The organism is Streptomyces sp. ISL-1 (genome assembly GCF_018614585.1).
GTDB classification, from domain to species: domain Bacteria; phylum Actinomycetota; class Actinomycetes; order Streptomycetales; family Streptomycetaceae; genus Streptomyces; species Streptomyces maoxianensis.
Genome location: NZ_JAGGOI010000031.1, coordinates 1 through 57,108, shown reverse-complemented (window position 1 = coordinate 57,108; position 57,108 = coordinate 1). Strand labels below are relative to the sequence as shown.

Here is a 57,108-nt window from a genome sequence, read left to right as displayed (position 1 = left end):
GGTCGGGGCCACCATCACCATCACGATGCTCTCCGCAGTGGTCTGGGCACATCACATGTTCACGACGGGCGCTGTGCTACTGCCCTTCTTCTCGATGATGTCGTTCATCATCGCGGTGCCGACCGGGGTCAAATTCTTCAACTGGATCGGCACGATGTGGCACGGGAGCATCTCGTTCGAGACGCCGATGCTGTGGGCGCTGGGATTCCTGGTCACGTTCCTGCTCGGCGGCCTCAGCGGGGTGATGATCGCTTCTCCCCCGCTGGACTTCCACGTCACGGACAGCTACTTCATCGTGGCCCACCTGCATTACGTACTCTTCGGCACTGTCGTGTTCGCCATGTTCGGCGGCTTCTACTTCTGGTGGCCGAAATGGACGGGACGCATGCTCAATGAGCGACTGGGCAGGATCCACTTCTGGACCCTCTTCATTGGATTTCAGACCACTTTCCTGGTCCACCACTGGCTCGGAGAAATGGGCATGCCCCGACGTTACGCGGACTACCTCGCCGCGGACGGCTTCACACTTCTGAACACGATTTCCACCATTGGCTCGTTCCTGTTGGGCCTTTCCACTCTGCCATTCCTCTACAACGTGTGGCGTACAACTCAGTACGGCCCCAAAGTCGAGGTCGACGATCCATGGGGCTTCGGTCGGTCTCTCGAATGGGCGACATCCTGCCCGGCTCCCCGGCATAATTTCCATGCGATGCCCCGCGTACGTTCCGACTCACCGGCATTCGACATGAATCATCCGGAGGCGTTGGAGAGACCCCCCGCAGAACTCGGACGAGTCGAGTCGGCGCCGGATTCGCGCGGGGAGGGAGGCGTATGAAAGTCGAGGCCTACCTCTTCGCAGGGGTCGCACTGTTCTTCCTCGCGACCGACGTGCTCTATGCCGTGTGGTCCAAGGAGCCCGCCGGCATCGCGGCGCTCACCGTGGCCTTCGCCATGGCGTCCCTGGTCGCGTTCTTCTTCGGCACTACGTACCGAAGGAAAGGCATCCGCCCGGAGGACCGCAAGGGTGCCGAGATCCGCGAAAGAGCGGGCCCTTTGGGGTTCTTCCCGCCGCAGAGCGCCTATCCAGTGCTGACCGCCGCAGGAAGCGTGGCCCTGGCCGTCGGCGTCGTGTACGGCCTATGGCTGGTGATGATCGGGCTCGGTGTCCTGGCGGCGGGAGTGTTCGGACTTGTCTTCCAGTTCGCCGGGGGCGGCGAGGACTGAGCGGCTTACGTAATTACACCGCCCATGCCGCCACGGATCCGTCCTCATTCCCATTCCTTCGTGATTTCGAAGCAATGGGCTTCATGACCCAGCTCTTCTCCGTCGGAATTGGTGAACGTCCCGGTCACCTGGTAGGTGTCGCGGGCCAGGCGACCGGTCGGCAGCCGCTCGGGCGGCAGGACCACCTCGTACGGGCCGCCCGGCCGATAGCTGCCGAGCATCACCTCGGTCGTCCCGATCACCGCTCCGTGCCGCTTCCTCACAACTGTGAACTTGAGGCGTTCGACAGCCTGCGCGAGGCGGAATGCCAATGTGATGCGGACTTCCGCGCCTTCTTTGAGCGCGAACGGAGCCTCCAGCAGCGTGGATTGCGACTTCCCGGGTTCGGGCAGCGAGACGTCGAATCCTTCGCGTCCCTCAGCTTGCAGAGTGACGCTCAGCAACTCGAGCTGACCGAAACCGCGGATCGGCTCTTCGAGGGGCGCTCTCATCGGACAATCCAGCCTTCGCAGCCAGGGTGTCAGCATGCTGACACCGCACCTCCGCCCTTTTGATTCTCGACTGCCCGCAATGAGGCGATACAAACAACGATGTCTAATTCTCCCCATCCCGGGAACACGCGTGCCTGAACGCGGAAACTGCGGTGGTGCGACTCATGCGTGGCACGGCCGCTGGCGCGGAAGGTCCCGCTGGTACCGGTGGTAAGTCACGGGGGGCAACAACCCGGCAAGGTCAGGTTCTGAGCAACTCTGACCACGCCCTTGGAGGAACAGATGTCTGCCAGCACTCTTGTAGCCATCATCGTCCCCGTCGCGGTGGTGTTGATCATCATCGCCGTGGCGTTGTGGACTCTGTCGCGCCGACGGCGCCTGCGGGAGCGCTTCGGCCCCGAGTACGACCGCACTGTCGAGGAGCAAAAAAGCCGGCCGGCCGCGGAGCGCGAGCTGCGTGCCCGTGAAGCACGCCACGACAGTCTGGACATCAAGGAACTTCCGGCCGAGGTCCGACGCCAGTACGCGGACGACTGGAGCAGCGTCCAGGAACACTTCGTGGATCGTCCCGGCGACGCCGTCGCCGAGGCGGACCGGCTCGTGACCCGGCTCATGACCGAGCGCGGATATCCGACCGACGGATACCAGCAGCAGCTGGCAGATCTCTCGGTGGAGCACGGCCGAACCCTGGAGCACTACCGCACCGCCCACGAGATCAATGCGCGCAGCGATGGCGGGCAGGCCACCACCGAAGAGCTGAGAGGAGCGATGGTCCACTACCGCACACTGTTCGAGGAGCTGCTCACCGTCCGGGAGAACCCGCCCCGGAGCGACGGCTCCTGAGCCGGATGAGGAGAGAGACATGGAACGAGAAGGCATACGGGATCCGGGCGAGGGGAGTCGCCCGCAGCGCGAGGAAGGCCTCACGACCGAGAGCATCGCTCATCCCCAAGAGCGCCAGGACCGACAGGACCGACAGGACCGCCAGGACCGACAGGACCGCCAGGACCGCCAGGACCGACAGGGTGCCCAGGCGGAGTCTCAGGGCCGGCGGCCACCCGTCTACCCGGGCGAGTCCACCGGTGCAACCGGACAGCAGCAGGAACCGGTGGATGATCCCGAGTACGTCGGCGAGGAGCGTGCAGGCGGACCCGAGGAGGCACCGCCGGGATCCGGGATCGCGCGGCATGCCAATGAGGAGAACCGGGCACTGCTCGGCCCCGATGAGACGGATGAGTACCGCGGCAAGTGGCGGGACATCCAGAGCACCTTCGTAGATGATCCACGGGATGCGGTGCGCTCGGCCGATGCGCTGGTCGCTGACGTGATGCAGACGTTGGCCAGGTCGTTCGCCGCCCACAAGCAGGATCTGGAGGTCCAGTGGGACCGTGGCGAGGAGGTTGCCACGGAGGAGCTGCGCGTCGCGCTCACGCACTACCGCTCGTTCTTCAACCGTCTACTCAGTACGTAGGCGCTTGTTCCAGAACGGTGACTCCCGGGTCAGCAGGGCGGGGCGGCGGACGCAGCGGCCGCCGCCCCGCCCAACGGGGTGAGCAATGCCCCCGGTAGCCGGGGCCCGTGCTGTTCAGGCGGCCCGGCGGACGGAGTTGTCGGCGGGCAGGACGACGGGGATGACCGGCAGCACCATGCCGCGGTCGACCGGCGCGGTGTGCGGCACGAGTTCGCCGGCCCGGGCGAGTTCGAGCAGGTCGGGAAGCTCGTACGGCTCGGCGGCGTCCAGGTCGACCTGGTACCCGAGGTCCTTCAGGCTCGCGACCGTCAGGCGGCTGAGCGGGTTCCCGGCCGAGCCGACGAAGCCGGACATGAGCTCGTTGTGGAACACGGTCTCCCGCCAGTGGCTGTCGGCGGTGCCGGGGCCGCCGGTGGCCTCGACCGGTACCGGCACGGGTGAGCCACCGCCCAGGAGCCGGGCGTGTTCGTCCATGGCGGCGCCACCGATGAAATTCGGATTGGACGTCCGGGGGTCCTTGAGGAGGCCCTTGTCCTCCCACACCGTGCCAATTCCCAGGACATGACCCATTTCATGGGTGATGACGTCGAGAAGAGTTCCGTCGTCCTCCATGCGCGCCAGGTCAGCCGTGTCGAAGGACATGATTCCCTTGACGGGCAACAGTGCACCGGAGTTGGCCGAGGCGGAGCGCACATGGGTCGGGCCCGCCTGTCCGAGAATTCTGCCGGTTCCGTCGATCGGCACTCCCTGAGCCAGTATCAGAATGTCGTCGATGACATCGCCGCCGAGGACGACCGTGGGCAGATCACCGACGATGACGCGCGCCCAGCGGTCGGCGGCCTGTTCGAAGGCACGTTCCTGAGCAGCCGTCAGCCCCCCGAGGAATTGCACCTCGATCGTGAACGGCGAGGTGGTGGTGGCGAGTTCCTCCGCACGTGCGAGATCGGCAACCGCGCGGTAGGTCCGGTACGTACACATGGCCCCTCCTCGGCTGAAATTCGGCTCGGTCGTTTCCTTTCGAGCATAGGAGAAGGGCCGTTCGGGTGCTCGACAGCTTCCGGGCGGCCTTCCGGTCGGCCTTCGGCGCGGGTCGGTGCGGGCCCAATTTCAATTCGCAATTGTGCAGTCGTCGAGTATTGAACGGAAAACCACTGATCCATTCGGGTGAGCGGCACCGGGCATTCCGTGCCCATACTGGAAGAGGGGCTATGAGACAGCGAAATCCTGACGTGGACGGGGGCCACGAGGAGGCGTGCCGATATGACAGTGGAGCAGTTGTCCCAGGCCGACGCGGATTATGTTTCGCAACTTGAGGGAGCGCGCGACCGCTACGCGACACGCGCCGCGGAGCGGGCTCGCAACCTGCGGGTGCTGGACCGGAGCGGCATCCTGTACGCCGACGCTCCGGAACGGGTGAACAAGAGACTGGCACGGCTGGGCGCCGACTGGGCGATGGCCACCGCCATCGAGCAGACACCGGCGGCGGCCACCACGGGCAGCAGTCTGGATCTGGACCCGGACACCGTCGGCTCCGATGTACTGGGGCTGGAACGCCTCATGGGGCGCAACGACCTCATCGGAGTCGGTTTCCTCGAAACCGGCTTTCTGGCGGCCCGCTCGGTCGGGCGAGTAACCGTCCGAGGAGTGGCCGGGATCCATCACGGCACCGGATTCCTCGTGTCCCCCTCGCTTCTGATGACCAACAACCACGTGCTGCGCACCGCGGACGAAGCGGGCCACGGCGTTGTCGAACTCAACTTCCAGGCAGGCCTGGACGGCCAGATGCTCATCCCCGTGGTGTTCGAGCTGGAGCCGGAGACCTTCTTCGTCACCGACCGCGCCCTCGACTTCAGCATCGTCGCCGTGGCTCAGACATCCCAGGACGGCCGGCCGCTCTCGCCCTTCGGACGGCTGCCCCTCAAGGAGGCCGAGGGCAAGGTCATCCTCGGCGAGATCGTCAACATCATCCAGCACCCCAACGGCGAGCCCAAGCAGCTCGCGCTGCGCGAGAACAAGGTCGTGGACCTGCTGGAGAAGTTTGTGCACTACGAGACCGACACGGCGCCCGGCTCATCGGGGTCTCCGGTCTTCAACGACCAGTGGGAGGTCGTGGCGCTGCATCACGCGGGTGTTCCGCGCACCGACGAGAACGGCAAACCCCTCGCCCTCGACGGATCCCTCTGGCACCCGGGCATGGGTGAGCACCGGCTGGCCTGGAAGGCCAATGAAGGGGTGCGGATCAGCCGCGTCCTGGGCGCGCTGAGGCAGTTCCCCCTGACCGGCGCCGCCGCCGCGCTCCGCGAGGAGCTGTTCGCGGCGGGAGCGGCCCTGCACCCGGTGGAGGTGTCCCCGCCGCCGTCGAGCGGGGCGAACCACGTCGGGCCTCAGAGTCTCGTGCCGGGCAGGGCCACGCAGCAGGCGGCGCCCGCAGCGGCCGTGCGCTGGACCGTACCGCTGAACATCAGTGTCACCCTCGACCCGGCCACCTTCCAGGCGCAGGCCCTGGCCCAGGCTCCGGCCACGGCTGAGGCACCGCCGGAGGCGCCGGCGTCCCTGCCCACCGCTGCCCTTGCCACCCCCGCGGTATTCGGGGTCGGACACATCGACGGCCAGTCGCCCGCCGAAAACGACCTGGCCGCCGCAATGGTCAACCTCGCAGCAGCCAGAGCCCGTCCCTACTACGACACGGACGCCGACCGGACCGCGCGCGCCTCCTACTACGCGGACATCCGCTCCGACAGCCCCGCCGGTCTGCGCCGCGCGCTCACCGAACTGCTGGAGTCCACCCATAAGCACCGGCCCGCTTACAAGCCGATACGCCTGCTCTATCCGTGGGTCGACCTGCACCCGGACGAGCAGTTGCGCAGCATCTACTCGGGCAAGGACTTCACTCCCGAGGAGCTCATACAGGCCGACGCCGCGGTGGAGGCCGCCCGGATCGGACGCTGGCAGGAGTTCCTGCTGCACGAGAGCGCGCCCGGACCCGAAGCGCTCGAGGCCGAGTTCGAGTCACTGGAGGCGGCGCTGCCGTTCAACTGCGAGCACGTTGTGCCCCAGTCCTGGTTCGCCAAGAAGGAGCCCATGCGCGGGGATCTGCATCATCTCTTCGCCTGTGAGTCGGCGTGCAACAGCTTCCGCGGGAACATCCCCTACTTCGACTTCATGGACAGCGAGGAAGTCGTCCGGCACGCCTGCGGGCGCCGCGAGCCGCTCAAGTTCGAGCCGTCGGCCGGCAAGGGGGCGGTCGCCAGGGCGACGCTGTACTTCCTGCTGCGCTACCCCGGGTTCATCGGCGACGAGGCACGGGAGCTCCAGCGGGAGCGCCTGGACATCCTGTTGTCCTGGCACGCGGCCCAGGCAGTGAGCGAGTACGAGCGGCACCGCAACGCGGCGATAGCCGAGATGCAGGGCAATCGCAATCCGCTCATCGACCACCCGGAGTGGGCCGGGGAAATAGACTTCGCGGGCGCCTGGCCCTGACAAGGCGGCGGGCCTGCCTACTTCTCACACCGTGAAGGGCCGCTGCTGAAGGAACCCGTTCCCGGGGCGGCCGGTCACATAGAAGTTCGGGCTCTGTGTCGCCGGCATGTTCCGCAGGATGTCGCGGTGGAACGCGCGATACCCGCCGCCGCGGAATGCTCCGCCGTCCCAGACCTCGAGCAGAGTGCCGGTGAACTTGCCGTTGACCGGGCCGTCGGAGGAGAGCTGGTTGTCCTGGCAGCCGGAGATGAGCAGCGCGCTCACTTCCGCCTCGCTGCCGTTCCCGCCGAGTCCGCGCTGGATGTCCTGGAAGAACTCCTTGTCCCGCTGATAGATCTCGTACTGCTTGGCGACCGGCATGAGCCGTGAGGTGTTCTCGATCTGGTTCGGGTCGCGCGTCTGGAACTGCTCCTGCATGGCCTCCTGGCTGAGGATCTCCCGTACCTCGATGCCACTCCCGCTGTGGCAGGAGTCGAGGAACGCCAGGATCCGCACGCCCTTGGTGAAGCGCCCGAACTCCCTGTACAGCTCGTCGTCGAGGAACTCACGGTCGTAGAGCACGAGGGTTTCGTCGAACTCGTCCGGCTCGTGGTCGGAGCCGACGGCGTTCGGCACCTGACCGCCGTGGCCCGAGTAGCTGAACAGCAGGATGTCCCCGCTCTTCAGCCTCTTGGCGGCCTTGCGCAGCTCGGCGGTGACGTTCTCGACGGTGCCGTCGGGAGTGAGCAGGGTCGTGTCGTCGAAGCCGGCTTCGCGGGCCAGGCGGGCCATGTCATTGGCGTCGTTCTCACATGCGACGAGCTCGCCGTCCCAGCCGCCGTACTTCGCCGGGTCGACCTTGTTGAGTCCGACATGAAGGGAGAGGCCAGTGGCCATGGGGTGAGCTCCTTGCGCCTGGGCTGCATGCGTCACTTGGATGCGTTCCGTGACTCTGCGTCCGCTGAACCCGGCGGTGGCACCAACCGCCTGAACGGGCCTGTCGGGGCCGTGCATGAGTGGCGTACGGCGGCTCTGCGGCCAATACTGACAGTGACCGGCGTCCGCACGGTGGCGGGAGGCACGATGCGACCCAGGGTCGTCTACGTCCATGGCAATGGAAACAAGGTCCGCTCGGAATTGCTCAAGTCCCAGTGGGACACGGCGCTTTTCGGCAGGGACATGGCCGAGGCCTCGCACATGGCGTACTGGGCCCCGCTCCGGTACGAGAACCCGTTGCCCGATTTCCGTCCCGACCCGCTGGACGGCGGGCAGATGGACATCGAGGAGTCCCCGGAGCCCGTGGAGTTCGAGGCGCCCGGGGAATTCGTGGCGAGAACCCTCGACGAGGCACGGTCGGAAGCCGGTGACATCGCCCCGGAGTCGCCCGAGCCCACGCCCGGCACCGGGCGGATCGGGGACGCGCTCGGCGACTGGCTGAGTGAGATGACCTATCTCGCGGACACGCTCGCCGAGTCGGAGGAGACCGGGGTAGGACCCCAGATCCCGCTGGAGGCACTGCCGTTGCCGCGATCAGCCCGCAAGGCGGTGTTCCGGACTCTCGTCAAGCACACCTTCAAGGACGTCCACGCCTATTTCTTCGGCGGCGCGGGAGCAGCGATACGCGACGTGGTCAGGGAGGCCCTGGATGACCTGGACGGCGCCCCCGTCGCGTTGGTCGGGCACAGCCTCGGGTCGATCGTCGCCTACGAGGTACTGGCGGAGCAGGAACGAGAGGTCGAGCTCTTCGTCACCGTCGGATCGCCGCTGGCGATCACCGAGGTGCAGGACCACCTGGTGAAGGCGCCTGCGGTCCCGGCCGGCGTCATGGCCTGGCGCAACGCCTCGGACCTGCGAGATCTGGTGGCTCTGGACCATACGCTCCGGCCGGAGTACGCGCCGACCGAACTCGTCACCGACCTGCTGGTGACGAACGACAGCAGGAACCACCACGGCATCTCGCAGTATCTGGAGAACCCGGACGTCAGAGAGCCGTTCCAGCGGATGTTCAACCGCCTTGCGTGAGGGCATACCGGGTGGAAACATGACAAGTAGGAGTCGGTCATTCTTCTGCTTCTCACGGGCGACTGGGCAGGTGCGGCATGCCGTTGGCCGAAACAGAATGGGACCTCGTCACCATGTGGGTACGGGAGTACCTCCTCGACACCACCGACCCGCACGCTCAGCTCACCCAGTACGGATTCCCGGCGGATTTCGTCTCCGCCCTGCGGCTGACCGCGGTCAGCGCGGAGAACGCCCGGGCACTGGTAGAAGCTTCACGCAAAGACATCCAGCGGCAGCTCGAACTCGTCGAGGCCGTCGCCGCGATCGACAGCCTGTCCGTGCTTCCAGAAGTCTCCAAGGCCCTTGAATTCCAGGCTCGGCTGCGTGAGGACTACCGCGCCCATGCCTCGCAGGACAATTTCCGTACCTGCGTCCTCAAGAACGGGACCGAGGTCTTCATCGACCGTCAGAACCTGCGCGAAACGCTGCGCCATTTCGTCGATGACCCGGAGAAGACCGTGCTGCTGGTCGACGGCGATCCGGACAGCGGCAGGTCGTACACCTACAACCTCATTCGCCATATCGGGCAGCACCATGGGTTCCGTCCGGCGAGAGTCACCCTGTCGCACACCTCCACCGCCGACAAAGTGATCCGGCGGCTTGCGGAGTTCGTCGCCGACCCCCGTGCGGGAATCTCACCCCTGGATCCCACCGAACTGAACGACCTGCTGCCGTCGATCGACGACGCCGTGCACTGGGTGGTCGGCAGGGCGACAGCCGTCGATGACCGCTTCTGGCTCGTCCTCGACGAGTGCGACAGACTCGACCCCAGCTCCGACGTGTGGGACTTCATCGGTCAACTGGCCCTCGCCATCTACGAGCACTCCGCCGTCAGAGGCGACCAGGCACCCCGGCTGGTGCTTCTCGGCTACGGACCGACGATGCGCCAACTGCCCTACGACCTGCGCGGAAGCCTCTGCCGGGACACGGCCCGGGTCGCCGAACCCGCAGATCTGCGCAATTTCTTCGACCAGTACTTCCACGAATCCCCTCCCGGATTCCTCGGTACGGGTCAGCCCGACGAATCCACGATCGCCGAGCTCGTCGACGCGGCCGTCCAGGAAGTCCTCCGGGCCACCGAAGCGGACAGCAACGACGACGAGAGCTATATGCGGAAGGTCTGCACGGCAGCGGAGGGGGCCATCCGTGTCTACCAAACCCTCTGAGGCGCGGAACATCTTCACCGCCCGGCTGCGCGAGGAGCTCCGCGCCGGCGAGGGCCACTCCCACGACGTCTCGGACGCCCGCGCGGCCTACCGCGAAGCGGCCTGTCTGCTCACCCACTTCGATCCCATGCTGCTCCGGTTGCCCGGCGAGGATCACGCCACCGGCAGCGCCGTCCTCGAGCTGCTCGACGACTGCACGACCATGGGCGTGAAGGACCGCGCCGTGTGGAGCCTCAAGTCCGATGTCCGTGACGCGGCACTGCGAGGCCTCGCCGGCCCGGAGGCCGCCCGGCTCGCACTGGAGAGCAACCTCGACCAGTTCCAGGACGAACCCGGACCGGAGCGCATCGCACTGGCCTGTCTGTCCGGCAGCCGGCCACGGCCTGCGGACCAGTCCCCAGGTGAACTGGCCGACACCCTCCAGGCGTTGCTGTGGCTCTCGCTGGTGCCGGGCATGAGCGGGCTGCCGGACGTGGACGAAGCCCAGCACGCTCTGGAACGGGCCAGACTCCTTCAGCCGCTCGAGCGTCTCGTACGCGAACCGTTCCAGGGGCGCGCCCACGAACTCGGTGAACTGCGCGACTACGTCGGCATTCCCGCCGACTCCACGGCTGCTCCCCTCGATGACACCGCGACAGGCTCCTCCTGGACAGGCTCACGCACCGTGCCCGTGGCCCCGCTGGTCATCCATGGGCCCGGTGGCATGGGGAAGAGCACTCTCCTCGCCAAGTTCCTCCTCGACAGCGTCGATGACCACAACCCCGACCTCCCCTTCGCGTACATCGACTTCGAGCGGCCCACACTGTCGATCCACGAGCCCGTCACCCTCATCGCCGAGATCGCGCGGCAGCTCGGCATCCAGTACCCCGCGCACCGTGCGGAGCTGGACGCCCTGGCGGACGAGTGCCAGCAGGCGGCCCGCAGTCAGCGGGAGGGCCAGGACCGCGTTACGCAGCTGCACCAGCTCGCCACCACCCGGTCCGTCCTGGGACGCAGTTCCTCGCAGGAGTTCCAGCTGCTGGCCACCGCGCGCGAGACCGACATCATCCGGCGGGTCGCCGACGTCCTGGTCCGGGCGGTGGCGGCGGAAGACCAGGAGAACCCGCCGTTCGTCCTGGTCGTCGACTCCTTCGAGGAGGCCCAGTACCGGGGTTCACCCGTGCTGGGCAGGATGTGGGCGATCTGCGTCGCGATCCAGAATGTCTACCCGGGGCTGCGTCTCGTCGTCTCCGGGCGCGCTTCGGTCGACCATCCGGCGCGGGCCGTGATGCCGCGGCAGATCGAACTCCACGAGCTCGATCCGCAGGCCGCCGTCGGTCTCCTGGCCTCCTGCGGCGTCAAGGACCCGGATGTGGCACGGGTGTTGGCCGACCGGGTCGGCGGCCACCCGCTCAGTCTCAAACTGGCCGCCCGCGCCGCCACCCTCGCCGGAACCGAAGCCGACTCGACGGGTGAGCTGATCCGCAGCCTGCCCGCCCGACGCCGCCAGTTCTTCCGCCGCGTCGACCAGATGCTCGTCCAGGGCATCCTGTACGACCGCATCCTCAACCACATCTCGAACCTGGACGTACGCCGTCTCGCCCATCCGGGCCTGGTGCTCCGGATCATCACCCCCGAGATCATCAAGGACGTCCTCGCCGAGCCCTGCGGGCTGCGGGTGGAAACCCTTGACGACGCCCGCCTCCTCTTCGACGAGCTCTCCCGGCTCGATCTGGTGGAACCGGCCGGACCCGAGGCCGTGCGGCACCGCGCGGACGTCCGCGCCATCATGCTGCGCCTGCCGGGCGGTGACCACACCGATGTGATGCGCGCCGTCGAGCGGCGAGCCGTCGAGTACCACGCCGCGCGAGACGGCCTTGAGGCACGCGCCGAGGAGATCTACCACCGGCTGAGGCTCGACGAGAACCCGCGGTCGGTGGAGGAACGGTGGCTGCCCGGCATCGAGCGGTTCCTGACCGGAGCGCAGCAGGACATGAGCCCGAGGGCCGCAGGGCTGCTCACCGCAAAGCTCGGAGGCGGGGCCCCCGACAACGTCATGGCGGGCGCCGACCAGGAGGACTGGGAGCGGATCGCCGCCCAAGAGGTCGAGGATCTCCTGGCGCAGGGCTTCGCCGAAGCGGCGTTCGTCCGGCTCGCCGAACGCCGGCCCTGGAGGCCGTGCAGCCCACTGCACTCCCTGCTGGCCGAGACGCTGAACCGGCTCGGACGGCGGGACGAGGCCCGCAAGGCGGCCTCCGACGCCACCGCCTCCGCCGAGGGCGCGGGATGCGCCGAGCAGCAACTGGAGCTGCTGCTGCTCTCCGCCCGCCTCGCGGAGGACGCGGGCGACCTGGCGAACGCCGACCGCGACCTGCGCGTGGCCGAGGACATCGCGGTCGGCCTCGGACAGGACCTCGAAGCGATGGGCGCACTGCTGGCCCGGGCCCGCCTCACCGCGGGCGCCGAAGGCCCGGATCCCGAGGCCGACACCCAGCTCGCCCAGCGGCTGCGGCTGTTGCCCGACGCCGTCCTCGCCGACCAGCCCGCGCTCGTACGCGCCGTCGCGTCGCAGATCTACGCGCAGGACCCCGAGGCCCTCGACCACACGCTGGAGGTCGTCGGGCTGCCCGCGGACGACGAGGCACTGGAGACCCTGGGAACGGCGATACGCCGTGCGGCGTCCCGCCAACCGGCGCTGCTCGGAACCGTGATGGACATCCTGGGCGACGCCGCCGGTCCGACCCAGCCGCAGGAGCAAGACGCTGAAGGGCCCTGCCAGGGAACGAGCCAGTCGGCCGGTCCCTGCAACACCACCGAGATCCTGCGCCTGGCCCGCGACCGCGGCACCCTCGATGGCCTGGCCCGGCGGCTGCTGGCCGTACGCGACAAGAGCGGCGAGATCATCGCAGGCGTGGCCGCCGCCATGGGCGCGGGGGCCCACGGCCGAACGAAGCGACGGTCATCCGCCGCCCACCCGGCCGAGGGGAACGACTACGGAGGGAACGGCCCCGCGCGGCCTGGTCGGCCATGACCGCCTACCTCTCGCCGGACGAGATCCTTCAGATCCGGGACACCGCTCTGGAGACAGGGCTCGCCGACCCGTCGGTACGGCCACTGCTGTTCGACGGCATCATGCCCAAGTACCGCGGAACACTGCCGCTGCTTTCGGCGCCAGGACAGCAGGTGCACTCGGACCTGAACGCCATGAACCGGGTCGAGCGGCTCGTGGACGGCTCCGTGCCGCTGGAGATCTGGCTGCGCAATGCCGTCGCCCAGACCACCGAAGCGGCACCGCTCGCCGTGCTGCAGCGCGCCCTGGACGATGTGGCGCGCAGCGCCGGAGGCGAGCCGGACATCATGGCAGGGATGCCGGCCCCGGAGATCAAGGAAGAGATCGTCCATCGCGACGACACCGTCCCGTTCGATTTCCTCCGGGGAGGCGAACTGGCCGGAACGGCGGTCGCCCGTATCAAAGTTCCGCCCTATCAGGGGGGCGCCCCGCTCCAGCCGAACGGATTCCCGCACGCCGGCACGGGCTGGCTCATCGCCCCGAGCCTCCTCATCACGAACCACCATGTGGTCAATGCCCGGACCGGTACCGGTGCGGGGCGGGCCCAGGCCGAGGCCGACGACCTGCGCCTCCAGGCACTCCATACCCGCGCCCGGTTCGACTACGACACCGACGACGTCGAGACCGAGGAGGCCACGGTCAGCGAACTCGTCGCCGCGGACCCGGAACTCGACTACGCGGTTCTGCGCCTGACCGACGGGCCGACCCGGCCGGTACTGAAGCTGGCGAAGGAATCGCTGGCTGTCGCCAAGGGGGACTTCGTGGCCGTCAACATCATCCAGCACCCCGGCGGACAGCCCAAGCGCGTGGCGCTGCGCAACAACCTCGTCTATGAGGCGGACGAGAGCGATGTCCGCTACTTCACCGACACGCGCGGCGGATCCTCCGGATCCCCCGTCTTCACGGACGACTGGAAGGTGGTCGCGCTGCACCGCGGGACGCGGCGTGTGGAGGACGTGATGTTCCAGGGCAGGACCACGGCCTTCGTCAACGTCGGCACCCAGATGGGCGTCGTCATGCGCCACCTGCAGGCGAACAGCCCCGACATCCATGCCGAGATCGAGGCGGCTCAACGCGACTGAATCGACTCGGGCAACTGAGGCGACTGAAGAGCCGAAGAGACCGAAAGACCGAATAAAGGAGGAGGGCGATATGGGCAGCCGCAGCAGGTCACCCGTTGCCACCGATCCCGAGCAGGTCTTCACCGATCTGCGGGAGGTCGCACAGCGGGTACGGGACCAACTGTTCCGGGAGGTCCCCGAATCGACGGAGGAACTCCCCGCCGACGAGCTGCCCGCCGGGCAGATATCCCAGTTCGCCCAGCAGGAACGCGACCGTGTTCTGTCCGCGGGCGCGCGTGGTCTGGAGAAGCTCGCCGAGGGACGCGCGGACGAGATCAGCGACGACGAGTCCTTCGGCATGGAGGCAATCGTCCTGCTCGAAGGGCGACCCGCCATCCTCGTCCAGCACCAGGACTTCCCCTCGCAGGAGGGCGACTGGGCGGTCCTCGACGGCCACCGGGCCGCGATCCGCGAGTCGATCGCGCACGTCGGCCGGGTCGAGGTCTCCGGGCACGCCAGCCTGGACTGGGTCGGCACCGCCTTCCTCGTAGGACCCGACACCATCATGACGAATCGTCATGTCGCGGCCGAGTTCGCCCGCGCCGACGGCATCGGCTGGACCTTCCAGCAGAGCATGAGCGCCCGGATCGACATGGCCGAGGAGTACGGCGCGCTCCCGGCAGACGGCGGGCCGGCGTACGAGATCTCCGAGGTGCTCGGCATCCACCAGGACGTCGACATGGCCCTGCTACGGGTGTCGCCGGCGGCGGGCGCAACCGCGCTGCCCGCCCCTGTCGCGGTGGCCGCGGACGCGCCCGCCGACCTGCCCGGGCGTCCGGTGTACTGCGTCGGCTATCCGGCGTACGACGGGCGTCGCAACGAACCGGAGTCGATGCGCAGGATCTTCATGGACATCTACAACGTCAAACGCCTGCAGCCCGGGACCGCCACGGAACTCGTCCCGGAGCAGAACGTCATGAAGCACGACTGCTCCACCCTGGGCGGCAACAGCGGCTCCCCCGTCTTCGACCTCACCGACCACCGCGTCCTCGGCCTGCACTTCGGCGGCCGCTACGGCTTCGGCAACTACGCCGTACCTCTGTGGCAGTTGGTGGACGATCCCCTGCTGCGCCGCGCCGAGGTCAACTTCGTCTGATCGCCTTCCGGGACGCGGTACGGGGCTCGCTCCGGCTACCGGAAGATCGCGATGGCCTGCACCTCCAGGACCGCGTCGTCGGCGTTCCAGTCCTGGACCTTGCCCAGACAGCGTGCCGAGAAGGTGCCTTGGGGGACCTCGTTGCGCAGTCCTTCGGTCGCACAGGTGACACGGACGCGAGGGCCTTGTGCGGGATCGTCCGGATCCCCGTACGGCGCGAGGAAGACCGTGGACTCCGCCGATTCGCTGGTCTTGCGGAACCGTCCTCTGATCAGCACGAAGTCCTCTATGTCGCGAAGCCGGACGGTGTGCTGCGAGCTCCCGGATCCATGGAGTGCTGCCAGTCCTCTGGTGAGCGCCTCGTTGCGCCTGACGGTCTGATTGGCGAGATCGACGTGGACGATGACGTCCTTCCTTTCGAGGACGTCCATGATGATGCCGATCACCGATATGGGCTCGGCCACTTCGAGATACTTGCTGACGATCTCGCTGTTGTCGCGCCGGCCACCGCCCGCGCTCATCCCGAAGACCGTGGCGCGGATGTTCCCGTCCCTGCTGTCGCTGGTCCTCTGCTCGACCTCTTTGCGCAAGGCCGCCGCGTAACCGCGCATCTGGTAGTGATCCATGACGGATCTGTCATGAAGGTAGAAGCAGATGCTGAAGGTGAGGTTCTGGCCGCCGCTACCCCTGCCACGGGTGAGCCAGTGGAGCGTCATGGCGAGCAGCGCCACGGCGCCGATCGTGGTCACCAGCCACAGGAGCATCCAGGGCCACCAGACGCCCCACCACACCTCACTTAACGCACCCACGTATCTCCTTGAAAGCGCTGAGGAGGGACTGGGCCGTGGCGTCGATCATCCGTCCGCCGGTCGCCCGTGCCGCTCGATCAAGTTCCTTGGTGTCGGCCTCGCCGTAGCGAATGGTGTAGGTGCGCACCGCGCGGGCCGGCTGCGGCCGTGCCTCGTGGCGGCTGATGAAGGCGTCGAGGTTCATGCCGGCGTTGTTCTCACCGTCCGTCATGAGGACGATGGAGACGGCCTGGCCGGGGTGGTCCCGTACGATGCCGGCCACCTTCGTGTAAGCCCGGTCGAGAGTGGACCAGATGGCTGTGCTCGTGTCGAAGTCGTCGGACGCCACGAAGCCGCGGAGGCGGTCGAGGTCGCGCTGCCCGTCGTAGGTCAGGCTCCGGTCGTCGAGTACGCGGCCGCCGAATCGCATCACGGTGAGCGACTCGCCGCGGTAGAACCTGACGAACTTTCCGGAGCGTGAATCGTCGGCGCCGCTGAGGCCGTCGAAGGTGGCGCGCACTTTCGCGATGCGCTCGCCCCGCATGGACCCGGAGAAGTCCAGCAGAAAGATCACCTGCGCAGGCTTGTCCCGCTGTGGATCGCCGTAGTCGGCGAGGAGCCGGTCCACGACCTCCTGCCGGTCGGGGAAGTACAGGGCGTTGCCGACGGGCTCGCGGAGTACGGGGACTCGGGGTACGGCGGGATCGATCGGCCGGCGCAGCGTTCTTTCCATGATCTTCTTCTGGACCGGTTCGCTCTTCAGCCAGTCCACCATCCGGTCGTACGCGGCGCGCTTGGCGGGGTCGAGCAGCAGCAGGGGGTAGTCGGACAGCACCATGCCGTCCTTCGGATAGACGATCTCCAGCGGCCTGCGGAGCTTTCCGCCGCTGTTGAGGGAGAGCAGCTCGGACTCGTAGGTGATGAGGGCGTCCAGGTCGTCCTGGCGGCGTACGAATCCGTCGGTCAGGCGGGTGGATGAGTCCTCGGTCAGGGCGTGACCGGCGAAGAAACCGCGCAGCCGGTCGCAGGAGACGTCCTCGGCGCGCAGTGCTCCGCCTGTACCCGCGGCGGCGGTCGCCACTCCGACGAGCGCGGCGAGCCCGCTGTTGGTGTGCCGCGGGTCGGCCATGGCGAACTTCAGGGATCCCTCCGCCGAGGCGTCCGCCACATCGGCCCAGGAAATCTGCCCGCCGGGCGTCGCGCGGCGGAGCCGGTCCGCCGTGGCGGGCTTCATGCCGACGACGACCGGAGAGCGCATGATGCTGGTGGACAGGGGCTTCTCGATGTTGTGCCCGGCGGCCTTCACCTTGAGCTGGAAATAGCGGTCGGAGGAGAGCCAGGCGAGATCGTGGCGGTAGTGACCCGGGACGAGTGCGTTGCTGGCGTCAACGGTGCCCCGGTAGTCCATCTCCAGCGTTACCCCGGTGTCGCGGCGGAGGTCCTCGAGCAGGGGCCGCATGTCGGCGAGCTCCGAACTGGCGAGCACGCGCAGCGTGACCGGGTCGGGGTCACCCGGGGAGCAGCCCGAGGCAGCGCCGAGCCAGAGCCATGCCAGGCACACGGCGATGAAGCCGGTCACGCGGCCGCGCGCCCTCACTCGGGCAGCCCGGGCGAGGTCCCGGCCGAGGTCCCGGCCGAGGTCCCGGCCGAGGTCCCGGCCGCCGGGCAGTCGCCCACGATGGAGATCATCCTTTCCAGAAACCGCAGTCTGGGCATCGAGGACCTGGTGTTGTCGCCCTCCATCGAGGGGACCGGGATGTGGCGCTGCCGCAGGAACCGGGAGAGCTGGTCGCCCGCGACCTCCCCCGAGGGATCGAGAATCCGGAAGCCCAACTCCATTGCCCTTTGCCGCAATTCGGGGTCGCGGGTGATGAGTTCACCGAGCCGTTCGCCCTCCCTGGTGAGCGAGATGAACTGGGGCTGGGTCACGAACTGGCTGTCCGGGTAGAGAAGCACCCGCTGGGAGTCCAGCTCCATCGACTCGGCCTGGTACTGCACCTGGTAGGTCAGATACTGGTGCTCGTACGCCACCACGACAGGGGCGATTCCTTTCCCCTCCGGGGAGAGGTACGTCCGGAACACGTCCGCGGCCGGCAGGCCCTGCTCCAGGAGGTGTTTGATCGCCCGCGCCCGGTCGTCCGCTTCCGTGTCGGTGTCCGGCACCTCGTCGTTCTCGCCGTGCCAGGTGAAGGCGACCAGCGCCAGATAGGTTCCCGCCGAGTTGGACCCACAGACGTCCGGCCCCTGGGCCAGGATCCTGTTCGCGTTGGTGATCCCGAGGTTCTGGATCCCGATGTCGTTCCACCGCTTTTTCTCGTCGATGCTCGTGAGGAACTTCTGCATGTCCAGGACGTAATAGAGCGGGCGGCCCTTCCCTGAGGCGTGTTGCGGGGTGGCGATTCCCGCGGCCCGCAAGGTCTCGGCGTACTCGCGATACGTGGCCAGCACTATGGGGCTGACGAACGGCCGGTGCACCTTCACGTATTGGTTCTTCGCCGCGCGCTGGCTGGTGATCAGATCCCCGGCGGGCTGCCCGGACGGAAAGACGAAGTCATAGGAGGCGACGTCCCCGATGGCCACCTCGCGCGATCCCGAGCTGGTGATGTGGACCCGTATGTGGTGCTTCAACAGGAGACGCTGAACCTCCTCGTCCTCGAAGAAGTCCCGCTTGGACGCCATCTTGCCCTCGAGCGTGACGACCCGCTCGAAGGGCAGCAGGATGTTCCCCGAAACCGCCAGCACGGCGACACCCGTCAGGACTGCGGCCAGTACGGGCAGCAGGATGATCAGAAGGCTGCGGCGTGACCATAAGGACGACGACGGGCGCCGGACGGCCAGTCGCGGCTCCTCGATGACAGGTCTCTCCCCGATGACCACAGACGTTTCCCCCGCATCTCCGCTGTCCCCCGGTTCAGCTCGGGGAACAGCATTTCGCAGTCGGGTGACTCCCGGGCAGGCTTCGGAGAATCCGGGGTGAACAACTCCGCCGACTTGCGTCGCCGGCCTGCGTCGGCGAGGTCGGGGGGCCGCGCCGCGGCGGGCATCCGGGATCCCGCCGTCGGCCGCGATGATCTCCCGGTCGGCCGAGGACGCCACACCGGCGCCACCACCGCGCGTACCGGTCCCCCAGGTGTCAGACTCGAAGAACGGCACTCGGGGGGCGAGCCGGCACACAGCTTCCGCCACCGTCAGTAAGGGCATGCGCCATGACCTGGGCATCGTGGACGACCACCGGAATCTACGCGGGAGCCGGTGGGGTCCTCACCGAAGAGGTCGGTGTGATCGGCGGTGACCTGACGGTCCACACCACCTGGTCCGACGGCCAGGCCGAGATCGCCGTTCAGTTCAGCGGTGCCTCGGACTGGTACACCATGGTCGGCAGCCCTATTTCCTGCCCGTCGGAAGAGGCGAGCCGCACCCTCCATCAATCCATCGTTGAGGCGGTGCGTGGCGAAGATGGAGCAGCCGGCCCCGGCCCCGTCTCCGTCAACGAGGGCATGGCTCCGCCGGCCTGACCCGCCCGTACGGCGCTCCATCCCAAAAGGTCACCGTCCGCCCGCCCGCCCTATTGGACGTGCTGAAGCTTTTGAGGCGTTTTAGGCTGGCAGCCCAGCGGTGGAGGAGGTGTCCCATGCCGAGGCCAGTGTGGAGCGGTGCGATCTCGTTCGGGCTGGTCACGATCCCTATCAAGGTGCTGCCCGCCACCGAGAACCGGTCGATCAGCTTCCACCAGTACCACCTGGAGGACGAGGGCCGGATCCGTACCCGCAAGGTGTGTGAGATCGACGGCAAGCAGCTGAGCACCGAGGAGATCGGCAGGGGCTACGAGGTCGCCAAGGACACGATCGTCGAGGTCACCGATGAGGACCTGGACAGGATGCCGCTGCCGACGGCGAAGGCCATCGACATCGTCGCGTTCGTGCCGGCCGACAGCATTGACCCGGTGCGCATCGGCGACTCCTACTATCTGACGGCGGACGGGCCAGTCGCCGCCAAGCCCTACGTGCTGCTGCGAAAGGCGCTGGAGCGCAGCGCGAAGGTCGCTGTCGCCAAGTTCGCCTGGCACAACCGCGAGCGCCTCGGCCTCCTGCGGGTCAAGGAGAACGCGATCGTCCTGCATGCGATGAGGTGGCCCGACGAGATTCGCGACCCGGCCGAGCTCACACCGCAGCCGGTCGATGTGGACGACTCCGAGATCGATGCCGCGATCCAGCTCATGGAAACGATGGCCGCCGACGACATCTCCGGATACACCGACCACTACCGCGAGGCCCTCGAAGAGGTCATCGCCGCCAAGGCCGCCGGCAAGAAGCCACCCAAGCCGGCAGGCGAGCCGGCGCCGGCGGGACAGGTCGTCGATCTGATGTCCGCACTCAATGCCTCCGTCCAAGCCGCGAAGGAGTCCCGCGGCGAGAGCGGCGGGCCCGCCACCATCCACGAGATGCCGAAGAAGCGCGCCGCGAAGAAGACGGCGGCCACGAAGAGCACGGCAACCGCGAAGAAGTCCACGACCAAAAAGACGCCCGCGAAGAAGACCACCGGCAGGAAGCCGAAGAGCGCCTAAGCCACGTTCCGGAGGGTCTCCAGGATGGCCGACCAGGGCAGGTCTCGATCAGCCGGGCCCTCACGGGGTTCGTACAGCGGCCACACGTTCGGCCCGTAGACGAGATCCACGCCCGCGATTCGAAGTGCGTCGATGTGCCGCTCCCATGCGGGATGACGAACGTGGGCAGCGTTGACTTGAGGGAACAGCACCACCGGCACACCAATCGTGCCGAGCGCCTCGCTCACCTGCGTCAACGCTTGATTGTCCGCGATGCCCGTCGCGAGCTTGGCGACGAAGTTCGCGCTGGCAGGGGCCACGATGCAGCAGTCGGCGACAGGATGCGGGCGGGGCTCGGACGGCAGGCGAGGGGTGTACCGCACCGGCAGCCCGGTCACCGCCTCAAGCCGTTCGAGCTCACCGTTCGCGCTCAGCCATCGGCCGGCGTTCGGCGTCAGCGTCACGGCCACCTGCCATCCAAGGGCCGGCGCCGGTTCCACCAGGCCGGTACGCAGCGTCTCGACTCCATCGGTCGCCGTACCCACCACTGCGAGCACTCCGCGGCTGCCCACGCTCACCCTCCACCACCCCGTATCGCTCCACGTCCAGGGCCAGCAGTACATCAGAGCAGGACAGCGGCCTCCGCGACTACAAGCCTGCCCTGGCAATGGCCGGGCCAGTTGGGGCCCGCGTCGCGAGGATCCGTCGCTCGAAGGCAGTGAACGCCGCCTCCTGCCGCCATTCCACCGCCGCCTTCGGGCTGGCCGCGAGGAACGCCGCGCAGCGGGGCCCCGGTTCGCGCTCCCCTGGCCGTCCGGCGAGGCACTCGCGCACCGGTCGGTAGCCGTCCAGGGTGCGCCACAGGCTGCGGCCCGGCAGGAAGGCGTACTCGAGTGAGGCGCGGGCCAGGTCCTTCAATTCGCGGTAGGACAGGTTGTACGTCCGGGCCGCGCGCCGGTATTCGTCGCTGATGGTGATCCGGGAGACCCCCGCGTCATCGGTGGCGAGTACGACGGGGACGCCGTGCTCCCGGTACAGCGGGAAGGGGTGCTCGGGGCCTGAGATGCCGAGGATCTGGTCGTTGCTGCTGAGCGGGACCTCTACGGCGATACGGCGCTCGGCCATGGTCCCCAGCAGTTCGTCCGCCGCGTCCTCGTGCCGGATGTCGACGCCATGGCCGATGCGCTCGGCGTGTGCGACATTCACCGCCTCGCGGATGTGGAAGCTCAGGTCCTCGGGCTTGACCAGGCCGGGGGCCAGTTCGCCGGCATGCAGGGTGATGTGCGCCCGCGGGTAGACGCTGTGCAGATGGGCGAGCATCCGCATGTGGAGGCTGTAGTCCCGCAGGGAGACGGCTCCGTCCTCGGGCTGGACCAGGTTCACCGCGGCGAACCGCGGGTCGCGTTCGGCCAGTTCCATGGCCAGCACCATCTGGGTGAAGACCCGTTCCGGCGCGCTGTTCCGCGAGACCTGCGAGATGAACCGGAAGGGCACCGCGCAGCCGGGGTCCGGCGTCGCGCTGTCGCAGTGGGCGGTGGCTCGGAATACCGCGAGGCCCCGGTCCGCTTCGGTTCGTGCCTGGCGCACGACTTGGTCCATGGCGCCGTCGGCGAGCAGCTTTTGGTGCATCCGGGGCAGGCTCGCGTCGTAGCCGACCCGGTCGGCGAGCGCGTTGGCCCCGCCGCCGTTGGGGGTGACCATCAGTTCTTGGTAGAACTGCTTCTGCCGGGCAGCGGTGTTCGACACCTCGGCCATCAACTCCCCCGGATGGCGCTTGGCCGCCTCGGAGAACTTGCCGAAGGTCGCGAAGAAGTGGTCGTGTCCCGACTCCTCGCCCGGCGTGAAGTCCTGCATCGACCAGGCCCGCAGTACCCGCTGTCGCAACGCGGCGTCGGTTCGCATCTCGACGGCGGGCCGGCTGTCGGCCGGGCACGGCGGTGGGAGGGCCCGCTGGGTGCCGTTCTCGATGCACAGACCGTCCGCCATCGCCAGGTCCATCAGCAGCTCGGTCGATGCCGCACCGGCGAGGTGGCTGTGCAGGTCGCCGCCCTTGGGCAGCTCGCGGAAGAAGGAGTCCAGCGCTTCGGGTTGGTCGCGGATGCTGTCCAGGTACGCCGACACGCGGCGCTCGACAGCGGATGGCGAGGCTGCATCCGCATCCGCATCCGCATCGGCGCCGGAGGCGGCGGCCGGCTGCGTGGCGAGCAGCGTCAGCGCGAGGGCGGCGAGCAGCATCGCCGGTCGGCTCCGTGCGGTGCCGCGATTCTTGTTGGCCATGCAGGCATCGTGGCCAGCCGCGTCCACAACTGACGCAGTGACAGGCCGTGATCACCTGAAAGGGGCGAGTGCTACGCGCCCACCAGCGAGGTGAAAGCTCCACCGGGTCTTCCGCGCCAGGGCCTTTGCCGGCCGGCTCCCCGGCACCCCCGGCCGCCTCTCCCCTCCCCGCCGGTACGCTGATAGGCCTATGCCCCGCCTCCCCCACACCCACCACCGCGGGCGGCCCCGCCAAGTCACCCTCGCCGCACTCGCCGTCGGCGTGGCCGTGAGCCTCGTCGGGTGTGCCGCCGATACCGGTGCGCGGGACGGGGGCGTCGCGCCGCCAGTGTCGCCGCCCGCCAGTTCTTCACCGCTGTGGCCGCAGTACGCCCCGCCCGCCCCGCCCGGGGACGAGCCCACCGGCCCCGACCGCCAGTATCTGAGCATCAAGGGCGTCCAGGTGGGCGCGGGCGGTCTGAAGCGGATACCGGTCAAAGAGCTGCTGGAGGTGGACCCGAACGTGCCCCAGCTCGTACGGGACGCCGTGCGGGACTGTCCCGGCTCGGCGTGCGGTCTGCGCGCGCCCGTATACCGGGACCTGACCGGGGACGGGCGTGACGAGCTGATCGTGGCGCTGGATGAGCCGAAAGCCGAGCTGACGCTGATTCAGGTGTACCGGGCCTTCGGTACAACCGTGCGGCCCGTGTTGATCAGTTGGGGTCCCCTCGGGCTCACCGGTGAGACCTTCGGGCACGATCTGGTCCTTGCGTCGACCGGCAACGACGGCCGCTTCACGACGCGTTACCGGTGGGACGGCAACGTACTCACCGCGGCCGTCCCACAGGGCCAGACCGGCGACCGGGCTCAGTCCGCCGCCGGGTCGAGTCCGTCGCCGAGCCCCCGGAACAGGACAGACCGATGACCAGTGCCCCCCTCATGCCCGGCAGTGCCACCGAGGCGCATCTGCTGCTCGTCGAGGACGACGAGGTCATCCGTAACACCGTCCGTATGCTCCTTGAGCGTTACGGATTCACCGTCTCCACCGCCGCCGACGGGCTGTCCGGTCTGGAGCTCTTCCGCGAGCGGCAACCGGACCTGCTGCTCCTGGACGTCATGCTTCCCGAGCTCGACGGCATCGGGCTGTGCCGCCGTATCCGCGAACTGAGCCTGGCGCCCATCCTGATGATGTCCGCACGTGGTGACGCCCTCGACGTCGTATCCGGGCTGGAGGCCGGCGCCGACGACTATGTCGTCAAACCCTGCGAGAGCGCCGTACTCGTCGCCCGCATCCGCTCCCTGCTGCGGCGCGCCTCCTTCACCCCCTCGCCCGCGATCGGCTCGGACGATGCGGCCACCCTGAACTTCGGGGACCTCACCATCGACACCCGCGGCATGGAAGTACACCGCGCCGGACAGCTGCTGGCTCTCACCCCGACCGAACTGCGGATGCTGCTCGAATTCGCCGCGTCGCCCGGCGTGGTGCTGGAGCGCCGAACCCTGCTCAGCCGGGTGTGGGACCACGCCTGGCACGGCGACACCCGCGTCGTCGATCTGCATGTGCAGCGTCTGCGGACGAAGATCGGCGCCGAACGGATCGAAACGGTCCGCGGCTTCGGCTACAAACTGCGGCGCTGACCATGCCATTGAGATGGCGCATCGCCGCCCTCGTCGCCGTGGCCATCTGCGCCGTTGTCGCCGCCGTGGGCCTACTCGTCCACCACGCCTCGCGCGACCGGGAACTCACGCAAGCCCGTGAGTCGGCCCGTACGACGCTCGACCGGGCCGCCGTCACCTATGCCCGCTCCGGCACCGTCCAGGGCACCGGCGCCAGTCTCGACGCCTCCGGGCTGCCCGCGGGGCTGCGCGATCTCGCGGCCCGCGGCCGCCAGGGAACGGAGTACGCCACCGACCCCGCCGGGCCCGCGATGTGGGCCGCCCGTCCCGCGGGCGGGCAAGTGCTGTCCGTACGCATCGACATGACCACCACGCTGCGTGACATCAGTGCTCTCGACACGAGCATCGCCTGGGCCGGAGCGCTCACTACCGCGGCCGTGCTGCCGCTCGGTGTGATCAGCGCCGGGCGGATGAGCCGCCGACTGCGCAGCGCGGCGGGCACCGCGCGGCGAATCGCCGGCGGGGACCTCGACGCCCGGATCGACGCCGCTCCGCGTCCTAGTGACGAGATCGCCGAAATCTCCACGGCTGTCGACACCATGGCCGCCGCACTGCAACAACGCCTGCGCGGCGAGCAGCGGTTCACCGCCGATGTCGCGCATGAACTGCGTACCCCCCTCATGGGACTGGTCACCGCCGCCGAACTGCTCCCCGAGGGGCAGGCGGCCGGATATGTGCGCGACCGGGTACGCGTCCTGGCCGCCCTCGTCGAGGACCTCCTCGAAATCTCCCGGCTCGACGCCGGGGCGGAGGAGGCCGATCTCTCCCCCAGCCACCTCGGCCCCCTGGCCGAGGACATCACCGCCCGCACCGGCCTGCCCGTACAACTCGTCGTCGAGAACGGGGAGGAACGGGAGGACGGGGAGGAGCGGGAGGTGTGGACCGATCCCCGGCGGCTGGAACGCATCCTCACCAACCTGATCGTCAACGCGCACCGGCACGGCCTCGCGCCCGTCACCGTCACGGTGGCTGCCGACGGCAGGACCGTGACCGTACGCGACCACGGCCCGGGCTACCCGGAAGGCGTGCTGCGGGACGGTCCGCAGCGCTTCCGCACCGGCTCCCGGGAACGCGGCACAGGCCACGGGCTCGGGCTGACCATCGCCAGCGGCCAGGCCCAAGTCATCGGCGCGGCACTGGAGTTCGCCAACGCGCCCGATGGCGGCGCGCGGGCAATTCTCCGCCTCCCGGACGCGGAGCCGCCGATACACGGCTGATACACCTCCGAGGCTCAGCCGATGTCTCCCTTCGCGTTTACAAAGATCTTCGGCGCTGAGGATGGCCCCATGCGTACCAGGTGGAGTCCGGACCGGACAGCGGGGCGGCAGAAGGCGAGCGAGGTCAGCAGCGAGGTAAACGAGGCAGGTGCGTCCGGAGAGTCGAGAGGGGCACACGGCGAGGCCCGTATCCGGCGGCAACGGTGGCGGGCCGGGAAGCGGACCGGTGCAGGCCGTTTCCTCACCTGGAAGAGGGCACTCGCCTGCGTCGTCACCCTGATAGTCCTGCTCGCCGGAGGCTTCACCGTCCTCTACGTCTCCATCGACATCCCCCAGGCCAATGAACTGGCCAAGGCGCAGAGCAACGTCTACCTGTACAGCGACGGCACGCGCCTCGCCCGCACCGGGGAGACCAACCGGGAGACCGTCCCGCTGAGCAGAGTGCCCCTGGGCGTCCAGCACGCCTTCGTCGCAGCCGAGAACAAGGACTTCTACAGCGACTCCGGCGTCTCACTGTCCGGCACCGCCCGCGGCATCCTGAGCACACTCACCGGCAAGGGCAAGCAGGGTGGCTCGACCATCACCCAGCAGTACGTCAAGAACTACTACCTCAGCCAGGAGCAGACCATCACCCGCAAGGTCAAGGAGCTGGTCATCTCGCTCAAGGTCGACCGGCAGAACTCCAAGGACGACATCCTCGCCGGATACCTGAACAGCAGTTACTACGGGCGTCTCGCCTACGGGGTCCAGGCCGCGGCCCGCGCGTACTACCACCGGGAAGTCGAAGAGCTGAGCGTCGAGCAGGGCGCGTACCTCGCGGCGTTGCTGCAGGCGCCCAGTCAGTACGACTGGGCCATCGCCGGCCCCCAGGGCAAACAGCTGGTCACGGAGCGCTGGAATTACGTACTCGACAACATGGTCGATGAGGGCTGGCTGGACAAGGGCGCGCGGCAGCGGATGAAGTTCCCCGAGCCGGTGGCGCCCACGCCGGGTGACGGGCTGTCCGGCCAGTCCGGCTATCTCGTGGACGCCGCCCGGCGCGAGCTGATGGCCTCCGGGGTCAGCGAGCAGGAACTGGCGGGCGGTGGCTGGCGTATCACTCTCAACATCGACCCGGACAAACAGCGGGCTCTGGAGCAGGCCGTCACGGCGGGACTCGGCGAAGGCGCGGATGCTGAAGCGGAAGCCGAGCCGGGTGGGGGTGTTGATGCGGAGGCGGATACGGCCTCCGACGAAGCGGCCGCCGACGGCAATCGGCAGGCCGGAGCCGTTTCGGTGGACCCGAGGTCGGGCCGCATCGTCGCGCTCTACGGCGGCCGCGACTACACCCGGCACTACCTCAGCAACGCAACCCGCTCCGACTACCAGGCAGGTCCCACCTTCGATCCGGTCGCGGTTGCCGCGTCGATGGAGGTCAAGACCCAGGACAAGGATCGGTACGGCACCGAGCACATCGAGGAGATCGCCACCGCGCTCGGAATGGATGTGGACCCGGGCGACTTCGCCTCACCCGATGCGGCGTCGCTGGGCCTGATGGGAGCCAGCCCGCTGGAGCTGGCCGGTGTCTACGCCTCCTTCCACCACGAGGGCAGGAAGGTCACCCCCTCGATCGTGAAGTCCGCTGAGCGCGATGGAGAGGGTACGCGTCTACGGGCCGCGATCGGCGGTCAGGCGATCGACCCCAGGACCGCCGGCGTAGTCAATTCGTATCTGAGCGGCGGCGGCCGTGGCGGGGTCGACCGCCCCTTTACGCCCGGCGTCAGCGAGCAGACCGTCACCACGACCTCGGGCCGCACCGACGACAGAAAGGCGGAGTGGTTCGTCGGCTCCACGGACGACCTCGTCACCGCGATAGGCCTCTTCGGCGAGGACGCCACCACGCACAAGCAGGTCGCCCTCAAGAACATCGGCGACGGCTATCCCGCCAGGATCTGGTCCGGGTACACCAGTCGAGCCACGCTGCCGGCGCAGGAACACAGTTAGTCCGGCCGACGCCGGGGAACCCGACAACCGTAGGCGTATCCACACCAACAGCCGTACGGAAGAAGGCCCTCATGGCAGTCGCCAAGACGAGCGTGCTGATCCTGGACTGCGCGGAACCCGCGGCTCTCGCGGAGTTCTACGCCACCCTGCTCGATGCCCGGACCCAGTTGGGGGCGGACCCCGACTATGTAGAGATCGTCGGCAACGACGGCGTGCACCTGGCCGTGCACAGGGATCACGGGTACGCGCCACCCAGTTGGCCGCGGCCGGACGACTCGCAGCAGGCGCACCTGCGGATCCTCGTCTCGCGCGAGGACATGGACGAGGCCGAACGAGAGGTGATCAGCCTCGGCGCTCGCCCGGTGGACACCAAGGACAACGGCGGGCCGCGCGATGTGCGCCTCTACTCCGATCCCGCCGGGCACTCCTTCTCGCTGGCCGTCGCTGCTCCGCCGCCGGAAGTAGCCCGGGCGCCGGAGCCTCAGGACGGGCTGCGCCTGGCCTGAGGGGGCCGGCGCCCGGCCCGGGGCAGCTGACGCCCGGCCCGGCGTCGGCGGCACGGCCCGGCGTCGGCGGCACGGCCGCGCGGAGGCCGCTCAGAGTTCACGCAAGGCGGGAAGCAGCTTTGCCTCCGCCCAGTCGAGGAAGGGCCGTTGATGGTCGCCGCCCACCTGGACGAGCGCGATCTCGGTGAAGCCCGCCTCCGCGTACAGCCGTACGGCCGCCACGAAGTCGTCGAGGTTGTCCCCGCACGGGATGGACCGGGCGACGTCCTCGGAGCGTACGTACTCGGTGGCCACGGCGAATCCGGGGGGTCCCGGCAGCTCGGCGTTGAGCGGCCAGCCGCCGAGGGCCCAGCGGAACTGGTCGTGGGCCCGGGCGATCGCTGCGTCCCGGTCGGTGTCGTAGCAGACGGGCAGCTGGCCGATCCGGGGCTTGCCCACGCCGCCGTGCCGGTCGAAGGCGTCCAGGAGTTCACGCTTGGGCTCGGTGGCGATGACGAGATCCGCCACATGGCCTGCGAGTTCGCAGGACCTGTCGCCGGAGACGGCGACGCCGATCGGCGGGAGCTCGTCGGGAAGGTCCCACAGCGTGGCGTTCTCGACGTCGAAATGCGCACCGTGATGGTTCACGTTTCCGCCGGCGAACAGGGCTCTGATGATCTCCACGGCTTCTTCCAGCATCTCCAGCCGGACATGCGCGGCGGGCCAGCCACCGCCGACGACGTGCTCGTTGAGGTTCTCGCCGGAGCCGAGGCCGAGCCGGAAGCGCCCCTCGGACAGCAGCTGCATGGTTGCGGCCTTCTGGGCGACGACCGCGGGGTGGTAGCGGGTCGTCGGGCAGGTCACGTACGTCATGAGCGGGATGCGGGAGGTGGCCTGGGCGGCCGCCCCGAGGACGCTCCACGCGTACGGGGCGTGGCCCTGGGACGCCAGCCATGGGAAGTAATGGTCGGAGGTTACGGAGAAGTCGAAGCCCGCCTGCTCCGCGCCGACAACGTGATCGATGAGCTCACGGGGGCCGGCCTGCTCGGTCATCATCGTGTATCCGATTTGCGGCATATCGGTCCTGTCACCGATCTTCGGCGGATGAAACCTCGATCACGCCGGACCAGTGGCCCCGAAGATCAGCGTCATTGATCCAGGCCGGAGATTTCGGCGGCGTGGCGAAGCACGTCGATGAGCATGGGGAGGGTGAGCCGCCCGGTGAATGTGTTGCGCTGGCTCGGGTGGTAGCAACCAAGAAGATGCAGCTCCGGGCGCTCCTCACAGCCGGGCAGTGTCACCTGGGCACCGTGCGCGAACACCGGCCGGGGGCGCGGCAGTTGCCACCCCGCGTCGCTGAGGACGGGCAGCACCGCCTGCCAGCCGAAGGCGCCGAGGACCACCACCGCGCGCAGGGTGGGGCTCAGCAGTTCCAGCTCGCTCGCCAGCCATGGCCGGCAGGCGTCCCGCTCGGCCGGGGTCGGCTTGTTCTGCGGAGGAGCGCAGTGGACCGGCGCCGTGACCCGCACTCCGCGCAGCTTCAGCCCGTCGCCACGGTGCGTGGAGTCCGGCCGGGAGGCGAGGCCGACGGCATGCAGCGCGGCGAAGAGGATGTCGCCCGACGCGTCCCCGGTGAACATCCGGCCGGTCCGGTTGCCCCCGTGCGCCGCGGGCGCGAGCCCGACCACGGCCAGCGCCGCGTCGGGCGGGCCGAATCCGGGGACCGGCCTTCCCCAGTACTCCCAGTCCTGGAAAGCGGCACGTTTCGTTCGGGCGACCTCTTCCCGCCAGGCCACCAGCCTGGGGCAGGCCCGGCACCGGGCCACCTGGGCGTCCAGTTCGCCGGGATCCCGGCAGCCTGGCGCGATGCGCGCGGGAAAGTCACTGTCGTCAGGACTCGGTGGTGGTTCTGCCACTGGACCTCCCTGTGAAGCGCGTTCCCCGACGGACCTGCCGGGGAACCCACCTCAGCACAGCCGGGACGTCAGGCGGCGAAGCCGAGGTTCGTCCCGTTCTCGTACGTCCCTCAGTCGGAGCCCAGGTCGGCGATCAGGTCGATCCACACCATCGTTCAGGGCCTGGAAGCCACACGTCGTCCAGGTCCTAAAAGTCACCCGCCGACCCGCTCCTGAGTGTGTCGCGGGCCGACGGGCCTGGTCCGAAACCTGCGGGCTACACGAGGGCTTCGACGGCCGCGGCGGCGAAGCCGTGGTCCTGGTCAGGGGCTCCGCCGCCGACGCCGACCGCGCCGATGAGGCGGCCGTCGCGGTGAACGGGGATGCCGCCGGCGATGAAGAGCAGCGGCTCGTCGAGGGCGGTCGGCAGGGTGTGGAAGAGGCCGCCGGGCTGGACCGCGTCGACGAGGTCGGCGGTCGGGGCGTTCAACTGGAGGGCGGTGTACGCCTTGCGGGTGCTGGTCTCGCCCGCGATGAGCACGGCCCGGTCGTCGCGGCGGAAGGCCAGCAGGTGGCCGCCCGCGTCCAGGACGGTGACGGCGGCGCTGACCCCGGCGGCTTCGGCGGCGCGGCGGGCGGTGTCCACGAGGGTCTCCGCGTCCTGGATGGTCAGCGGGGCGACGGCGGTGGCGGTGATGGTCATGAGGTCGGCTCCTTGGTGCGGTGGATCAGCGGTGGACGCGGTGGATCAGGTGATCGGCCGCGGTGGATCAGTGGTTGGCGGGGACTGCGGCCGTGTCGGGGGTGGAGGCGGTGACGACCCGGCTGTGGGCGGTCGCCGTGCGGCGCTCCAGGAGGTGGGAGACGACGGCGAGGCCGAGCGCGGAGGCGGCGAGGGCGGCGCCGACCCAGTTGGGTGCGGTGTAGCCGAATCCGGCCGCGATGACCATGCCGCCGAGCCAGGCGGCGAGGGCGTTACCGAGGTTGAAGGCGCCGATGTTGACGGCGGAGGCCAGGGTGGGGGCGCCCGCGGCCTGGTCCAGGACCCGCTTCTGCAGCGGCGGTACGGTCGCGAAGCCCAGCGCGCCGATCAGGACGATGGTGATCGCCGCGGTGACCGTGTTGTGCGCGGTGACGGTGAACAGCGCCAGTACGAGGGAGAGGGCGCCCAGCGATACGTACAGCAGCGGCATCAGCGCGCGGTCGGCGAACTTTCCGCCTATCAGGTTCCCGCCGACCATGCCGAGGCCGAACAGGACCAGCAGCCAGGTCACGGACGAGTCGGCGAACCCGGTGACCTCGGTCATCATCGGCGTGATGTAGGTGATCGCGGCGAAGACTCCGCCGAAGCCGAGGACCGTCATGGCCATGGCGAGCAGAACCTGCACATTACGGAAGGCCGCCAGCTCGTGGCGCAGCCGTACGCCTTCGGGCTTGGGCTGCTCCGGCACCAGCTTCGCCACGCCGAGGAGTCCGACGACGCCGAGTGCGGCGACGACGAAGAAGGTGGCGCGCCAGCCCGCGCTCTGGCCGACGTAGGTGCCGAGCGGGACGCCGACGACGTTGGCCACGGTCAGCCCGGTGAACATCATCGCGATCGCGCCGGCCTTCTTCTCGGGAGCGACAAGGCCGGCCGCGACGACCGAGCCGATGCCGAAGAAGGCGCCGTGGGCGAGCGAGGCGACGACCCGGCCGGCCAGCATCACGCCGAAGGAGGGTGCGACGGCGGAGAGGACGTTACCGGCGATGAACAGGCCCATCAGCACCATCAGCATCCGCTTCCGGGACACCCTCGTACCGAGGATCGTCATCAGCGGGGCGCCGAGCACCACGCCGAGTGCGTAGCCGGTCACCAGGAATCCGGCCATCGGGATCGACACGCCGAAGTCCGAAGCGACATCGGGCAGCAACCCCATGATGACGAACTCGGTGGTGCCGATGCCGAAGGCCCCGATGGCGAGGGCGAGGAGCGCGAGTGGCATGGGGGTAGAACCTTCCAGAACGATTGCGTCTGCGGCTTACGAGCGTCAACAATAATTGCAGGCGCCTTTACTTGCAAGCGCGCACTATCTCTCTGACTCCGACCGGAATCGTGGTCCATACCAAGCCCTTGACAGGTGCTTAGTTCACTTCTTAAATCACGTAGTGAACTAAGTCTCATGTCATATGCACGACACATCCCTTTCCGCCTTCATGTCCCGGAAGGGAGAGTCATGGACTCCCCCCGCTTATCGCGGCGCTTGCTGCTGTCCGTTCTGTCGGTCCTGACCCTCGCGACTCTCACGAGCGGTCTCGCACAGGGCGAACCCGCACCGCACGTCGCCGCGGCACCGGCCGCCCTGACCTTCTCCGACGACTTCGACGGCCCCGCGGGCTCCGCCGTCGACGCCGGCAGATGGCAGATCGAGACGGGCGACAACGTCAACAACCACGAGCGGCAGTACTACACAGCAGGCAACCGCAACGCCGCTCTCGACGGCCAGGGTCACCTGGTCATCACCGCCCGCCGCGAGAATCCCGACAACTACCAGTGCTGGTACGGCAGATGTGAATACACCTCAGCCCGGCTGAACACCGCTGGCAAGTTCACCCAGACCTACGGACATGTCGAGGCCAGGCTCAAAGTGCCGCGCGGCCAAGGCATGTGGCCCGCCTTCTGGATGCTCGGCAACGACATCGGCCAGGTCGGCTGGCCCAGCTCGGGCGAGATCGATGTCATGGAGAACGTCGGCTTCGAGCCTTCCACCGTCCACGGCACGCTCCACGGCCCGGGCTACTCCGGCTCCGGCGGCATCGGCGCCGCGTACACCCTCCCCGGGGGTCAGGCCTTCGCCGACGCCTTCCACACCTTCGCCGTCGACTGGGCCCCGGACTCGGTGACCTGGTCGGTCGACGGCAATGTCTACCAGCGGCGTACGCCTGCCGATCTCGGCGGCCGTACCTGGGTGTTCAACAAGCCGTTCTTCCTGATCCTCAACCTCGCGGTCGGCGGCTACTGGCCCGGCGACCCCGACGGCAGCACCGCCTTCCCCCAGCAGCTCGTCGTCGACCATATCCGGGTCAGCACCAGCGACAGTCCCGGCGTCGGCGGCACCATCACGGGTCTGGGCGGCAAATGCGTCGACGTGGCGGGAGCCAACAGCGCCAACGGCACAGCCGTGCAGCTCTACGACTGCAACGGCACCGGCGCACAGCAGTGGAACACCGGCGCCGACGGAACGATCCGGGCGCTGGGCAAGTGCCTCGACGTCACCTCCGCCGGAACCGCCGACGGCACCACCGTCCAACTCTGGGACTGCAACGGCACCGGCGCCCAGAAATGGACCGTCACCGCCGCCCACGACATCGTCAACCCCCACGCCAACAAATGCCTGGACGCCACCGGCAACAACTCAGCCAACGGCACCCGCCTGCAAATCTGGACCTGCACCGGAGCCGCCAACCAGAAATGGACGGCGCCCACCGGCGGCGGTGACCCGGCGCCCACCGGCCCCATGGCTGTCGCCCCGTACATCTACAACGGCTGGGGCAGCCCGCCCAGTCCGACCACCGTCATGAACGCCACCGGCGTCAAGTGGTTCACTCTCGCCTTCGTTCTCAGCAACGGCTACTGCAACCCGCAGTGGGACGGCGGCAGGCCACTGACCGGAGGCGTCGACCAGCAGACGGTCAACACCGTGCGCGCCAACGGCGGCGATGTGATCCCGTCCTTCGGCGGCTGGAGCGGCAACAAGCTGGAGAGCTCCTGCGGCAGCGCCGGCGAACTGGCCGCCGCCTACCAGAAAGTCATCAACGCCTACGGGCTCAAGGCCATCGACATCGACATCGAGGCCGCCGCGTACGACAGCCCCACCGTCCAGCAGCGCACCGTCGACGCGCTGAAGACCGTCAAGGCCAACAACCCCGGGATCAAGGTGTACGTCACCTTCGGCACCGGCCAGAACGGCCCCGACGACAGCCTCATCCGCAAGGCCGCGGCGTCCGGCCTGACCGTGGACAGCTGGACGATCATGCCGTTCAACTTCGGCGGGGCCGGCCAGAACATGGGCACGCTCACACTCCGCGCCGCCGAAGGGCTGAAGAACACGGTCAAGAGCGCCTACGGCTATACCGACGACCAGGCCTACCGGCACACCGGCATCTCCTCGATGAACGGCATCACCGACAACAACGAGACCGTCACGGTCGCCGATTTCCACACCATCCTCGGCTACGCGCAGCAGCGGCACCTCGCGCGGCTGACCTTCTGGTCGGTCAACCGCGACCGTCCCTGCACCGGCGGCGGCGCCGACACCTGCTCGGGCGTCTCCCAGCAGCCCTGGGACTTCACGCGCGTGTTCGCCCAGTACGCGGGCTGAGCCCTCGCCTCGATCCCTCTCCCCCATCCGTCAATCCCGTCCCCGTAAACCCCCCACCGAGCCGGCCCGCCGGCACAGGAGAAACCGTGCTCCAATCCCCGCGAACGCCCGGAGCGGGCCGTCACGCCTTCACCACCGCCCGCCGCGCAAGGCCCCTTGTGGCTGCCTTCATTGTGGTGGCCTCGGCCGTTTCGGTCCTCGTCGCAGTCCCGTCCACCCAGGCCGCCACCCCTCAAGGAGCCGCCCAGGCAGCCGCTCTGCCGACCGACTGGGCCACCGTCGTGAACAGCGGCAGCGGCAAGTGCCTGGACGCCCGCTCGGCCGCGACCGTGAACGACACCGCCGTCCAGCAGTACGCCTGCAACAACTCCACCGCCCAGCAGTGGAGCTTCACGCCCACCAGTGGCGGCTTCGTGCGGATCAACAACCGCAATGACGCCGGCCAGGTCGTGGACGTGAGCGATGTGTCCACTGCCGACAACGCCGCGGTGCACCTGTGGGCGTACGGCGGCGGCAACAACCAGCAGTGGCAGGCCGTGGACGAGGGTGGCGGCGCGTACCACTTCGTCAACCGCAACAGCGGCAAGTGCCTGGACGTCCCCTCCGCCTCGACGGCCGACAGCGTCCAGCTCGTGCAGTACACCTGCAACGGCACGGCCGCCCAGCGCTTCCAGGTCGCGCCCGTGAACACCGCGCCCGGAGACGTGGACCTCGGTCCGAACGTGGTCGTCTTCGACCCCTCGATGCCGTCCTCGACCATCCAGAGCCGGCTCAACTCGATCTTCCAGCAGCAGGAGACCAACCAGTTCGGCTCCCAGCGCTACGCGGTGATGTTCAAGCCGGGCACCTACAGCAACGACGTCAACGTCGGCTTCTACACCCAGGTCCTGGGCCTCGGCCAGTCGCCCGACTCGGTGACGATCAACGGCGCGGTGCATGTCGAGGCCGACTGGTTCCCGCCGCAGAACGCCACCCAGAACTTCTGGCGCGGTGCCGAGAACCTGTCGGTGAACCCGACCGGCGGCACCGACCGCTGGGCGGTCTCGCAGGCGTCCGCCTACCGCCGTATGCACGTCCGCGGCAACCTGGCCCTGGACGACGGCGGGTGGGCGAGCGGCGGTTTCATGGCCGACAGCAAGATCGACGGTCAGGTGCGGTCCGGTTCGCAGCAGCAGTGGCTGACCCGGAACTCCCAGCTCGGCAGCTGGACGGGATCCAACTGGAACATGGTCTTCGTCGGCAGCCAGGGCGTTCCGGGTAACACCTTCCCCAACCCGCCCTACACCACCGTGAACGAGAGCCCCACCGTTCGCGAAAAGCCGTTCCTGTACGTGGACAGCGCCGGCGCCTACAAGGTGTTCGTCCCGTCCCTGCGGGCCAACTCATCGGGGACCACCTGGGCGGGCGGCAACGCCACCGGCACCTCGCTCGGCATGGACCAGTTCTTCGTCGTGAAGGCCGGGACGACCGCCCCGCAGATCAACGCCGCACTGGCCGCTGGAAAGAACCTGCTGGTCACCCCGGGTGTCTACCACCTGAATCAGACCTTGCGGGTGACTCGGCCCGACACCGTGATCCTGGGGCTGGGCCTCGCCACCTTCATCCCGGACGGCGGCGTCACCGCCATGACGGTCGCCGATGTCGACGGCGTCAAGGTCGCGGGCGTCCTCATCGACGCCGGCACGACCAACTCGCAGACCCTGATGGAGGTCGGACCGGCAGGCTCCTCCGCCGGCCACAGCGCCAACCCGACGTCCCTGCACGACGTGTTCTTCCGGGTCGGCGGCGCCGCGGTGGGCAAGGCGACCACGAGCCTGGTGGTCAACAGCGACAACGTCATCGGCGATCACATGTGGATCTGGCGCGGCGACCACGGCAGCGGCATCGGCTGGAACAGCAATACGGCGGACACGGGACTTGTCGTCAACGGCGATGACGTGACGATGTACGGGCTGTTCGTCGAGCACTACCAGAAGCATCAGACGATCTGGAACGGCAACGGCGGCCGTACGTACTTCTACCAGAACGAGATGCCGTACGACCCGCCCAACCAGGCCGCCTGGATGAACGGTTCGACCCAGGGCTATGCCGCGTACAAGGTCGCCGATCAGGTCACCAGCCATCAGGCCTTCGGGCTCGGCAGCTACTGCTTCTTCAACGCGAATCCGTCCGTGACCGCCGAGCGCGCCTTCGAGGCCCCCAACAATCCGAATGTGCGCTTCCGGAACATGGTGACCGTCTCGCTCGGCGGCACCGGAACCATCCGCCATGTCATCAACGACCGAGGCGGCCCGTCCAACTCCTCCACGAATGTGGCCAATCTCGTCAGCTATCCCTGACGCGCTCACCCCGCAGTACACCGGCCGGTCCGGACCCGACAACCGTCGGGTCCGGCCCGGCCGCTTCGCCGCCCGGCACTGCGGAATACGCCTCAGCTCGCCGGTGTCGGCCTGAACGCGGTGGCAGCGGCGGACGCCGCCGGCAGCACCGCCGGCGGGAGCGGAGCAGTGCGTCGCATCGCGGACCGCGGCGCCGTGATCACGGGCGCCGGGCGGTCGGCCGCGGTCAGGACCGCCCAGTTCCGGGTGCCGGAGTAGGGCTCTGGTCGGTCCTTGAACACTCAACTGACCGACCGGACAGTTCATGCAACAATGCACCGGCTGCGCTACCCACGGGTAACGTAGCCGCTCCGCCGGCATGCCCTGCCCCCGCCGTCCGCACAGGCATACGAGGTACCCAACGCGATGTCGTACTTCCCCCCACCGCCCTCATATCCGGAGCAGCCGGGCCACCCCCACCATGCCTGGCAGGCGCCACCGGCCGATCCGCCGGCCGATCCGCGCCGCGACATACAGGCGCTCAGTGCCGTCTACCGCCGACTGCGCCGAGTCGCGACTCTGACAGCCCTCGGGTACTTCGTCCTGTTCCTCATACTCTCCGCCTACGCGCCGGGGCTGATGACGGGCAAGATCACGGGCGGCCTCAACATTGCTCTGCTGCTCGGCCTGATCCAGCTTCCCGTGACGCTGATCGCCGTTGCCGCGTACGAGAAGTCCGCGCGCCGCCGGGTCGACCCGCTCGCCGAAGCCGTCCGCCTCCAGGCTGCCAAGACCACCCGGAACACCCAGGGAGCTCGCCGATGACCGGATTCAGCTCCGAGGCCCAGACCATGTCGTTCGTCGCCTTCATCGCGGTGACCACAGTGACCCTGCTGCTGTGTGTGATGACCGGGCCCGACCGCGACGACCTGGACGAGTTCTACACCGGCTTCCGCTCCCTGTCCCCCATGCAGAGCGGTCTCGCCATCGCCGGCGACTACATCTCCGCGGCGAGTGTGCTGGGCACCGTCGGAGTCATCTCGCTGCTCGGCCAGGACGGTCTCGTACTCGCCCTCAGCACCGTGCTCTCCCTGGTGCTGCTGATGTTCCTGCTGGCCGAACCCCTGCGCAACGCGGGCCGGTTCACCATGGGCGATGTGCTCACCCGGCGCGCCCCCAGTTCCGCCGTTCGCATCACCGCATGCCTGGTCACCCTCATTGCCCTCTTCCCCCTGCTGATCTTCCAGCTGGCGGGCGCCGGCGACCTGCTGGCCTTCGTCCTCGGAATCAACGCCGCGGGCTTCAAGACCGGTTCCATCGTGCTGCTCGGCGTCCTGATGATCATCTACGCGGCTATCGGCGGTATGAAGGGCACCGCATTCATCCAGGTCGTGAAGACCGTGGTGCTGCTCGCCGCGGCCGCCGCCATCGCCTCGCTCATCCTGAACCGCTTCGACTTCAGCATTCCCTCGCTGCTGGACGCGGCGGCACGCGGGAGCGGTGCGGGCGATGCGTATCTCGCCCCCGGGCTCCAGTTCGGCGGCGACGGGCTCGACATGATCAGCGCCCAACTGACCGTCGTGCTCGGTGCGGCGTGCCTCCCGCACATCACGATGCGTATGTTCAGCTCCCGCAGCGCACCCGCCGTGCGGCGCTCCATGTCCTGGGCCGTCTCGACGGTGGTCGTCGTGTGCCTGCTCTGCGCCGTGATCGGCTTCGGCGCCGCCGCGGTCGTCGGCCGCGAGCAGATCACCCTCGGCGACCCACAGGGCAAGACCTCAATCCTGCTGGTCAGCCAGGCGATCATGGGCAACGACGTCTCCACCTTCGAGACGCTGCTGTTCACCGCCATGACCACGGCGATCTTCCTGACGCTGCTGGCGTCCGTCGCCGGCATCACGCTCGCCTGTGCCAACACCCTCGCCCACGACCTGATCACGCACGGTCTGCGGCACAAGAAGGCTCTGCGTCACAGCACCGAGATGACGATCGCCCGGGCGACGGCCGCGGCTGTCGGCCTTGTGGCGATCTTCATCGCGGCGGCATCCCGGCATGTGAACCTGCAGGCGATGATCACTCTGTCCTTCTGCCTGGGCGCCTCCGCCGTCGCGCCCGCGCTCATCTACAGCCTCTTCTGGCGCCGGTACAACCGCACCGGACTGCTGAGCACACTCATCGGCGGTACGGCAAGCGTCCTGATCCTCATCACGGGGACAACGCTCGTCTCGGGTTCCCCTCAAGCGATCTTCCCCGACAGCGACTTCAGCTGGTTCCCGTACACCACGACGGGCCTCGTCTCCGTCCCCGTAGGATTCCTCGCCGGCTGGATCGGCACTGTCTTCACCCGCCACAGCCCGGGGGCGCGCCGCCAGGAGGAGTACGAGTACGACGCGGTCGAGGCCTCCATCCTGGCCGACGCCGGACGACCGCAGGGATGATCACTGGCTGAGATCACCGACTGACTCGTCCACCCGTAACCACGATCGGAGTCGTACCCATGGCACGCACCTTCTCGGTCTCGGACAGCATCGTCATCGACGCCACACCCCCGACGATCTACGCGCAGGTCAGCAACCCCTCGCTGATGGGCCGCTGGAGCCCGGAGAACCGGGGCGCGACGGTACTCGACGGCGCCGAGAAGGCGTACGTGGGCATGGTCTTCGACGGATACAACAAGCGCGGGCCGATGCGCTGGACCACGCGGTGCACAGTGACCGCGGCGGATCCCGGAGAGCGGTTCGCCTTCCGAGTGCGTGCCATAGGGCGGCGACGGCCCGTGCTGTCCGCTCGCATCGCCTCCTGGGAGTACCGCTTCGAGGCCGTCGACGGCGGCACCCGGGTGACCGAGACCTGGACCGACGACCGGCGTGCCTGGCCCGATGCGCTGGCCCACGCCTTTGACCGGATAGCGACCAGGGGGCACACGTTCGCCGACTTCCAGCGCCGCAATATCCGCATCACCCTGGACAACCTGAAGCGGACGATGGAGGCGGCGCAGGCCAAAGACTGACCGGGGCCAAAGCTGACCGGGGCCGCGGACTGATCGGGGCCAAGGACTGACCCGACAGCTGCGCTCAGTCGGTGGAGAGTCCGGCCGCGGAACCGGCGAGTGCGTCGAGGACCGGCCGGAACAGCGGGTGCGCCTCCGCGCCACGGCGTACGGCGGCGAAAACCCGGCGGGTCGCGGCCGGGCCCGCCACCGGCCGTACGACCGTGTCCTTCAACTCCATCCCGCGCAGCGCCGAGCGTGGCACCAGCGCCACGCCGGCGCCCGCTCCGGCGAGTGCCACGACGGCGCGGAAGTCGTCCGACCAGTGCACGAGGCGGGGCTGGAATCCGGCGAGTTCGCAGGCGAGCAGCACCATGTCGTGGCAGGGGTTGCCTGGGTACGGACCGATCCAGTCGCTGTCCGCGAGCTCGGCCAGCGCGACGCGCTCCGCCCCGCCGAGGGGGTGGCCGGCGTGCAGCACGGCGTCGAAGGGCTCCGCGTACAGCGGCACTCGGGCCAGGCGCACGTCGTCCTCGCGGGGCGCCCCCCGGTACTCGACCGCGACGGCCAGATCCGCCTCGCCGTCGAGCACCAGGGGCAGGCTCTCGTCGCCCTCGGCGTCCCGTACGCGTACCCGGATGTCCGGGTGCTCAGCGGCGAGGCGCCCTATGGCCGGAGCCACGACCTCGGCGATGCCGGTGGCGAACGCGGCGACCGTGACCTCGCCGGCCGCGCCCCCCGCGTAGGCCGCCAGCTCCGCATCGGCCCGCTCCAGCTGGGCGAGCACGGCATGGGTGTGGGCCAGCAGGATCTCCCCCGCGGCCGTCAGCCGGACCCCCTTGCCGCTGCGGATCAGCAGGGCGTGGCCTGTCTCCTGCTCGAGCGCGTTGAGCTGCTGGGAGACGGCCGAGGGAGTGAGGTAGAGCGCGGAAGCCGCGGCGGTCACCGTTCGGTGGTCCGCCACGGCCCGCAGGATGCGCAGCCGCCGGGGGTCGATCACCCGGCCATCTTGCCAGCCTGCGTCAGCCCGTCAGCGCCTGGCGGGCGTCGATGAAGGCGGCGACGGCCCGCTCCACGTCCTCGGTCGAGTGCGCGGCCGAGAGCTGGACCCGGATCCGGGCCTGCTCCATGGGAACGACGGGGTACGAGAAGCCGATGACGTACACGCCGCGCTCCAGCAGGAGTTCGGCCATCCGGCCGGCCTCGGCGGCGTCGCCGATCATGACGGGGGCGATGGCGTGGTCACCGGGCAGGATCTTGAAGCCCGCCTCGGTCATCTTCGTACGGAAGAGGGCGGTGTTCGCGTTCAGCCGCTCGCGCAGGTCACCGGCCGACTCCAGCAGATCGAGGACCTTGAGGGAGGCGGCGGCGATCACCGGGGCGAGGGAGTTGGAGAAGAGGTACGGGCGGGAGCGCTGGCGCAGCAGGGCGACGATCTCGGCGCGGGCCGCGACATAGCCGCCGGACGCGCCGCCCAGCGCCTTGCCGAGGGTGCCGGTGATGATGTCGACGCGGTCCATCACGCCGTGCAGCTCGGGGGTGCCTCGGCCGCCGGGGCCGACGAAGCCGACCGCGTGCGAGTCGTCGACCATGACCATCGCGTCGTAGCGGTCGGCGAGGTCACAGATCTCGGCGAGGGGGGCGACATAGCCGTCCATGGAGAACACGCCGTCGGTGACGATGAGGCGGCGGCGGGCGCCGCCCTCGACGGCCTCCTTGAGCTGCTGCTCGAGGTCGGCGAGGTCGCGGTTGGCGTAGCGATGGCGGCGGGCCTTGGACAGGCGGATGCCGTCGATGATGCTGGCGTGGTTCAGGGCGTCGGAGATGACCGCGTCCTCGGGACCGAGGAGGGTCTCGAACACGCCGCCGTTGGCGTCGAAGCAGGAGGAGTAGAGGATCGTGTCCTCCTGGCCGAGGAACGCCGAGAGGCGTGCCTCGAGCTCCTTGTGCACGTCCTGGGTGCCGCAGATGAAGCGGACGGAGGCCATTCCGTAGCCCCAGCGGTCCAACGCTTCCTTGGCGGCGGCGACGACCTCGGGGTGGTCGGCGAGACCGAGGTAGTTGTTGGCGCAGAAGTTGAGCACGTCACCCGAGCCGACGGACACGGAGGCGCTCTGCGGGGTGCCGATGACCCGCTCCGGCTTGTAGAGACCGGCGGCGCGGATCTCGTCGAGGGTGGTACGGAGGTCGTCGCGGACGGACGCGTACATGGTGGGGCTCCTTAACGAAAAGCTTTCAGACGGTCCAGTCGAGGATGATCTTGCCGCTGCGGGCGGTGGCGGCCTCGTCGAAAGCGGCGCCGAAGTCCGGGTAGCCGTAGCTGCCGGTGATCACCGGGGTGAGGTCGAGGCCGCCTTCGAGCAGGACCGTCATCGCGTACCAGGTCTCGAACATCTCGCGGCCGTAGATGCCCTTGATGGTGATCATCGAGGTGACGATCTTCGACCAGTCGACGGCGAACTCGTCGGCGGGCAGGCCCAGCATGGCGATGCGGCCGCCGTGCGTCATATTGGCGACCATGTCGCGCATGGCCTCGGGGCGTCCTGACATCTCAAGACCGATGTCGAAACCCTCCTTGAGCCCGAGCTGCCGCTGCGCCTCCGCGATGTCGCTCTGGGCGACGTTCAGCGCGAGGGTGGCGCCGACCTTGCGGGCCAGCTCCAGACGGGGCTCGCTGACATCGGTGATGACGACGTTGCGCGCACCGGCGTGCCGGGCGACGGCCGCGGCCATGATGCCGATCGGGCCCGCGCCCGTGATCAGGACGTCCTCGCCGACCAGCGGGAACGAGAGCGCGGTGTGCACGGCGTTCCCGAACGGGTCGAAGATCGCGGCGATGTCCAGATCGACCTTCGTACGGTGCACCCAGACATTGGACGCGGGCAGCGAGACGTACTCGGCGAACGCGCCGTCGCGGCCGACACCGAGGCCGATGGTGCTGCGGCACAGATGGCGGCGGCCGGCGAGACAGTTGCGGCACTTGCCACAGACGAGATGGCCCTCGCCGCTCACCACATCGCCCACCGCGATGTCCTGGACGTCGGCGCCGACGGCGGCGACCTCGCCGACGAACTCGTGGCCGAGGACGCGGGGCGTACTGACTGCCTGCTGGGCCCAGCCGTCCCACGACCTGATGTGCAGATCGGTACCGCAGATCCCGGTGCGCAGCACCTTGATCAGCACGTCAGCGGGGCCGGTCTCCGGCTCCGGCACGTCCATGAGCCAGAGGCCTGGCTCGGCGTGCTGCTTGACAAGTGCCTTCATCGGGGCGGCTCCAGCATGGTGGTGGGGGTGACCGAGGACAGGTGTGACGGCTGCCGGTACAGGTGTGACGGCTGCGGCAGCGGTTGCCAGGGTTGCGGCAGCTTCGACAGTGACGACCGGACCCGCACCAATCTGCCCATCGGTGCCTTCAGAGTCCATCGAGGATTTCTTAAGCGGGCCAACAGCGCAGCTTCACGCCGGTCCTCCGGCGTCCAGGATCCTGAGAGAGGGAACGACACGACAACACGTTGCACGGGAACGGGGGCCGCACAGGGCAAGGCTTCACCGAACTCCGCCGCGGACCACTCGATCAGCTGCGGTTCTCGGTCACACCGCAGCTGGGTCGGCTCCGGCGGCCGGCGCGGGGCCGGTCAGTCGATGCCGCGGACGCTGCGGGCCCGGCCCGTGATGGCGCCGCTCGGGCGCGATGCCCGCGCGTCCATCAGGTTGGGGAGGTCGGCGGCCAAGGCGTCGGCCGCCCGCCGGTCGGTCAGCGCGCCGATCTGGGCGCGCAGACTCTGGTTCTCGGCGTACAGATCGGCCAGCGCCCTGACTTTCGTACGCACCACCCATGGGTCGACGGGTTTGACCAGGAAGTCGGAGACGCCGAGGTCGTACGCCCGGGCGGCCAGGTCGTCGTCCCTGCCGAGGCCGGTCATCAGCACGACGGGCAAATTGCGTGTGTGGTCAAGGCGTTTGAGATAGGCGAGCACTTCCAGGCCATCCATCCGAGGCATCACGACGTCGAGGATCACCACCCCTATGCCGCCGCGCAATACGGTCTTCAGCGCTTCGTCCCCGCTGTGTGCACGTACCACCGGACGCCCCACGGGGCGTAACAGGCTCTCTATCGCGAAGAGGTTGTCCTCGCGATCGTCCACCACAAGGATTTTCAAGGCACAGCCCACGTCCCCATTTGTGGCTCCCTCGACGGTCGGCCACATCAGCGTACGCCGCGCGCTGCGGCGAGAGGCCCCGTCCGTGTCCTTCGCCTCCCGCGGGGCTTCGGGTGTAGCGGCAGTATGCAGCTTCGGACGGCGTGAAGCACCAGGTGCGAACGCGCCGCTTTGTCCGGTTTCCGAAACGGCCGTTCCATAGTGCCCACAGGGACGGCGGGCGGCCCAGCGATCGCCCGTCAGCCCACAGGCCCCGCCCTTCTGATCCGCAGTCGCCTGAGCAGGCCGCGTCCGGGGGGACTTCGCCGCACCGGCATCAGCCGGGGGCGCCTGGGAACTGCCTCACCCCCGCACTCGGCGTCGGTCTTCGCGGCGGGCCGTGGCGCCGGGCGCAGGTCGCGCGCCTCCCGCAGCGCCTGGGCCAGGCTCACTCGGTGCCAGAGGATCTCGTCCGGGTGGTCCGCCAGTAGCAGCCGCTCCACCACCTCTCTCCCGGCCTGCGATTCAGGGCGGCCGGGGACGAGTTCGGGCCGGAGCACCCGCAGATGCGAGCGTTCATAAGGATCGGGCACCACCTCCGCCACGGTGACCGGGTCGAGCACCGAGGCGATCGCGGCGGCCCGTTCCCAGGCGTCCTCGGTCCTGCGAAGCAGCAGTCCGAGCCGCCGGCCCCGCCAGTTCCGTGCTCGCCGGTCCTGGCCCGTGTCCAGCATCGTCCGCAGCGCGGGCGGGGTCCTGCCGCTGAGCAGCGTGGGATGGGCGAGGGCGAACTCGCTGAGTTCTTCGGCCAGATAGAGCCAGACGACCGCCCGGTAGCGGTTCAGGTAGAACCGGATCGGGATGAAGTGGCCCGTGCGGGCGAGTCGGGTGAACCGCGCCGGGCTGATCGCGATGCGTCGCGCGCCCTCGACGGTGCCCACGGTCCTCACCCGTTCCCGCAGGGCGTCGGGGAATCCTTCCGCCCTGCACAGCCGGTCGACCTCCTGCCGGTCGATCCGCGGCGGGCCGCCGCTCGCGCCAGGAGTGGTGCGGATGTGCCCCAGCTGGACCGCGAGGTCCAGCTCGCCCCGCTTCAGGTCCAGTTCCTGAGCGGCCCGGCCCAGCGCCAGACTGCCCACCGCCGACCCGTCCGCCGCCGGACTGCCCGGTGACTGGGGTGCGTCCGGTGCGCTCGATCCGTGCGATGCCAGACTGCGCGTCGATGGACTGCGCGTCGATGCTTCGTTCACCGTCATGACGGTCCCCCCGTGAGGTGTGAATACTCTCGGTGACGACCGTAGCCCGATTGAGGCATCTCCCGCCCGACCTGTGGAAAACTCCACGGGCCGGCCATCCCCCGCCGAATTCCCGCAGCTCAGTGGGCAGTTCCGCCCGGCTGTCTGGCCTCGACGCCCAGATGCTCGCCGACCCGGTTCACCATCAGCGTCATCTCGTACGCGACCTGACCGACATCCGCCTCGGCCGCGCTGAGTACACAAAGGCAGCTTCCCTCGCCGGCCGCCGTGACGAAGAGCAGCGCTTCGTCGAACTCGACCATGGTCTGACGCGCCTTGCCCGCGCGGAAATGACGCCCGGACCCCCGCGCGAGGGAGTGAAGACCGGACGAGACCGCGGCGAGATGTTCCGCGTCCTCGCGCGCCAGTCCCGTGCTCGCCCCGGTCACCAGACCGTCGTTGGACAGCACCAATGCGTGACGTATGTGCTCGATCCTCTTTGTCAGATCGTCCAGAAGCCAGTCAAGTCCCTTGTCCAACGCCATGCTTGGTCCTTCCCGGTCATACGTTCCCCGTGCCCGCGCGTCGCCCGTAAGCCTTTCGTACGAGCGACGACACGGCAAGGTGCAGCTAGCCGACCGAATCGAGCAGTCGCGCCGTGTGCATCCGGCTGGCATATTCGATCAGTCGTACGAGCACCTCTTTCCCGGAGTCGCGGTCACGCGCGTCGCACAGCACCACAGGTGTCCCGCGATCGAGATCGAGGGCACGCGAGACTTCGTGCGCGCCATAAGTGCGGGCCCCGGCAAAGCAGTTGACGGCGACGACGAACGGGATCCGGCGGTGCTCGAAGTAGTCAACAGCGGGAAAGCAGTCCACCAGGCGGCGTGTGTCGGCGAGGACGACGGCTCCCAGGGCGCCCTGCGAGAGTTCGTCCCACAGGAACCAGAAGCGGTCCTGTCCCGGGGTGCCGAAGAGATAGAGGGACAGGCCGGAGCGGATGGTGATGCGTCCGAAGTCCATGGCGACGGTCGTCGTGGTTTTCTGGTCAACTCCCCCGGTGTCGTCGACCGTGCGGCCCACCTGGCTGAGGTGTTCCTCGGTGCGCAGGGGCCGAATTTCGCTTACCGCGCCGACCAGGGTGGTTTTGCCGACGCCGAAGCCGCCGGCGACCAGTATTTTCAGCGCGAGGGCGGTGGACTCCCCACCGGTGCTGTGAGAACTCTCGGAGGCCATCGGTCACTTCTCTCGGATCAGCAATTTTTCTCAGGGTTGGCAAATGTCGGCACTCGCAGCACCGGCGGTACTGCCCGTACGCAGACAGCATGGCAATGGCTGCCCTTCCCCGAGGGAAGGGATCACTTTTAGATAGTTGTGACTGTTCCGGACTCACTCGATGCCAATTTCTGGAGCCCTTTCCGCAGTCCTTCCGCGGTCCTTCCGCGGTCCTTTCAGCGGCATCCACGCATCGGAGGGGCGCGATCGGTGAGGCTGAATGGATATTCGCCGGCGCTTTCCGCCGGATCTACCGAGGATCGGATCATGCCCTTCTTCCTTGCGACCGGCCGTCTCACGCTTCGCCCTTTCAGCGAGGCCGACGTGGACCATCTGTTCGCCCTCGACAGCGATCCCGAGGTCATGCGTTTCATCAACGGAGGCCGCCCGACCACCCGCGAGGCGGTCGAGGCCGAATCACTGCCGCGGTTCCTCCGCCACTATCCGTGCATCGACGACCGCGGCTGCTGGGCGGCCGAGGAGCGGACCACCGGCGAATTTCTGGGCTGGTTCGAATTCCGGCCGCTGGACGATCACAGTGCCGCCGTGGTCGAACTCGGCTACCGGCTGGGCAGGGCAGCCTGGGGACACGGTTACGCGACGGAAGGCTCGATCGCCTTGATCCGCAAGGGGTTCACGGAGTTCCGCGTGCAGCGGGTGACAGCGAACACGATGACGGTCAACGCGCGTTCGCGGCGTGTGATGGAGAAAGCGGGCCTGAGCTATGTCCGGACCTTCTTCGAGGAGTGGCCGGAGACCATCGAGGGCTCCGAGTCGGGCGATGTCGAGTACGCCCTCACCAGGGCCGACTGGGCGCGTGCGGTTGACTAGAGAGCCCTCAGGCCGTCGATCACCTCCCTGAGGATCTTCTCGTCGGGCAGCTGAGCGGGCGGCACGGGACGGCTGACCCGGACGTAGCCCGCTTCGAGAAGATCACCGAGAAGGACTCGTACGACACCGACCGGTAGATCGGCGTCGGCGGCGAGCTCCGCGACGGACTGGGTCTCGCAGCGGCACAGCGTGAGCAGTGCGCGGTGTTCGGGGCCGAGGAGGGACTCCTCGGCGGTGCCGGGTGCGTCGGCGGCGATGTCGACGAGTGCGATGAGGTCGAACCGTACGTTGCTGGGTCCCGGCTTGGTGCGCCCGCCGGTCATCGCGTACGGGCGCACGAGCGGGCCGGCTTCGGCGTCGTACCAATGACTGCCGACGATGTCGGTCATGTCTGATGCATCGGTCATGTCGGTCATGTTGGTCACGTGGCGATGATGCGCGGCGGAGTGCGCAAATGCTCGCCGACACGTTTGACGAGACGCGCCATCTCATAGGCGATCAGGCCGATGTCCGCGACGACGGAGGTGAGCAGGGCGAGGCAGGACCCGTCGCCCGCGGCGGCCACAAAGAGGAAACCGTCGTCCATCTCCACCATCGTCTGGCGTACGCCCCCGGCGTGGAAGTGGCGTCCCGCTCCCTTCGCGAGGCTGTGGAATCCGGACGCGACGGCTGCCAGGTGTTCGGCGTCCTCGCGGGTCAGCGCGGTCGAAGCGCCCACCGGCAGGCCGTCGTTGGACAGCACGACCGCGTGGCGGACTTCGCCGACACGCAGGACAAGGTCGTCCAGCAGCCAGTCGAGGTCCCCGAGGGTGTGGTGGGCTGTGGCTGACTCATGCTCGATCATGGTCTGTCTCCTTCGCTGCCGGGAGCGGCGGTGCCGGGGGCTGCGCTGCGAGGCGCGGGCGTGCGAGGCAGGGGCATGCGAGGTGCTGCCATGCCCGGCGCGGCCGTGCCTGGAGGAGTACCGCCGCCCCTGGTCCAGCCGTTGCGGTACGCCGTCATTCGGTCCCGTACCTGCTCGGGGGTGCGTTCCGGGGATTCCTCCGCGGCTTTTGCCTTGTCCTCCTGCTCCTTGGCCGGGGACTCTTCGCGCAACTGCGGGACGAGGTGCGCCTGCCTGACCCGGCGCGGGAGTTCACCGTTCTCGGTCTGCGGCGGAGCGGCGCGCAGACGCAGGGCGGTGACTCCGGGCGGTGTGGGAGTCTCGGCCTGCGCTGCGAGCACCGGGCGCTGAGCCGGAGCCGGAGCGGGTGGGCCGGTCCTGCGCCGCCCCGGTCCCGGCTGCCCGGACGGCGCCTCGTGGCCGGGGTCCGGAGCGCCGCGGGCACCCGCCGGAGCGGCCAGGGCGCTCTGCAGGAGTGAAGTGGGCAGCAGCACCACCGCGGTTGTGCCGCCGTACGGCGAGGTGCGCAGACTGACCTTGATGTCGCGGCGGTGAGCGAGGCGGCTGACGACGAACAGGCCGAGCCGGTCGCTGTCGAACAGATCGAGGGCTTCGGACTCCTCCAGGCGGCGGTTGGCTTCGGCGAGGGTGTCCTTGCCCATGCCGAGGCCGCGGTCCTCGATCTCCAGGACGTAGCCGTTGCCGACAGGTTCGCCGCTGACCCGCACCTTTGTGTGGGGCGGGGAGAACTGGGCGGCGTTCTCGACCAGTTCGGCCAGCATGTGGGTGACGTCGGCGACAGCGGCGCCGACGACCGCCGCGTCGGGGAGTTGCCGTACCTCCACGCGCGTGTAGTCCTCGATTTCCGAGACGGCGGCCCGTACGACGCTGGTCAGCGGGACGGGCATACGCCAGGCGCGACCAGGTGCGGCGCCGGAGAGGATGATCAGGCTCTCGGCGTGTCGCCGCATCCGGGTGGTGAGGTGGTCGAGCCGGAACAGGTCGCCGAGTTCGTTCGGGTCGTCGGCCCGGCGCTCCATGGTGTCGAGCAGGGTGAGCTGGCGGTGGACCAGGATCTGGCTGCGGCGGGCGAGGTTGACGAAGACGCCGGAGATGCTGCCGGCCAGCTCGGCGCGTTCGATCGCGGCGCTCAGCGCGGCCCGGTGGACGATGCCGAGCGCCTCGCCGACCTGGCCGATCTCGTCCCCTGGGGGTGGACCAGGCGGGGCTTCGGCGTGGATGTCGATCTCTTCACCGGTACGCAGTCGGCGCATGGCCTGCGGCAGCCTGTGCCGGGCGATCTTGAGTGCGTCGTTGCGCAGGCTGATCAGTTCGACGACGAGGACACGGCCGGTTCGTACGGAGATGATCAACGAGGCGGCGACAGCGGCGAGTCCGAGTACCACGGCCGCACCTGCCGGGGTGAGAATGCCGCCTGTCACGGGGTCGCCCCGGTCCGCGGCGCCGGCGCGGGCGTCCGACTCGATGGCGCGCATGCCGTCCGCGACGGTGGCACGGGCCTTGTCCCACACCGTGGCCGGGAGGATCTGTGCCGCCTTGCGGCCTGCCCGGGCGGTGAGCACCTTGTCCTCTGCCGTCTGCAACTGCCGGTAGGCGCTCTGCCCGGCCAGTTCACGCCAGGCGGTGAGTTCGGGGCCGCGCAGGTCGGTGACGGTCGAATCGGTGAGACTCCTGCGGGTCGAGACGGCTCCGGTGAACAGCCGCAGGCGCTCCGCGGCCATGGAGTTGCTGAGCTGCGCCGAGGTGAGCAGCGCGTCCTCCTGGGCGAGCATCTCGCCGGCCCGGGCGAACTCCAGCAGCACACGCGCATCGGAGCCCGGTCCGGCGTCCTGGATGCCGGCGAGTGCGCCTGAAACTCCGAACGCGGCGGTGACGGTGGCGGTGTACTGCTCGTACGTGGCGTTCCAGCCGGCTTTGCCGCTGACGACTGCGGTGCGAAGGGCGCGCAGTCCTTCCGCGCCGGCGACGAACTGGTCGAGCCGTCCCGCCACGCCGGCCGGGATGCCTCCGCCCGCGGCGACCGTCGTCCGGTCGTCGAGGCGCAGCTTGCGCACGGCGTCGTCGGTGCGCCGTGCCTCCTGCCGCACTGCGGCGGCGCGTTCGTCCGAGGGCGCCGCCACCTGGCGTACTGCCGCGCGCCGTTCGGCCTGCAGGGCGGCGACGGCGGCGGCGACGGGTTCGCGGATCTGGGCGTCGACGCGCCGCAACTGACCCAGCCGCGCGACCTCTTGGGCGGTGCTGACTGTGGCGAACCCCCACAGCGCCAGCAGCGAGACGACCGGCACCATCAGCAGGGAGATGATCTTCGCTCGTACGGTCCTGGGGCGCGGCAGCCATCGTCCGCGTACGACAGGGGCTGTCGGGGGTACGTCAGGTGGCTGCTGTCCGGTGTGCTCGACTGCGGGCGGCCCGGCGTGCGCGCGTCGTCCGCGGGCTGCCGACGCGGAGACGGGCGGCGGTGGGGGCGGAGCCGCCGGGTCGGTGCCCGGGGTCCTGCGGGGTGTGCGCATGGCCTCCTCGTTCCGGTTACGGGGCTGGGGGTGCGGCAGCCGGGGCGGCGGCTAGGCGGTGGCAGCGGTCGGCGTGCTTGGGGTGCTCGGGGTGCTCGGGGTGCTTGGGGTGCTTGCGGTGCTCGTCTTGCTCTGGGTGCTCGTCGTGCCGACGGGTTGGGTACTCGCCGCAGACTCGGCGGGAGCGGCTTCGGCCGGCCGATCGGCCGAGGTGTAGGCGGCGCGTTCGCGTGCCGTCGGGGTGAGCGCGACGAACGCGGAGGTGACGAAGAGGTATGACCCGAGGCCGACGGCGAGGGGGAAGATGAATTGCATCGCCGTGGCCCCGGGCAGTTCGGCTCCGGACGGCTCGACCCGCACGCTGACCGCGAGCATTCCGGTGTAGTGCATGCTGCTGACCGCCGCGCCCATGACAAGCGAGGCGACCCCGACCGCCACCGGCGACTTGATGTTGAGCGCCGCCCACAGGGCCGCGGTCGCGGCGACCACGGCGATGACGACGGAGAGCACGATGAGCAGCGGGTCGTAGCGCACCGTGCCGTGCAGCCGCAGGGCGGCCATGCCCAGGTAGTGCATGCTGGCCACGCCGAGCCCGGTGGTGAGCCCGCCGATCAGCAGCGACCTGGCACGGTCGCGGCCGAAGCCGACGCAGAACACCCCGGCGCCGACGACCAGCATGGCGCCGAGCAGGCTGAGCATGGTCAGCGGCACGTTGTAGCGGATGTCGGTGCCGCGCACGGCGAAGCCGAGCATCGCGACGAAGTGCATCGTCCAGATGCCGGTGCCGATCGCCGATGCGGCGGTGATCAGCCAGTTACGGCGGGAGCGACCGCTCGCGTCGAGCGCGCGTACGGTGCAGCGCAGCCCGAGGGCGGCGCCGATGACGGCCATCGCGTACGACAGCACGGGAGTCAGCAAGCCGAAGGCGGCGTGGTCCAGGTGTCCCATGGGTCAGGGACGCTAGACCCGCAAGGGGCGCACGCAAGGGGCGCATTTCGAAAGGTTATGGAATATGACAGAGAGATGTATCAGAACGATCGTGCCGCGCTCGAACGTGTGCACCGTACGGTCGGGGTGAGCCGCACTACCGAGCCCGCCGAACCGGTCGGGTCGCGGGCCGTGTGTGCGACATCCCGCGAGTTCCCCGATCCTCCGCTGAGCACTTGACCCTGTGTCCAGGGGGTTCTTCCTTCGTCGAATTCACTCGGACAAGACGAGAGTGATTCAGCAATCCCGAAGTTACGTCAGTAGGCAGTCGTGAGGAGACCACCGTCGGACACGCCGTGCTCGTCATCGCGATCCTCATGGTGTCCGCTGTGATAGCAGGTACCACCCGCCGGTACCCCGACAAGCGCACGGAGAGCGGCTCCGACACCCAGGCACGCAGCGCTGTCCTGTGGGAACGAAACCTTGGAGACCCCCATGACCCGCTACGCGCCCGTGATCGCCGTCCCCGAGGCCGAGCTGAACGAGCTGCGCTCACGACTGCGCAACACACGCTGGCCGACCCCCTGGCCGGCCACCGGCTGGGAGGCCGGCACCGACTCCGGCGAACTGCGACGCCTCGTCGCCTACTGGGGCTCCGGCTACGACTGGCGTGCCCACGAAGCCACCATCAACGCCCTGCCGTCCCACCTCGCGGACGTCGACGGAACCCCCGTCCACTACCTCCGCTTCGACGGCGAACACCCCGGCGCCCTGCCGATCGTCCTGACCAACGGGTGGCCCAGCTCTTTCCTCGAACTGACCACCCTCGCCCGCCGGCTGGCCACGCCTTCGCGGTACGGGGGTGACGCCGCCGACGCGTTCACTGTCATCGTCCCCTCGCTGCCCGGATTCGCCTTCTCACCTCAGCGGCCCTCGCTCACAGAGCAGCCGCAGACACAGGAGATCTGGCACCGGCTCATGCACGACGAACTCGGCTTCGAGCGCTACGCCGCGCACGGGGGCGACCTGGTGCCGGCATCACCTCCCGGCTCGGCGAAGCCCACCCCGAGGCCGTGGTGGGCATCCATCTGATGGCGATCGCCAGCCCGGTCGCCTACGACGCGGCCGGTGTCACCGCAGAGGAGCAGGAGTACCTCGATTCCGTCGCGGGGTGGTCCGCGGAAGAGGGCGGGTACCTGCACGAACAGAGCACCCGCCCTCTCACGCTGAGCTATGGTCTGGCCGACTCGCCGACCGGGCTGCTTGCCTGGATCGTCGAGAAGTACCGTGCGTGGAGCGATTGCGGTGGTGACCTGTCGTCCCGGTTCAGCGACGACTTCCTCCTGACGCAGGCGTCGCTCTACTGGTTCACTCACACCATCTCGACCTCCTTCCGGCCCTACTACGAATACGCCCAGCGGCTGACGAGGAGGGTTGAGCGGGTAAACGTGCCCACAGCCCTCGCCCTGTTCCCGGCCGACCTCTCCCGGCCGCCCCGCAGTTGGGCCGAGCGCACGTACAACATCACCAGGTACACCCGCATGCCCCGTGGCGGACACTTCGCCGCCCACGAAGAACCCGAACTCCTCGCACACGACCTCACCGAGTTCTTTCGCACACACCGATGAACACCGAGACCTGCGGGAACTCTTGACCCTCTACCAACGCGCCGGAGCCGACCGACCTACTGGTCGTCGTTGGCGTCCGGATCCCGCAGGGGCCGCAGGGTGGCTGTAAAACGAACGGTGTAACTCCCAATGCCCCGCAGTTAAGGTCCTGGCCTGCCTGTCAAGAGAGTCGTGGGTGGAGTGATCTCGGAGGTGATGGTCACCTTGCGCATGGGTTTGTCCCACTTGGATTTGTTGTAGGCGAAGGGAGAGATCGGCCGTTTGATGCGGCGGGGCCAGATCCGAGTTCGCCGTCGTGCCGGACCCAGCGCCCGCGGATGAAGAACTGCCGAGCGGATCCTGGGAGTTGGACAGGCGTCGTGTTCGAACACTGTGCCGGTGGCGTTGATTACGGTGAGGCGTGCGGTCCGCAGCGTGACGGTCAAAGAGATGCGGTCGGGATCTATGCCGGTCTCCGCTGCGGCATCGGCAGCGATGCGCCGGGCCGCCTGATAGACAACAAGCATGCCGAAGAGCTCTTGCCTGATGCCGTCCACAGTGCGGGAACGCAGGATTCTGCCGCTGCCTCGCAAGGTGACCTTCAGGCCGTAGAAGGCCGTCTCGGCTTCCCAGCGTTCGTGGTAGAGGGTGATGAGTTCCTCCGCTGGGTAGGCGTCGGGGTCCAGCAGCGTGGTGACCAGGCGCAGGGTGCCGGTCCTGGTGCTGCCGTCGGTGCCGGTCGCGGTGACGGTGGCATCGATCACCCGGACTGCGACCCCCTCGACCTGGGGTGGAACCGGGCGGGGATGACGGGCCCAGTACCGCAGCCGGTCCCGGCCGCGGACATCAGCGACCATGGACAGGTAGGAACCGTCCGGGAGCGTGTGGATCACGGCCAGGCTCCGGTTGTTCTGGATCCGCCACAGCAGATCAGCCCCGGTGGCCACCGCCTTGCACATCAGCGGATACCCGTCGGAGGCGCGATCGGCGAGCACCAGCATGCCCGGCCGGAGCGACCGACACAGCACGGCGTTCTGCTCGGGCTCCGGCGTGTCATGCGGGCCGAAGACGACATCGATCAGCGCCCTCGTGCCGCACTCCACCAAAGCCGACAGCTTCAGTGCCGGATAGCTGCCCGGCCCATGACAGCTGATCTTCCGGCCGAAGAATCTGGCGGTCTCCGGGGTGTCCGCGATCTGCAGCCCGGTGCCGTCCCAGGCCACCGTCCGCAGCCCCCGCCACCACGCTCCGGAACAATCCGCCTTGGCCGCAGGCCCTTTCAGCCGGTCGAACAGGATGGCCAGCGGAGCTGACCCAACCCTCCTGCGGGCTTGACGCAACGCGGCCTCCGACGGCGCCACGTCCTCGCCGCCCAGGCCGGCGGTCAACGCGGCCCACACCCCCAGATAGCCATCCGTGCCAAACAACGACAGCGCGAGTACGAAGTACACCGTGACCCGGGCAGGTAACTTGCGGGTCCGCCGCTGGACCCGCCGCGTCAGTTCGAGCGCCTCATCCACCAGGGCAGGGCGGATGATCTGCGTCAGCTCTCCGAGATGGCCGGCCGCGAACGCGCGAACCGACCCCCGTCCCGGTACGGGCATGCCAAACTCGATGAACAACGGGACTCCGTCAGAACAGAGGATCTTGGTCGACTCTCTGTCCTACGCGGAGTCCCGCCCTCATGTCCCGGCTTCCCCGAACCGCTTGACAGGCAGGCCAGGACCTTAACTGCGGGGCATTGGTGTAACTCCTGATCATGGAAGATGCGCCGATAACCAGTAACAACATGCCTGAACCTGAGACCGTCGAGGTGGCTGAGCCGCAGGCGGTGAAGGCCGTGGGCGACCAGCTGATCGACGAGTTGGTGGGCCGGGCCCAGGCCGAGGGACTGCAGCTGACCGGTGAGGGAGGACTCTTGCAGCAGCTAACGAAACGGCTGCTGGAGTCCGCTCTGGAGGGCGAGGTCACCGATCACCTCGGCTATGACCGGCACGATCCGGCCGGGAAGAACGGTGGCAACTCCCGCAACGGCACCCGTTCCAAGACCGTGCTGACCGAGGTCGGCCCGGTGGAAATAGCCGTGCCCCGCGACCGTAGGTGTAGGAGCGCAAAAGCTTGTCGCCGTGGGCGGCGGCAAGTGTGTGTGCATGGTCATAGTGCCGACGTGCTGGGGCGGGCTGGGCCAGGAGATTCTCGGCGACCAGGCCGCGGCGGAACTCGGTCCATGCCTGTGTCGTCGAGTCCTTCTCGACGAGATCTGCTGCCTGTTTCAGCAGGTGGCTTGCCTCGACTGTCGGCCCCTCCGAGGATGGTGGCGACGTAGGCGAGGTAGCCGTGCTCCGGGCCGCCGAGTACCACCGCAAGCAGATCCGCGAGGCGCTGAAATTCCGGCCGTCGACGCTCGGGGGCGAGGAGTCGCTGGTCAAGTGGCTGGCCGCGGAGGTCTGCCCGGTCGAGCTGGTGGAGGACCGGCAGCGCGAGGCACTGCTGGTGGAGTGGGCTCGAATCTCTGGCGGGTGGTGCTTGGCTGTGCCGTGCGGTGCCGCTTTGCCTGATCAGGGCCGCGCGGCATGACCGGCAATCCGGCTCAGGACGGCTCCTGCTGCACCGTCCGCTCACGCGCCGCTCACGCAGTCGGTGGCCGTGGGGGTGTCCACCGGCGGACCATCATCACCACGCTGACCACACTCCACGAGGATCAACGCGAAAAGAAACTGGACAAACGACGCGGCCACCGCCCACGCGTCAAAGGTGACGGCGGCACCGGGCGCCGCCCTATCCTCACTCTCGCCGACAGGCTGCTGGCCACAGTCCTCCACCAGCGACACGCCCTGCCCCAGGTCGCCGTCGCTGCCCTCTTCGATGTCTGCCCCGAAACAATCAACAGGCGCATCCGCGACATCCGCCAACTCCTGAATTGGAGCACACCATCGAACCCGCCGACTGCCAACTCACCACGCTGGAACACCTCTACGACCACGCGAGCGCGACCGGCATCGCCCTTTTCCCACCAAAGATCAAGACAGCGAGTTAATGATCCGCAGGCCCTAACTTTCCGGAATTGGGCTCATAGGCCGGGGTGGAAAATCCCGAGGTTACACGCTGGCTACATGTCAGCCTGACAAGGCGACACCTCGATCACCCGATTACAAGTTCCGCGGCCTCGAACCGCTTGGCCGCCTCCAGCCGCACCCGCTCCCGCCTCTCCTGCTCGGCGGGCGTCAGCTCGCCCCCTTGCACGTACCGCACACAGTCGTACCCTGAGAAAAGACCGTGGTTTTCTGTTCTGGCGGCCACTGTTCAGGAGACCTGAATTGCGCTACGGGGACGGGGCAGCGGATCGAGGACTGGCCGCGAAGTTCGGTGTGATCTTTCCGCACCTGGATGAACTGCAGCGGCGGTTGCTGATGGGGACGGAAGATCCATCGGCCAGCCCCTTGCCGCTGCGGTCGAGGGAAGCGTTGCGCGTGAGCAATATTGTCGATCGCGTGAGCAATATTGTCGATCTAGTCGGCCGGATCAGACCGTTGACTAAGGCCAGCCAAAACCGCCACGGTCAAGGTGGGCGATCACTTAGCTGTGTTCCGGTCCCAGCTCCCATAGCAGTCTATGCAAGTGCGTGGACCTCGTTCATGTAGTTCAGCGCGCCTGCATCGACCACTCTGATTTTGCAAGGGACGCAGCTGATGGGGAACTCTCACGACGTCTTGACCGCTGATCCGGCTGACAATCTGGCCACTCCCGCCGAATGTGAGCAACGCTTCGCGGAGGTGCTGGCCGATATCGTGGGCACCGAGCCGGTGTCGGTTGACAGCCACTTCTTCGATGACCTCGGTGCCGACTCGATGCTGATGGCCCGTTTCTGCGCCCGGGTGCGCAAGCAGGCCGATCTGCCGTCGGTGTCGATGCCGGACATCTACAAGCACCCGACGACTCGAAGGCTTGCAGCCGCCCTCGCCAATGACGTCTTGACCGCTGATCCGGCTGACAATCTGGCCACTCCCGCCAAATGTGAGCAACGCTTCGCGGA

General features: G+C 68.5%; 51 protein-coding genes and 2 pseudogenes (1 of these 53 only partly in view). 28 read left to right on the top strand and 25 right to left on the bottom strand.

From position 1 onward, the window contains the following. Window positions 1-835, top strand: partial view of a cytochrome c oxidase subunit I gene (gene ctaD, locus J7E87_RS21690; protein WP_215096147.1) — the final stretch only. Its footprint begins 875 nt before the window's first position; the window shows 835 of its 1,710 coding nt (coding positions 876-1,710); its start codon lies beyond the left edge, outside the window; the stop codon is at window positions 833-835. Beyond that, window positions 832-1,224, top strand: coding sequence for a cytochrome c oxidase subunit 4 (locus tag J7E87_RS21685; protein WP_215096146.1), 393 nt, complete (start codon window positions 832-834; stop codon window positions 1,222-1,224). Before ctaD ends, J7E87_RS21685 begins: the two co-directional genes overlap by 4 nt. Window positions 1,225-1,268: 44 nt before the next feature. Here J7E87_RS21685 and J7E87_RS21680 read toward each other — a convergent pair whose 3' ends face one another. Beyond that, a complete protein-coding gene (locus tag J7E87_RS21680; protein WP_215096145.1) occupies window positions 1,269-1,751 on the bottom strand; it encodes a rho GDP-dissociation inhibitor in 483 nt (160 codons plus the stop codon). A gap of 246 nt (window positions 1,752-1,997) precedes the next feature. Between J7E87_RS21680 and J7E87_RS21675 the strand changes: the two genes are divergently transcribed. Beyond that, entirely contained in the window at window positions 1,998-2,558 is a 561-nt protein-coding gene (locus tag J7E87_RS21675; RefSeq protein ID WP_215096144.1) for a hypothetical protein, read from the top strand. A gap of 19 nt (window positions 2,559-2,577) precedes the next feature. Then, window positions 2,578-3,186, top strand: a complete 609-nt coding sequence (locus J7E87_RS21670) for a hypothetical protein (protein WP_215096143.1) — start codon at window positions 2,578-2,580, stop codon at window positions 3,184-3,186. Window positions 3,187-3,300: 114 nt separating this feature from the next. On the opposite strand, the gene J7E87_RS21665 is transcribed toward J7E87_RS21670, so the two are convergent. Beyond that, entirely contained in the window at window positions 3,301-4,164 is an 864-nt protein-coding gene (locus tag J7E87_RS21665) for a leishmanolysin-related zinc metalloendopeptidase (RefSeq protein ID WP_215096142.1), read from the bottom strand. A 282-nt stretch (window positions 4,165-4,446) separates the two neighbouring features. On the opposite strand from J7E87_RS21665, the gene J7E87_RS21660 reads away from it, so the two are divergent. Next, complete coding sequence (locus tag J7E87_RS21660) at window positions 4,447-6,666, top strand: endonuclease (RefSeq protein WP_215096141.1); 2,220 nt, start codon at window positions 4,447-4,449, stop codon at window positions 6,664-6,666. A 24-nt stretch (window positions 6,667-6,690) separates the two neighbouring features. On the opposite strand, the gene J7E87_RS21655 is transcribed toward J7E87_RS21660, so the two are convergent. Further along, the gene (locus tag J7E87_RS21655; protein ID WP_215096140.1) at window positions 6,691-7,542 is read right to left on the bottom strand and encodes a caspase family protein; all 852 of its coding nucleotides are present in this window, start codon (window positions 7,540-7,542) and stop codon (window positions 6,691-6,693) included. A gap of 186 nt (window positions 7,543-7,728) precedes the next feature. Between J7E87_RS21655 and J7E87_RS21650 the strand changes: the two genes are divergently transcribed. The 5 genes from J7E87_RS21650 (at window position 7,729) to J7E87_RS21635 (ending at window position 15,138) form a co-directional block, all read left to right on the top strand. Further along, window positions 7,729-8,667 carry an alpha/beta fold hydrolase gene (locus J7E87_RS21650; protein WP_215096139.1) on the top strand — a complete coding sequence of 313 codons (939 nt, stop codon included), beginning with the start codon at window positions 7,729-7,731 and terminating at the stop codon, window positions 8,665-8,667. An 83-nt stretch (window positions 8,668-8,750) separates the two neighbouring features. Beyond that, window positions 8,751-9,872: a hypothetical protein gene (locus tag J7E87_RS35250; protein ID WP_251017802.1), complete on the top strand. Its 1,122-nt coding sequence runs from the start codon at window positions 8,751-8,753 to the stop codon at window positions 9,870-9,872. Further along, window positions 9,853-12,882 (top strand): AAA family ATPase, encoded by a 3,030-nt coding sequence (locus J7E87_RS21645; protein WP_308313002.1) that lies wholly within the window; start codon window positions 9,853-9,855, stop codon window positions 12,880-12,882. Before J7E87_RS35250 ends, J7E87_RS21645 begins: the two co-directional genes overlap by 20 nt. Further along, window positions 12,879-14,003 (top strand): trypsin-like peptidase domain-containing protein, encoded by a 1,125-nt coding sequence (locus J7E87_RS21640; RefSeq protein ID WP_215096138.1) that lies wholly within the window; start codon window positions 12,879-12,881, stop codon window positions 14,001-14,003. Before J7E87_RS21645 ends, J7E87_RS21640 begins: the two co-directional genes overlap by 4 nt. 70 nt (window positions 14,004-14,073) lie before the next feature. Next, the gene (locus tag J7E87_RS21635; RefSeq protein WP_215096137.1) at window positions 14,074-15,138 is read left to right on the top strand and encodes a serine protease; all 1,065 of its coding nucleotides are present in this window, start codon (window positions 14,074-14,076) and stop codon (window positions 15,136-15,138) included. A gap of 35 nt (window positions 15,139-15,173) precedes the next feature. Here J7E87_RS21635 and J7E87_RS21630 read toward each other — a convergent pair whose 3' ends face one another. The 3 genes from J7E87_RS21630 to J7E87_RS21620 are packed head-to-tail and all read right to left on the bottom strand — an operon-like array spanning window position 15,174 to window position 18,803. Continuing rightward, entirely contained in the window at window positions 15,174-15,947 is a 774-nt protein-coding gene (locus tag J7E87_RS21630) for a hypothetical protein (RefSeq protein WP_308313001.1), read from the bottom strand. Beyond that, window positions 15,931-17,505: a VWA domain-containing protein gene (locus J7E87_RS21625; protein WP_308313000.1), complete on the bottom strand. Its 1,575-nt coding sequence runs from the start codon at window positions 17,503-17,505 to the stop codon at window positions 15,931-15,933. Before J7E87_RS21625 ends, J7E87_RS21630 begins: the two co-directional genes overlap by 17 nt. 14 nt (window positions 17,506-17,519) lie before the next feature. After that, window positions 17,520-18,803, bottom strand: coding sequence for a hypothetical protein (locus tag J7E87_RS21620; protein ID WP_308312999.1), 1,284 nt, complete (start codon window positions 18,801-18,803; stop codon window positions 17,520-17,522). Window positions 18,804-19,132: 329 nt separating this feature from the next. Here J7E87_RS21620 and J7E87_RS21615 point away from each other — a divergent pair, with 329 nt between their 5' ends. Next, a complete protein-coding gene (locus J7E87_RS21615; protein WP_215096136.1) occupies window positions 19,133-19,441 on the top strand; it encodes a hypothetical protein in 309 nt (102 codons plus the stop codon). Between the two features lie 116 nt (window positions 19,442-19,557). Continuing rightward, window positions 19,558-20,490, top strand: coding sequence for a Ku protein (locus tag J7E87_RS21610; RefSeq protein ID WP_215096135.1), 933 nt, complete (start codon window positions 19,558-19,560; stop codon window positions 20,488-20,490). Here J7E87_RS21610 and J7E87_RS21605 read toward each other — a convergent pair. Beyond that, window positions 20,487-21,092: a flavoprotein gene (locus J7E87_RS21605; RefSeq protein WP_215096134.1), complete on the bottom strand. Its 606-nt coding sequence runs from the start codon at window positions 21,090-21,092 to the stop codon at window positions 20,487-20,489. The two genes, J7E87_RS21610 and J7E87_RS21605, sit on opposite strands and share 4 nt — an antisense overlap. A 25-nt stretch (window positions 21,093-21,117) precedes the next feature. Further along, window positions 21,118-22,746, bottom strand: a complete 1,629-nt coding sequence (locus J7E87_RS21600; protein WP_215096133.1) for an adenosine deaminase — start codon at window positions 22,744-22,746, stop codon at window positions 21,118-21,120. A 190-nt stretch (window positions 22,747-22,936) separates the two neighbouring features. Between J7E87_RS21600 and J7E87_RS21595 the strand changes: the two genes are divergently transcribed. The 5 genes from J7E87_RS21595 to J7E87_RS21575 all read left to right on the top strand — a co-directional run bounded on the left by J7E87_RS21595 (window position 22,937) and on the right by J7E87_RS21575 (window position 28,108). Then, on the top strand, window positions 22,937-23,650 hold the full coding sequence (locus J7E87_RS21595) for a hypothetical protein (RefSeq protein ID WP_215096132.1): 714 nt from the start codon (window positions 22,937-22,939) through the stop codon (window positions 23,648-23,650). Continuing rightward, complete coding sequence (gene cseB, locus J7E87_RS21590; RefSeq protein WP_251017801.1) at window positions 23,647-24,363, top strand: two-component system response regulator CseB; 717 nt, start codon at window positions 23,647-23,649, stop codon at window positions 24,361-24,363. The genes J7E87_RS21595 and cseB overlap by 4 nt, the downstream gene beginning before the upstream one ends. A gap of 2 nt (window positions 24,364-24,365) precedes the next feature. Further along, window positions 24,366-25,619: a HAMP domain-containing sensor histidine kinase gene (locus tag J7E87_RS21585; protein WP_215096131.1), complete on the top strand. Its 1,254-nt coding sequence runs from the start codon at window positions 24,366-24,368 to the stop codon at window positions 25,617-25,619. 69 nt (window positions 25,620-25,688) lie between these two features. Further along, complete coding sequence (locus J7E87_RS21580) at window positions 25,689-27,602, top strand: transglycosylase domain-containing protein (RefSeq protein WP_215096130.1); 1,914 nt, start codon at window positions 25,689-25,691, stop codon at window positions 27,600-27,602. A gap of 71 nt (window positions 27,603-27,673) precedes the next feature. Beyond that, window positions 27,674-28,108, top strand: a complete 435-nt coding sequence (locus J7E87_RS21575; protein ID WP_215096129.1) for a VOC family protein — start codon at window positions 27,674-27,676, stop codon at window positions 28,106-28,108. A gap of 90 nt (window positions 28,109-28,198) precedes the next feature. Here J7E87_RS21575 and J7E87_RS21570 read toward each other — a convergent pair whose 3' ends face one another. The 4 genes from J7E87_RS21570 to J7E87_RS21555 all read right to left on the bottom strand — a co-directional run bounded on the left by J7E87_RS21570 (window position 28,199) and on the right by J7E87_RS21555 (window position 31,964). Next, window positions 28,199-29,164, bottom strand: coding sequence for an LLM class F420-dependent oxidoreductase (locus J7E87_RS21570; protein WP_215096128.1), 966 nt, complete (start codon window positions 29,162-29,164; stop codon window positions 28,199-28,201). 71 nt (window positions 29,165-29,235) lie between these two features. Beyond that, window positions 29,236-30,003, bottom strand: a complete 768-nt coding sequence (locus J7E87_RS21565) for a uracil-DNA glycosylase (protein WP_374195208.1) — start codon at window positions 30,001-30,003, stop codon at window positions 29,236-29,238. A gap of 256 nt (window positions 30,004-30,259) precedes the next feature. Further along, window positions 30,260-30,685, bottom strand: coding sequence for a heme-binding protein (locus J7E87_RS21560; RefSeq protein WP_251017800.1), 426 nt, complete (start codon window positions 30,683-30,685; stop codon window positions 30,260-30,262). 67 nt (window positions 30,686-30,752) lie between these two features. Continuing rightward, window positions 30,753-31,964: an MFS transporter gene (locus tag J7E87_RS21555; RefSeq protein ID WP_215096127.1), complete on the bottom strand. Its 1,212-nt coding sequence runs from the start codon at window positions 31,962-31,964 to the stop codon at window positions 30,753-30,755. 231 nt (window positions 31,965-32,195) lie between these two features. Between J7E87_RS21555 and J7E87_RS36535 the strand changes: the two are divergent. The 5 genes and pseudogenes from J7E87_RS36535 to J7E87_RS21530 form a co-directional block, all read left to right on the top strand. Further along, window positions 32,196-33,446: pseudogene (locus J7E87_RS36535) on the top strand (ricin-type beta-trefoil lectin domain protein); the annotation flags it as partial. Window positions 33,447-34,498: 1,052 nt separating this feature from the next. Further along, a complete protein-coding gene (locus tag J7E87_RS21545; RefSeq protein WP_215096368.1) occupies window positions 34,499-36,679 on the top strand; it encodes an RICIN domain-containing protein in 2,181 nt (726 codons plus the stop codon). A 405-nt stretch (window positions 36,680-37,084) separates the two neighbouring features. Beyond that, window positions 37,085-37,483 carry a DUF485 domain-containing protein gene (locus J7E87_RS21540; protein WP_215096125.1) on the top strand — a complete coding sequence of 133 codons (399 nt, stop codon included), beginning with the start codon at window positions 37,085-37,087 and terminating at the stop codon, window positions 37,481-37,483. After that, complete coding sequence (locus J7E87_RS21535) at window positions 37,480-39,096, top strand: cation acetate symporter (protein ID WP_215096124.1); 1,617 nt, start codon at window positions 37,480-37,482, stop codon at window positions 39,094-39,096. The genes J7E87_RS21540 and J7E87_RS21535 overlap by 4 nt, the downstream gene beginning before the upstream one ends. A 59-nt stretch (window positions 39,097-39,155) precedes the next feature. Further along, window positions 39,156-39,668 carry an SRPBCC family protein gene (locus J7E87_RS21530; RefSeq protein ID WP_215096123.1) on the top strand — a complete coding sequence of 171 codons (513 nt, stop codon included), beginning with the start codon at window positions 39,156-39,158 and terminating at the stop codon, window positions 39,666-39,668. A 64-nt stretch (window positions 39,669-39,732) separates the two neighbouring features. On the opposite strand, the gene J7E87_RS21525 is transcribed toward J7E87_RS21530, so the two are convergent. The 7 genes from J7E87_RS21525 to J7E87_RS21495 form a co-directional block, all read right to left on the bottom strand. Next, window positions 39,733-40,647 (bottom strand): LysR family transcriptional regulator, encoded by a 915-nt coding sequence (locus tag J7E87_RS21525; RefSeq protein ID WP_215096122.1) that lies wholly within the window; start codon window positions 40,645-40,647, stop codon window positions 39,733-39,735. Window positions 40,648-40,669: 22 nt separating this feature from the next. Beyond that, window positions 40,670-41,857, bottom strand: a complete 1,188-nt coding sequence (locus J7E87_RS21520; RefSeq protein WP_215096121.1) for a glycine C-acetyltransferase — start codon at window positions 41,855-41,857, stop codon at window positions 40,670-40,672. 25 nt (window positions 41,858-41,882) lie between these two features. Further along, complete coding sequence (gene tdh / locus J7E87_RS21515; protein WP_215096120.1) at window positions 41,883-42,911, bottom strand: L-threonine 3-dehydrogenase; 1,029 nt, start codon at window positions 42,909-42,911, stop codon at window positions 41,883-41,885. Between the two features lie 371 nt (window positions 42,912-43,282). Then, window positions 43,283-43,792, bottom strand: coding sequence for a response regulator (locus J7E87_RS21510; RefSeq protein WP_308312997.1), 510 nt, complete (start codon window positions 43,790-43,792; stop codon window positions 43,283-43,285). A 254-nt stretch (window positions 43,793-44,046) separates the two neighbouring features. Then, window positions 44,047-45,042: a DUF6397 family protein gene (locus J7E87_RS21505; protein ID WP_215096118.1), complete on the bottom strand. Its 996-nt coding sequence runs from the start codon at window positions 45,040-45,042 to the stop codon at window positions 44,047-44,049. Window positions 45,043-45,161: 119 nt separating this feature from the next. After that, the gene (locus tag J7E87_RS21500; RefSeq protein ID WP_215096117.1) at window positions 45,162-45,566 is read right to left on the bottom strand and encodes a roadblock/LC7 domain-containing protein; all 405 of its coding nucleotides are present in this window, start codon (window positions 45,564-45,566) and stop codon (window positions 45,162-45,164) included. An 85-nt stretch (window positions 45,567-45,651) separates the two neighbouring features. Further along, the gene (locus J7E87_RS21495) at window positions 45,652-46,257 is read right to left on the bottom strand and encodes an ATP/GTP-binding protein (protein WP_215096116.1); all 606 of its coding nucleotides are present in this window, start codon (window positions 46,255-46,257) and stop codon (window positions 45,652-45,654) included. Between the two features lie 306 nt (window positions 46,258-46,563). Between J7E87_RS21495 and J7E87_RS21490 the strand changes: the two genes are divergently transcribed. Next, complete coding sequence (locus J7E87_RS21490; RefSeq protein ID WP_215096115.1) at window positions 46,564-47,127, top strand: GNAT family N-acetyltransferase; 564 nt, start codon at window positions 46,564-46,566, stop codon at window positions 47,125-47,127. On the opposite strand, the gene J7E87_RS21485 is transcribed toward J7E87_RS21490, so the two are convergent. Genes J7E87_RS21485 through J7E87_RS21470 form a run of 4 tightly spaced genes read right to left on the bottom strand, consistent with a single transcriptional unit; the run spans window position 47,124 to window position 51,489 of the window. Next, on the bottom strand, window positions 47,124-47,534 hold the full coding sequence (locus J7E87_RS21485) for a DUF742 domain-containing protein (protein ID WP_215096114.1): 411 nt from the start codon (window positions 47,532-47,534) through the stop codon (window positions 47,124-47,126). The genes J7E87_RS21490 and J7E87_RS21485 overlap by 4 nt on opposite strands. 14 nt (window positions 47,535-47,548) lie before the next feature. Further along, window positions 47,549-47,971, bottom strand: a complete 423-nt coding sequence (locus tag J7E87_RS21480) for a roadblock/LC7 domain-containing protein (protein WP_215096113.1) — start codon at window positions 47,969-47,971, stop codon at window positions 47,549-47,551. Continuing rightward, window positions 47,968-50,541 (bottom strand): nitrate- and nitrite sensing domain-containing protein, encoded by a 2,574-nt coding sequence (locus J7E87_RS21475; RefSeq protein WP_215096112.1) that lies wholly within the window; start codon window positions 50,539-50,541, stop codon window positions 47,968-47,970. The genes J7E87_RS21480 and J7E87_RS21475 overlap by 4 nt, the downstream gene beginning before the upstream one ends. A 51-nt stretch (window positions 50,542-50,592) precedes the next feature. Then, the gene (locus tag J7E87_RS21470) at window positions 50,593-51,489 is read right to left on the bottom strand and encodes an MHYT domain-containing protein (protein WP_215096111.1); all 897 of its coding nucleotides are present in this window, start codon (window positions 51,487-51,489) and stop codon (window positions 50,593-50,595) included. A gap of 474 nt (window positions 51,490-51,963) precedes the next feature. Here J7E87_RS21470 and J7E87_RS35235 point away from each other — a divergent pair, with 474 nt between their 5' ends. Next, window positions 51,964-52,560, top strand: a complete 597-nt coding sequence (locus tag J7E87_RS35235) for an epoxide hydrolase family protein (RefSeq protein WP_251017799.1) — start codon at window positions 51,964-51,966, stop codon at window positions 52,558-52,560. Further along, window positions 52,560-53,096, top strand: coding sequence for an alpha/beta fold hydrolase (locus tag J7E87_RS35230; protein WP_251017798.1), 537 nt, complete (start codon window positions 52,560-52,562; stop codon window positions 53,094-53,096). Before J7E87_RS35235 ends, J7E87_RS35230 begins: the two co-directional genes overlap by 1 nt. A gap of 140 nt (window positions 53,097-53,236) precedes the next feature. On the opposite strand, the gene J7E87_RS21460 is transcribed toward J7E87_RS35230, so the two are convergent. Continuing rightward, the gene (locus J7E87_RS21460; RefSeq protein WP_215096110.1) at window positions 53,237-54,697 is read right to left on the bottom strand and encodes an IS4 family transposase; all 1,461 of its coding nucleotides are present in this window, start codon (window positions 54,695-54,697) and stop codon (window positions 53,237-53,239) included. 167 nt (window positions 54,698-54,864) lie between these two features. On the opposite strand from J7E87_RS21460, the pseudogene J7E87_RS21455 reads away from it, so the two are divergent. Together J7E87_RS21455 and J7E87_RS21450 are read left to right on the top strand one after the other, a co-directional pair. Next, a pseudogene (locus J7E87_RS21455) lies at window positions 54,865-55,173 on the top strand (transposase); the annotation flags it as partial. A gap of 239 nt (window positions 55,174-55,412) precedes the next feature. Continuing rightward, entirely contained in the window at window positions 55,413-55,652 is a 240-nt protein-coding gene (locus J7E87_RS21450) for a hypothetical protein (protein ID WP_215096109.1), read from the top strand. A 41-nt stretch (window positions 55,653-55,693) separates the two neighbouring features. On the opposite strand, the gene J7E87_RS21445 is transcribed toward J7E87_RS21450, so the two are convergent. Next, window positions 55,694-55,987: a hypothetical protein gene (locus J7E87_RS21445; RefSeq protein ID WP_215096108.1), complete on the bottom strand. Its 294-nt coding sequence runs from the start codon at window positions 55,985-55,987 to the stop codon at window positions 55,694-55,696. Between the two features lie 798 nt (window positions 55,988-56,785). Between J7E87_RS21445 and J7E87_RS21440 the strand changes: the two genes are divergently transcribed. Beyond that, window positions 56,786-57,108, top strand: a 323-nt coding sequence (locus J7E87_RS21440) for an acyl carrier protein (protein ID WP_374195207.1), incomplete at its 3' end; no start/stop codon positions are given.

Bases quoted from the DNA above. Each gene is read 5' to 3' on its own strand.
- J7E87_RS21580 (WP_215096130.1), top strand. From the start codon at position 25,689: ATGCGTACCAGGTGGAGTCCGGACCGGACAGCGGGGCGGCAGAAGGCG.
- J7E87_RS21475 (WP_215096112.1), bottom strand. From the start codon at position 50,541: ATGCGCACACCCCGCAGGACCCCGGGCACCGACCCGGCGGCTCCGCCC.
- J7E87_RS21570 (WP_215096128.1), bottom strand. From the start codon at position 29,164: ATGCCGCAAATCGGATACACGATGATGACCGAGCAGGCCGGCCCCCGT.
- J7E87_RS21470 (WP_215096111.1), bottom strand. From the start codon at position 51,489: ATGGGACACCTGGACCACGCCGCCTTCGGCTTGCTGACTCCCGTGCTG.
- tdh (WP_215096120.1), bottom strand. From the start codon at position 42,911: ATGAAGGCACTTGTCAAGCAGCACGCCGAGCCAGGCCTCTGGCTCATG.
- J7E87_RS21560 (WP_251017800.1), bottom strand. From the start codon at position 30,685: ATGACCATCACCGCCACCGCCGTCGCCCCGCTGACCATCCAGGACGCG.
- J7E87_RS21595 (WP_215096132.1), top strand. From the start codon at position 22,937: ATGCCCCGCCTCCCCCACACCCACCACCGCGGGCGGCCCCGCCAAGTC.
- J7E87_RS21480 (WP_215096113.1), bottom strand. From the start codon at position 47,971: ATGATCGAGCATGAGTCAGCCACAGCCCACCACACCCTCGGGGACCTC.
- J7E87_RS21610 (WP_215096135.1), top strand. From the start codon at position 19,558: ATGCCGAGGCCAGTGTGGAGCGGTGCGATCTCGTTCGGGCTGGTCACG.
- J7E87_RS21540 (WP_215096125.1), top strand. From the start codon at position 37,085: ATGTCGTACTTCCCCCCACCGCCCTCATATCCGGAGCAGCCGGGCCAC.
- cseB (WP_251017801.1), top strand. From the start codon at position 23,647: ATGACCAGTGCCCCCCTCATGCCCGGCAGTGCCACCGAGGCGCATCTG.
- J7E87_RS21495 (WP_215096116.1), bottom strand. From the start codon at position 46,257: ATGGCCTCCGAGAGTTCTCACAGCACCGGTGGGGAGTCCACCGCCCTC.
- J7E87_RS21640 (WP_215096138.1), top strand. From the start codon at position 12,879: ATGACCGCCTACCTCTCGCCGGACGAGATCCTTCAGATCCGGGACACC.
- J7E87_RS21575 (WP_215096129.1), top strand. From the start codon at position 27,674: ATGGCAGTCGCCAAGACGAGCGTGCTGATCCTGGACTGCGCGGAACCC.
- J7E87_RS35230 (WP_251017798.1), top strand. From the start codon at position 52,560: ATGGCGATCGCCAGCCCGGTCGCCTACGACGCGGCCGGTGTCACCGCA.
- J7E87_RS21520 (WP_215096121.1), bottom strand. From the start codon at position 41,857: ATGTACGCGTCCGTCCGCGACGACCTCCGTACCACCCTCGACGAGATC.
- J7E87_RS21675 (WP_215096144.1), top strand. From the start codon at position 1,998: ATGTCTGCCAGCACTCTTGTAGCCATCATCGTCCCCGTCGCGGTGGTG.
- J7E87_RS21555 (WP_215096127.1), bottom strand. From the start codon at position 31,964: ATGCCACTCGCGCTCCTCGCCCTCGCCATCGGGGCCTTCGGCATCGGC.
- J7E87_RS21660 (WP_215096141.1), top strand. From the start codon at position 4,447: ATGACAGTGGAGCAGTTGTCCCAGGCCGACGCGGATTATGTTTCGCAA.
- J7E87_RS35235 (WP_251017799.1), top strand. From the start codon at position 51,964: ATGACCCGCTACGCGCCCGTGATCGCCGTCCCCGAGGCCGAGCTGAAC.
- J7E87_RS21615 (WP_215096136.1), top strand. From the start codon at position 19,133: ATGACCTGGGCATCGTGGACGACCACCGGAATCTACGCGGGAGCCGGT.
- J7E87_RS21650 (WP_215096139.1), top strand. From the start codon at position 7,729: ATGCGACCCAGGGTCGTCTACGTCCATGGCAATGGAAACAAGGTCCGC.
- J7E87_RS21665 (WP_215096142.1), bottom strand. From the start codon at position 4,164: ATGTGTACGTACCGGACCTACCGCGCGGTTGCCGATCTCGCACGTGCG.
- J7E87_RS21635 (WP_215096137.1), top strand. From the start codon at position 14,074: ATGGGCAGCCGCAGCAGGTCACCCGTTGCCACCGATCCCGAGCAGGTC.
- J7E87_RS21600 (WP_215096133.1), bottom strand. From the start codon at position 22,746: ATGGCCAACAAGAATCGCGGCACCGCACGGAGCCGACCGGCGATGCTG.
- J7E87_RS21685 (WP_215096146.1), top strand. From the start codon at position 832: ATGAAAGTCGAGGCCTACCTCTTCGCAGGGGTCGCACTGTTCTTCCTC.
- J7E87_RS21585 (WP_215096131.1), top strand. From the start codon at position 24,366: ATGCCATTGAGATGGCGCATCGCCGCCCTCGTCGCCGTGGCCATCTGC.
- J7E87_RS21605 (WP_215096134.1), bottom strand. From the start codon at position 21,092: ATGTACTGCTGGCCCTGGACGTGGAGCGATACGGGGTGGTGGAGGGTG.
- J7E87_RS21535 (WP_215096124.1), top strand. From the start codon at position 37,480: ATGACCGGATTCAGCTCCGAGGCCCAGACCATGTCGTTCGTCGCCTTC.
- J7E87_RS21505 (WP_215096118.1), bottom strand. From the start codon at position 45,042: ATGACGGTGAACGAAGCATCGACGCGCAGTCCATCGACGCGCAGTCTG.
- J7E87_RS21500 (WP_215096117.1), bottom strand. From the start codon at position 45,566: ATGGCGTTGGACAAGGGACTTGACTGGCTTCTGGACGATCTGACAAAG.
- J7E87_RS21490 (WP_215096115.1), top strand. From the start codon at position 46,564: ATGCCCTTCTTCCTTGCGACCGGCCGTCTCACGCTTCGCCCTTTCAGC.
- J7E87_RS21530 (WP_215096123.1), top strand. From the start codon at position 39,156: ATGGCACGCACCTTCTCGGTCTCGGACAGCATCGTCATCGACGCCACA.
- J7E87_RS21655 (WP_215096140.1), bottom strand. From the start codon at position 7,542: ATGGCCACTGGCCTCTCCCTTCATGTCGGACTCAACAAGGTCGACCCG.
- J7E87_RS21680 (WP_215096145.1), bottom strand. From the start codon at position 1,751: ATGCTGACACCCTGGCTGCGAAGGCTGGATTGTCCGATGAGAGCGCCC.
- J7E87_RS21485 (WP_215096114.1), bottom strand. From the start codon at position 47,534: ATGACCGATGCATCAGACATGACCGACATCGTCGGCAGTCATTGGTAC.
- J7E87_RS21670 (WP_215096143.1), top strand. From the start codon at position 2,578: ATGGAACGAGAAGGCATACGGGATCCGGGCGAGGGGAGTCGCCCGCAG.